The organism is Acidovorax soli, from assembly GCF_900107605.1.
Lineage (GTDB): Bacteria > Pseudomonadota > Gammaproteobacteria > Burkholderiales > Burkholderiaceae_C > Acidovorax > Acidovorax soli.
On record NZ_FNQJ01000001.1, the window covers coordinates 279,913 to 337,177 of the forward strand.

At 66.0% G+C, this 57,265-nt stretch carries 47 protein-coding genes and 1 pseudogene (2 of these 48 running past the window's edge); 20 read left to right on the plus strand and 28 right to left on the minus strand.

The window, feature by feature from the left end; all coding sequences use genetic code 11:
• The 5 genes from purL to egtB all read left to right on the plus strand — a co-directional run.
• Positions 1–2,231: the 3' portion of a phosphoribosylformylglycinamidine synthase gene (gene purL / locus BLW02_RS01355; protein ID WP_092696653.1), read on the plus strand. 1,777 nt of this gene lie to the left of the window's left edge; 2,231 of the gene's 4,008 nt are visible here — the last part of the coding sequence; its start codon lies beyond the left edge, outside the window; the stop codon is at positions 2,229–2,231.
• A 100-nt stretch (positions 2,232–2,331) separates the two neighbouring features.
• Positions 2,332–3,321 (plus strand): DUF808 domain-containing protein, encoded by a 990-nt coding sequence (locus BLW02_RS01360; protein ID WP_092696654.1) that lies wholly within the window; start codon positions 2,332–2,334, stop codon positions 3,319–3,321.
• Positions 3,322–3,453: 132 nt separating this feature from the next.
• Positions 3,454–4,044 carry an OmpW/AlkL family protein gene (locus BLW02_RS01365; protein WP_092696655.1) on the plus strand — a complete coding sequence of 197 codons (591 nt, stop codon included), beginning with the start codon at positions 3,454–3,456 and terminating at the stop codon, positions 4,042–4,044.
• Between the two features lie 364 nt (positions 4,045–4,408).
• Positions 4,409–5,326, plus strand: coding sequence for an L-histidine N(alpha)-methyltransferase (gene egtD / locus BLW02_RS01370; protein WP_092696656.1), 918 nt, complete (start codon positions 4,409–4,411; stop codon positions 5,324–5,326).
• A 26-nt stretch (positions 5,327–5,352) separates the two neighbouring features.
• Complete coding sequence (gene egtB / locus BLW02_RS01375; RefSeq protein ID WP_092696657.1) at positions 5,353–6,600, plus strand: ergothioneine biosynthesis protein EgtB; 1,248 nt, start codon at positions 5,353–5,355, stop codon at positions 6,598–6,600.
• A gap of 401 nt (positions 6,601–7,001) precedes the next feature.
• Here the strand turns inward: egtB and BLW02_RS01380 are convergent.
• Positions 7,002–7,820 (minus strand): annotated as a pseudogene (locus BLW02_RS01380) (NYN domain-containing protein); the annotation flags it as partial.
• A 135-nt stretch (positions 7,821–7,955) separates the two neighbouring features.
• On the opposite strand from BLW02_RS01380, the gene BLW02_RS01385 reads away from it, so the two are divergent.
• Entirely contained in the window at positions 7,956–8,489 is a 534-nt protein-coding gene (locus BLW02_RS01385) for an anti-sigma factor (RefSeq protein WP_092696659.1), read from the plus strand.
• A 110-nt stretch (positions 8,490–8,599) separates the two neighbouring features.
• Here BLW02_RS01385 and BLW02_RS01390 read toward each other — a convergent pair whose 3' ends face one another.
• The 4 genes from BLW02_RS01390 to BLW02_RS01405 all read right to left on the minus strand — a co-directional run bounded on the left by BLW02_RS01390 (position 8,600) and on the right by BLW02_RS01405 (position 15,838).
• Positions 8,600–9,883: an O-acetylhomoserine aminocarboxypropyltransferase/cysteine synthase family protein gene (locus BLW02_RS01390; protein ID WP_092696660.1), complete on the minus strand. Its 1,284-nt coding sequence runs from the start codon at positions 9,881–9,883 to the stop codon at positions 8,600–8,602.
• 126 nt (positions 9,884–10,009) lie between these two features.
• Positions 10,010–12,712 (minus strand): cation-translocating P-type ATPase, encoded by a 2,703-nt coding sequence (locus BLW02_RS01395; RefSeq protein ID WP_092696661.1) that lies wholly within the window; start codon positions 12,710–12,712, stop codon positions 10,010–10,012.
• Positions 12,702–13,736, minus strand: coding sequence for a sodium:calcium antiporter (locus tag BLW02_RS01400; protein ID WP_092696662.1), 1,035 nt, complete (start codon positions 13,734–13,736; stop codon positions 12,702–12,704). The genes BLW02_RS01395 and BLW02_RS01400 overlap by 11 nt, the downstream gene beginning before the upstream one ends.
• 98 nt (positions 13,737–13,834) lie before the next feature.
• A complete protein-coding gene (locus BLW02_RS01405; RefSeq protein ID WP_092696663.1) occupies positions 13,835–15,838 on the minus strand; it encodes a peptidase U32 family protein in 2,004 nt (667 codons plus the stop codon).
• Between the two features lie 225 nt (positions 15,839–16,063).
• On the opposite strand from BLW02_RS01405, the gene BLW02_RS01410 reads away from it, so the two are divergent.
• The 5 genes from BLW02_RS01410 (at position 16,064) to BLW02_RS01430 (ending at position 20,353) form a co-directional block, all read left to right on the plus strand.
• Complete coding sequence (locus BLW02_RS01410) at positions 16,064–17,215, plus strand: branched-chain amino acid ABC transporter substrate-binding protein (protein ID WP_092696664.1); 1,152 nt, start codon at positions 16,064–16,066, stop codon at positions 17,213–17,215.
• 76 nt (positions 17,216–17,291) lie between these two features.
• Positions 17,292–17,933, plus strand: a complete 642-nt coding sequence (locus tag BLW02_RS01415; RefSeq protein WP_092696665.1) for an FMN-binding negative transcriptional regulator — start codon at positions 17,292–17,294, stop codon at positions 17,931–17,933.
• Between the two features lies 1 nt (position 17,934).
• Positions 17,935–18,186: a hypothetical protein gene (locus BLW02_RS01420; RefSeq protein ID WP_092696666.1), complete on the plus strand. Its 252-nt coding sequence runs from the start codon at positions 17,935–17,937 to the stop codon at positions 18,184–18,186.
• 65 nt (positions 18,187–18,251) lie between these two features.
• Positions 18,252–19,346: a tRNA adenosine(34) deaminase TadA gene (gene tadA / locus BLW02_RS01425; protein WP_092696667.1), complete on the plus strand. Its 1,095-nt coding sequence runs from the start codon at positions 18,252–18,254 to the stop codon at positions 19,344–19,346.
• Between the two features lie 20 nt (positions 19,347–19,366).
• Positions 19,367–20,353, plus strand: coding sequence for an LD-carboxypeptidase (locus BLW02_RS01430; protein ID WP_092696743.1), 987 nt, complete (start codon positions 19,367–19,369; stop codon positions 20,351–20,353).
• Between the two features lie 26 nt (positions 20,354–20,379).
• Here the strand turns inward: BLW02_RS01430 and BLW02_RS01435 are convergent, their stop codons facing one another.
• Positions 20,380–20,727, minus strand: a complete 348-nt coding sequence (locus BLW02_RS01435) for a hypothetical protein (protein WP_026436110.1) — start codon at positions 20,725–20,727, stop codon at positions 20,380–20,382.
• A 158-nt stretch (positions 20,728–20,885) separates the two neighbouring features.
• Here BLW02_RS01435 and BLW02_RS01440 point away from each other — a divergent pair, with 158 nt between their 5' ends.
• On the plus strand, positions 20,886–23,429 hold the full coding sequence (locus BLW02_RS01440) for a penicillin acylase family protein (protein WP_092696668.1): 2,544 nt from the start codon (positions 20,886–20,888) through the stop codon (positions 23,427–23,429).
• A 95-nt stretch (positions 23,430–23,524) separates the two neighbouring features.
• Here the strand turns inward: BLW02_RS01440 and BLW02_RS01445 are convergent, their stop codons facing one another.
• The 6 genes from BLW02_RS01445 to BLW02_RS01470 form a co-directional block, all read right to left on the minus strand.
• Positions 23,525–24,223: a hypothetical protein gene (locus tag BLW02_RS01445; RefSeq protein WP_092696669.1), complete on the minus strand. Its 699-nt coding sequence runs from the start codon at positions 24,221–24,223 to the stop codon at positions 23,525–23,527.
• 43 nt (positions 24,224–24,266) lie between these two features.
• Complete coding sequence (locus BLW02_RS01450) at positions 24,267–25,541, minus strand: acyl-CoA dehydrogenase family protein (RefSeq protein WP_092696670.1); 1,275 nt, start codon at positions 25,539–25,541, stop codon at positions 24,267–24,269.
• Between the two features lie 57 nt (positions 25,542–25,598).
• Positions 25,599–26,684, minus strand: coding sequence for a phosphotransferase (locus BLW02_RS01455; RefSeq protein WP_092696671.1), 1,086 nt, complete (start codon positions 26,682–26,684; stop codon positions 25,599–25,601).
• Positions 26,685–26,708: 24 nt separating this feature from the next.
• Complete coding sequence (locus tag BLW02_RS01460; RefSeq protein WP_026436106.1) at positions 26,709–27,428, minus strand: Crp/Fnr family transcriptional regulator; 720 nt, start codon at positions 27,426–27,428, stop codon at positions 26,709–26,711.
• A gap of 161 nt (positions 27,429–27,589) precedes the next feature.
• On the minus strand, positions 27,590–28,369 hold the full coding sequence (locus tag BLW02_RS01465) for an oxepin-CoA hydrolase, alternative type (RefSeq protein ID WP_026436105.1): 780 nt from the start codon (positions 28,367–28,369) through the stop codon (positions 27,590–27,592).
• A 19-nt stretch (positions 28,370–28,388) separates the two neighbouring features.
• Complete coding sequence (locus BLW02_RS01470; RefSeq protein ID WP_092696672.1) at positions 28,389–29,912, minus strand: 3-hydroxyacyl-CoA dehydrogenase; 1,524 nt, start codon at positions 29,910–29,912, stop codon at positions 28,389–28,391.
• A 179-nt stretch (positions 29,913–30,091) separates the two neighbouring features.
• Here BLW02_RS01470 and BLW02_RS01475 point away from each other — a divergent pair, with 179 nt between their 5' ends.
• Positions 30,092–32,143, plus strand: a complete 2,052-nt coding sequence (locus tag BLW02_RS01475; RefSeq protein WP_244273588.1) for a hypothetical protein — start codon at positions 30,092–30,094, stop codon at positions 32,141–32,143.
• A gap of 95 nt (positions 32,144–32,238) precedes the next feature.
• Here BLW02_RS01475 and BLW02_RS01480 read toward each other — a convergent pair whose 3' ends face one another.
• From BLW02_RS01480 to BLW02_RS01495, 4 genes are read right to left on the minus strand one after another with little or no spacing between them, the layout of a single operon-like run.
• Positions 32,239–33,168: a thiamine phosphate synthase gene (locus tag BLW02_RS01480; protein WP_092696674.1), complete on the minus strand. Its 930-nt coding sequence runs from the start codon at positions 33,166–33,168 to the stop codon at positions 32,239–32,241.
• Entirely contained in the window at positions 33,161–33,970 is an 810-nt protein-coding gene (locus tag BLW02_RS01485; RefSeq protein WP_092696675.1) for a thiazole synthase, read from the minus strand. Before BLW02_RS01485 ends, BLW02_RS01480 begins: the two co-directional genes overlap by 8 nt.
• Positions 33,971–33,983: 13 nt before the next feature.
• On the minus strand, positions 33,984–34,181 hold the full coding sequence (gene thiS / locus BLW02_RS01490; RefSeq protein ID WP_092696676.1) for a sulfur carrier protein ThiS: 198 nt from the start codon (positions 34,179–34,181) through the stop codon (positions 33,984–33,986).
• Positions 34,178–35,287 (minus strand): FAD-dependent oxidoreductase, encoded by a 1,110-nt coding sequence (locus tag BLW02_RS01495; RefSeq protein WP_026436099.1) that lies wholly within the window; start codon positions 35,285–35,287, stop codon positions 34,178–34,180. Before BLW02_RS01495 ends, thiS begins: the two co-directional genes overlap by 4 nt.
• Before the next feature lie 241 nt (positions 35,288–35,528).
• Between BLW02_RS01495 and thiD the strand changes: the two genes are divergently transcribed.
• Complete coding sequence (thiD, locus tag BLW02_RS01500; protein ID WP_092696677.1) at positions 35,529–36,383, plus strand: bifunctional hydroxymethylpyrimidine kinase/phosphomethylpyrimidine kinase; 855 nt, start codon at positions 35,529–35,531, stop codon at positions 36,381–36,383.
• Between the two features lie 241 nt (positions 36,384–36,624).
• Here the strand turns inward: thiD and BLW02_RS01505 are convergent, their stop codons facing one another.
• The 10 genes from BLW02_RS01505 to BLW02_RS01550 all read right to left on the minus strand — a co-directional run bounded on the left by BLW02_RS01505 (position 36,625) and on the right by BLW02_RS01550 (position 46,812).
• On the minus strand, positions 36,625–37,662 hold the full coding sequence (locus BLW02_RS01505; protein ID WP_092696678.1) for an NAD(P)/FAD-dependent oxidoreductase: 1,038 nt from the start codon (positions 37,660–37,662) through the stop codon (positions 36,625–36,627).
• A 154-nt stretch (positions 37,663–37,816) separates the two neighbouring features.
• Positions 37,817–38,146, minus strand: a complete 330-nt coding sequence (gene fdxA / locus BLW02_RS01510) for a ferredoxin FdxA (RefSeq protein WP_026436096.1) — start codon at positions 38,144–38,146, stop codon at positions 37,817–37,819.
• 104 nt (positions 38,147–38,250) lie between these two features.
• Positions 38,251–39,621: a sulfate adenylyltransferase subunit 1 gene (locus BLW02_RS01515; protein WP_092696679.1), complete on the minus strand. Its 1,371-nt coding sequence runs from the start codon at positions 39,619–39,621 to the stop codon at positions 38,251–38,253.
• Positions 39,621–40,580 (minus strand): sulfate adenylyltransferase subunit CysD, encoded by a 960-nt coding sequence (gene cysD, locus BLW02_RS01520; RefSeq protein ID WP_026436094.1) that lies wholly within the window; start codon positions 40,578–40,580, stop codon positions 39,621–39,623. The genes BLW02_RS01515 and cysD overlap by 1 nt, the downstream gene beginning before the upstream one ends.
• 18 nt (positions 40,581–40,598) lie before the next feature.
• A complete protein-coding gene (locus BLW02_RS01525) occupies positions 40,599–41,237 on the minus strand; it encodes a phosphoadenosine phosphosulfate reductase domain-containing protein (RefSeq protein ID WP_092696680.1) in 639 nt (212 codons plus the stop codon).
• The gene (locus BLW02_RS01530; protein WP_092696744.1) at positions 41,234–41,629 is read right to left on the minus strand and encodes a DUF934 domain-containing protein; all 396 of its coding nucleotides are present in this window, start codon (positions 41,627–41,629) and stop codon (positions 41,234–41,236) included. Before BLW02_RS01530 ends, BLW02_RS01525 begins: the two co-directional genes overlap by 4 nt.
• A gap of 15 nt (positions 41,630–41,644) precedes the next feature.
• Positions 41,645–43,441, minus strand: a complete 1,797-nt coding sequence (locus tag BLW02_RS01535; RefSeq protein ID WP_092696681.1) for a nitrite/sulfite reductase — start codon at positions 43,439–43,441, stop codon at positions 41,645–41,647.
• Between the two features lie 15 nt (positions 43,442–43,456).
• A complete protein-coding gene (locus tag BLW02_RS01540) occupies positions 43,457–44,260 on the minus strand; it encodes a sulfite exporter TauE/SafE family protein (protein WP_092696682.1) in 804 nt (267 codons plus the stop codon).
• A 243-nt stretch (positions 44,261–44,503) separates the two neighbouring features.
• Complete coding sequence (gene mnmC, locus BLW02_RS01545; RefSeq protein WP_092696683.1) at positions 44,504–46,426, minus strand: bifunctional tRNA (5-methylaminomethyl-2-thiouridine)(34)-methyltransferase MnmC2/FAD-dependent 5-carboxymethylaminomethyl-2-thiouridine(34) oxidoreductase MnmC1; 1,923 nt, start codon at positions 46,424–46,426, stop codon at positions 44,504–44,506.
• 113 nt (positions 46,427–46,539) lie between these two features.
• Positions 46,540–46,812 (minus strand): oxidative damage protection protein, encoded by a 273-nt coding sequence (locus BLW02_RS01550; protein ID WP_056638705.1) that lies wholly within the window; start codon positions 46,810–46,812, stop codon positions 46,540–46,542.
• A 156-nt stretch (positions 46,813–46,968) separates the two neighbouring features.
• On the opposite strand from BLW02_RS01550, the gene BLW02_RS01555 reads away from it, so the two are divergent.
• Positions 46,969–47,991, plus strand: a complete 1,023-nt coding sequence (locus tag BLW02_RS01555; RefSeq protein ID WP_092696684.1) for a sulfate ABC transporter substrate-binding protein — start codon at positions 46,969–46,971, stop codon at positions 47,989–47,991.
• Between the two features lie 69 nt (positions 47,992–48,060).
• Here the strand turns inward: BLW02_RS01555 and BLW02_RS01560 are convergent, their stop codons facing one another.
• Positions 48,061–49,134, minus strand: a complete 1,074-nt coding sequence (locus tag BLW02_RS01560) for an AI-2E family transporter (protein WP_092696685.1) — start codon at positions 49,132–49,134, stop codon at positions 48,061–48,063.
• Positions 49,135–49,382: 248 nt separating this feature from the next.
• On the opposite strand from BLW02_RS01560, the gene BLW02_RS01565 reads away from it, so the two are divergent.
• From BLW02_RS01565 to BLW02_RS01585, 5 genes are all read left to right on the plus strand, one after another.
• Positions 49,383–52,259: a 2-oxoglutarate dehydrogenase E1 component gene (locus BLW02_RS01565; RefSeq protein ID WP_092696686.1), complete on the plus strand. Its 2,877-nt coding sequence runs from the start codon at positions 49,383–49,385 to the stop codon at positions 52,257–52,259.
• Positions 52,260–52,306: 47 nt separating this feature from the next.
• Positions 52,307–53,569, plus strand: coding sequence for a 2-oxoglutarate dehydrogenase complex dihydrolipoyllysine-residue succinyltransferase (odhB, locus tag BLW02_RS01570; protein ID WP_092696687.1), 1,263 nt, complete (start codon positions 52,307–52,309; stop codon positions 53,567–53,569).
• 90 nt (positions 53,570–53,659) lie between these two features.
• Positions 53,660–55,090 carry a dihydrolipoyl dehydrogenase gene (lpdA, locus tag BLW02_RS01575; RefSeq protein ID WP_092696688.1) on the plus strand — a complete coding sequence of 477 codons (1,431 nt, stop codon included), beginning with the start codon at positions 53,660–53,662 and terminating at the stop codon, positions 55,088–55,090.
• A 91-nt stretch (positions 55,091–55,181) separates the two neighbouring features.
• Positions 55,182–56,279: a cell division protein ZapE gene (zapE, locus tag BLW02_RS01580; RefSeq protein WP_092696745.1), complete on the plus strand. Its 1,098-nt coding sequence runs from the start codon at positions 55,182–55,184 to the stop codon at positions 56,277–56,279.
• Positions 56,280–56,332: 53 nt separating this feature from the next.
• On the plus strand, positions 56,333–56,965 hold the full coding sequence (locus tag BLW02_RS01585; RefSeq protein WP_139285314.1) for a hypothetical protein: 633 nt from the start codon (positions 56,333–56,335) through the stop codon (positions 56,963–56,965).
• Between the two features lie 57 nt (positions 56,966–57,022).
• Here the strand turns inward: BLW02_RS01585 and BLW02_RS01590 are convergent, their stop codons facing one another.
• Positions 57,023–57,265 carry the 3' end of a PP2C family protein-serine/threonine phosphatase gene (locus BLW02_RS01590; RefSeq protein ID WP_092696690.1) on the minus strand. The gene runs 564 nt beyond the window's last position, so 243 of the gene's 807 nt are visible here — the last part of the coding sequence; the start codon falls outside the window, past its right edge; it ends in the stop codon at positions 57,023–57,025.

The following is a 57,265-nucleotide window of genomic DNA, read 5'->3' on the forward strand; positions in this document are numbered from 1 at the left end:
ACGACCCTGCCGCCACGGCAGAAGACCAAAAGCTGCCCGTGGACATGCCCATGAACGTGCTGCTGGGCAAGCCGCCCAAGATGCACCGCGACGTGAAGACCGTGGTGCGCGAATTCGCACCGATGGACTTGACCGGCGTGCCGCTGCAAAAGGCCGTGATCGACGTGCTGGCCCACCCCACGGTCGCCTCCAAGCGCTTCCTCATCACCATTGGCGACCGCACCGTGGGCGGCCTCAGCCACCGCGACCAGATGGTCGGCCCCTGGCAGGTGCCCGTGGCCGATTGCGCCGTGACGCTGGCCGACTACCGTGGCTTTGCCGGCGAGGCCATGAGCATGGGCGAGCGCACGCCGCTGGCCGCCATCAACGCGCCCGCATCGGGCCGCATGGCGGTGGCTGAAGCCATCACCAACCTGCTGGCTGCGCCCATCGAATTGCCGCGTGTGAAGCTGTCGGCCAACTGGATGGCCGCCTGCGGCGAGCCCGGCGAAGACGCTGCGCTGTACGAAACCGTGAAGGCCGTGGGCATGGAGCTGTGCCCCGCTTTAGGCGTGTCCATCCCCGTGGGCAAGGACAGCCTGTCCATGCGCACCCAGTGGAACGAAGGTTCGGACAAGAAGAAGGTCACGTCCCCCGTCAGTCTGATCGTGAGCGCCTTCGCCTCGCTGTCCGACGTGCGCGGCACGCTCACGCCCCAGCTCGATGCCACCGAGGCCGACACCACGCTGGTGCTGATCGACCTGGGCAAAGGCCAGAACCGCATGGGCGGCAGCATCCTGGGCCAGACGCTGGAGCAAAGCGGCGACGTGGTGCCCGATGTGGACGACCCGCAAGACCTGGTCAACCTGGTCAACGCCGTGAACGCGCTGCGCGCCAAGGGCCAGATACTGGCCTACCACGACCGCAGCGATGGCGGCCTGCTGGCGGCGGCCGCCGAAATGGCCTTTGCCGGCCACGTGGGCGTGGCGCTGAACGTGGACATGCTGGTCACCGAGGGCGACGGCATCAGCGATAGCCGCATGGAAACCGGAGACGCCAAGAACTGGGCGCAGCAAGTCAGCGCGCGCCGCGAAGAACTCACGCTCAAGGCCCTGTTCAATGAAGAACTGGGGGTGCTGCTGCAGGTGCGCACCGCAGAGCGCAACGACGTGATGCAGACGCTGCGTGAGCATGGCCTGTCCAGGTTCAGCCATTTCGTCGGCAAGACGCGCCCGGCATCGTCCAGCATCGATGCGGGCAAGGGCGAGCTGCAGGTCTGGCGTGACGCCAAGGCCGTGTTCAGCGCGCCGCTGGCCGACCTGCACCAGGTGTGGGACGCCGTGAGCTGGAAGATCTGCCAGCAGCGCGACAACCCCGCCAATGCCGATGCCGAGCACGCCGCAGCGGGCGATCCCGCCGACCCCGGCCTGCATGTGCAGCTCACGTTCGATGCTGCCGACAACGTGGCTGCGCCGTACCTGAACCTGGCCCGCCCCAAGGTCGCCATCCTGCGCGAGCAGGGGGTGAACTCGCACGTCGAGATGGCCTACGCCTTCACCGAGGCGGGCTTCGAGGCATTCGACGTGCACATGACCGACCTGCAGACCGGCCGCGTCAAGCTCGAAGACTTCAAGGGCGTGGTCGCCTGCGGCGGCTTCAGCTATGGCGACACGCTGGGCGCGGGCATTGGCTGGGCGCGCTCCATCACGTTCAACCCCGTGCTGGCCGCGCAGTTCCAGGGCTTCTTTGGCCGCAGCGACACGTTCGGCCTGGGCGTGTGCAACGGCTGCCAGATGTTTGCCGAACTGGCTGACATCATCCCCGGCGCGCAGGATTGGCCGCGTTTTACGACCAACCAGAGCGAGCGCTTCGAGGCCCGCCTCTCGCTGGTGGAAGTGCTGGAGTCCCCCAGCCTGTTCTTGCAAGGCATGGCGGGCAGCCGCCTGCCGATCGCCGTGGCGCACGGCGAGGGTTATGCCAACTTCAAGTACCGGGGCAACGCCGACAAGGCCATTGCCGCCATGCGCTACGTGGACAACCACGGCCGCGCGACCGAGCAGTACCCGTTCAATCCCAACGGCAGCGCGGGTGGCTTGACCGCCGTGACCACGGCCGACGGCCGCTTCACGGCCATGATGCCGCACCCCGAGCGGGTCTTCCGCAATGTGCAGATGAGCTGGACCAGCGAAGACCAGGCGCAGTACAGCGGCTGGATGCGCATCTGGCGCAACGCGCGCAAGTGGGTAGGGTGAGAGTTTTTTGCTATTGAAATAGCAGCTTGGTGCGCATGCTGTATAAGTGTTAGACGCTATTTTTGTATGTAAACATCTCTTCGAACTCTGGGAGTGATCCATGGCCGCTGGCAGCCTTCTCGCCTTGTTGGACGACATCGCCACCGTCCTCGACGATGTGGCCCTCATGACCAAGGTCGCTGCCAGGAAAAGTGCCGCCATGGCCGACGACGTGTCGGTCATGACCAAGGTGGCGGCACAAAAGACGGCGGGCGTGCTGGGCGACGATCTGGCGCTCAATGCCCAGCAGGTCACCGGCGTGCGCGCCGAGCGCGAAATTCCTGTGGTCTGGGCCGTGGCCAAGGGTTCGCTGGTGAACAAGGCGATTCTGGTACCGGCGGCGCTGCTGATCAGTGCCTTCGCGCCCTGGGCGGTGACACCGCTGCTCATGGTGGGTGGCGCCTTTTTGTGCTTTGAGGGGTTTGAGAAGCTGGCGCACAAGTTTTTGCACAGCACCCAGCACGACGAGGCCGTGCGCGAAAGCCATGCCCAGGCCAATGCCAACCCGGCCGTGGACCTGGTTGCGTTCGAGAAGGACAAGATCAAGGGCGCGGTGCGCACTGATTTCATCCTGTCGGCGGAAATCATTGCCATCACCCTGGGCACGGTGGCCAGTGCGCCGTTTGTGCAACAGGTGGCGGTGCTGGCTGGCATTGCGGTGGTCATGACGATAGGTGTTTATGGCTTCGTGGCGGGCATCGTCAAGCTCGACGACCTGGGGCTGTGGCTCAACAACAAGCCGGGTGCCACGGCCCGTGCGCTGGGCGCGGGCATTGTGCGTGCCGCGCCCTGGTTGATGAAGGCGCTCTCGGTAGCGGGCACGGCGGCCATGTTTCTGGTCGGCGGCGGCATTCTGGTGCACGGTGTTCCGGCGCTGCAACACGCCGTGGAGGGCGTGGGTGTGGCGGCGGCGCTTTGGCCTGTGGGCGGCCTGTGGGCGGTGCTGGTTCCCAACCTGCTCAATGCCGTGATCGGCATCGTGGCGGGCGGCCTGGTGGTGGTGGGCGTGACGCTGGTGAACCGGCTGCGCAAGGGTGCTACAGCCCCTTGATGCCGGGGTGCATGTGCCGCACCACGCTCAGGGTAACTACCAGGATTTTGACCTGAGGCAAGGTTGACCATTTTGCTAACAGGCTCAATTGCGGTACGGGGGTCGTCCCCGTTCAACCGCATCGAGTTCTGTATGAAAAAAAATCTGCTGGCTGTCGCCGTTCTGTGTGCATTGACCTCTGGCGCTGCCTTTGCGCAACAGGTCGAAAGCCCCTGGCTGGTGCGCGTGCGCGCCGTTCATCTGGACAGTGCCAACAAGGACAGCACGGGGCTGGGCCTGTCGATCAACAACAAGACGATTCCTGAATTCGACATCACGTACTTCTTCAACAAGAACGTGGCTGCCGAGCTGGTCCTCACGGTGCCTCAAAAGCACGACGTGCGTTCCAACGGCACCAACATTGGCACCCTCAAGCACCTGCCACCTTCGCTGCTGCTGCAGTACCACTTTGATGCCCCCGGCTTCAAGCCCTATGTGGGCGCTGGTGTCAACTACACGCGCTTTTCCAGCCTGAACCTGCCCGCCGGCGTGGGCATTGACCGCAACAGCTGGGGCGGTGCCCTGCAAGTGGGCGTGGACATCCCACTCAACAAGAACCTGTCGCTGAACTTCGACGTGAAGAAGGTCTACATCAAGACCGATGTGTTTGCGGGCGGCGTCAAGGCAGGTACCTTCAAGGTCGATCCCGTGCTGGTGGGTGTGGGTCTCGGCTGGCGCTTCTGATGCGAAGGCGCTGCCTGCGCGGCGCCTGGCATCACATGACTCCAAGGTGAAAAGGGCTGGCGCCTGCGCCGGCCTTTTTCTTGATGGGGCGATTTTTCCCGGTCATCACCGATGCAGGAGCCGGGTGGCTGTGGGTTCTGATCGCCGAATGCTATACAAACAATAGCTGTTGGCGATTTGTGGGATTGCGCTACAACCAAAAAATCGTGAAATGGCATCAGGCCTTGCAATGCAAAGGCTGGCCGGTACGCTTGCGTGTGGGTGCAATCCTGCGTGGCCTGTCGTTGCAGGCTGTCACCCACGATGAACGCAGTGGGGGTAGCCTGTGGCATCGTTCACACCCCGATGCCCGACGCCCACCGCCATGCACCCCACACACCCTAGCGCTATCACCGAAGGCCTGAACCAGCACCCCGCGCGCATCTCCCCCAAATATTTCTACGATCAGCGCGGCTCGCTGCTGTTCGAGGCCATCACCCGCCTGCCTGAGTACTATCCCACACGCACCGAAAACGCCCTGATGCAGGCGCATGCCGCCGACATGGCCCAGCAGCTGGGCCCTGTGCGCACGGTGATCGAGCCGGGCGCCGGCAACTGCGAGAAGGCCAGCGTGCTGTGCCGCCGGGTGCGCCCCACCTGCTTTGTGGGGGTGGACATTTCGGTGGATTTCCTGCAAACGGCCGTGCAGCGCCTGCGTGCGGACATCCCGGGACTGGACGCGCGGGCGGTGGGCGGCGACATGACCCAGGGCCTTGTGTTACCCGCCGACATTCCCCGAGCGGGGCGCCTGGTGTTCTATCCGGGTTCTTCCATTGGCAACTTCGACCCGCCCCATGCGCTCGATCTGTTGCGCCACATGCGCGCGCTGGTGGACAGCGACGGCGGCTTGCTCATCGGCATTGATCTGCCCAAGGAGGTGGCGGTGCTCGAAGCCGCCTATGACGACGCCGCAGGGGTCACGGCCGCCTTCAACCGCAACGTGCTCACGCACCTGAACCGCCTGATCGGCAGTGACTTTGTGGAAGAGCAGTGGGCCCATCGTGCCTTCTTCAACCGCGAGGCGTCGCGCATCGAGATGCACCTGGAGGCCCTCGCGCCGATTCGCGTGCGCTGGCCGGGCGGCGAGCGCTGCTTTGCGGCCGGCGAGCGCATCCATACCGAAAACAGCTACAAATACCCCCTTGCGGTGTTCACCACCCTGCTGGCCCAGGCGGGTTTTTCGCGTGCGCAGGCATGGACCGATGAACAGGGCTGGTTTGCCGTGGTGCATGCCCGCCCCTGAACCCTCTGCTGGAGCGCTGTCTGGCCATGCATCCCTTGATTTCCCGCTACCTTGACGTTCGCCGCCACACGCTGGGCCTGGCCGAACCCCTGTCGCCCGAAGACTGCGCCGCCCAGTCCATGCCCGACGCCAGCCCGGCCAAATGGCATCTGGCCCACACCACCTGGTTTTTCGAGACCTTTGTGCTGGAGGCGCACGAGAGCGGCTTTGCGCCGTTTGAAGCCGCATTCCGGGTCTTGTTCAACTCGTACTACAACGGTGTGGGCGCCCGGCACCCGCGGCCCCAGCGCGGCCTGCTCACGCGCCCCCCGCTGGCCGAGGTGCTGGCGTACCGGGCTGATGTGGATGCGCGCATGCAGCGCCTGTTGCCCACGCTGGTGCACGACGCAGCCCTGTGCGCGCTGGTGGAACTGGGCCTGCAGCACGAGCAGCAGCACCAGGAGCTGCTGGTGACCGACATCAAGCACCTGCTGTCGTGCAACCCGATGCACCCGGCCTACCGCCCGGCGCAGCCCGTGGCCGTTGAATGCGCAGCCGCACCGCCGCTGGTCTGGCATGCGTGGGCCGGCGGGCTGGCCGAGATCGGCCATGCGGGTGGCGGCTTTGCGTTTGACAACGAGAGCCCGCGCCACCCGGTGTATCTGCAGCCGTACGCGCTGGCATCGCGCCTGGTCACCAATGTCGAGTTTGCTGCGTTTGTGGACGATGGCGGCTATGGCCAACCCGCCCACTGGCTGGCCGAAGGCTGGGACTGGCGCGCAGCCCAGGGGCTGGAGCAGCCCCTGTACTGGCAGCGCGACGGCTCCACCTGGCACGAGTTCACCCTGGCCGGGCTGCGGCCGTTGCAGGGAGCGCAGCCTGTGGTGCACCTGTCGTACTTCGAGGCCGACGCCTATGCGCGCTGGGCGGGTGCCCGCCTGCCCACCGAGGCCGAATGGGAGCACGCCGCAGCGCCGGTGCTTGCCGGCATGGCGGCCAGCGAGGCCCCAGGCAACCTGCTGCACCCCCGCGCTGCGCAGGGCAGGGGCCTGGAGCAGCTGGTGGGCGCGGCGTGGCAATGGACGCAGTCGAGTTACGCGCCATACCCCGGTTTTCGCGCGGCAGAAGGCGCCGTGGGCGAATACAACGGCAAGTTCATGGTGAACCAGTATGTGCTGCGCGGCAGCTCGTGTGCCACACCGCCAGGCCACGCGCGCGCCAGTTACCGCAATTTTTTCCCGGCCACGGCGCGCTGGCAGTTTGCGGGGGTGCGGCTGGCAAAGGACATAGGCTGAGGTGCCTGCAGGGGAGCAACTGCCGCAAGCCGCGGTGCCGGTCTGGATTACGGGGCGGTGCTGCCTTCGGGGGGCTTGCGCGTTCGGCGGGGCCGGGCAGGGGCCTTTTCAGATTTCTGGGGTTTCTTTTCCGCTGCGGCCTGCGGCAATGCGCTGGAAGGCGCTTGCGGCACCGCCTGTGCTTCGGTAGCCGCGGGTGCGGTGGGTTCCGTGGCCGCTTCGGTGGTGGGCGCTGCCGCTTTGCGGGCGCGGCCACGGCCGCGCGCAGGGGCCGCTGGCGGCGCGGGCTCCGCCACTTCGGCGGGCGGCGCTGCGGCAGGTGCTTGCTGCCGGAAATAGCTGGTCATCACGGGCCGCTCTGCCGTCGCGTCGGGCCGCGCCGGGGCGGCGCTGGTGTTGCCCGTGCTGCGAAACACGTAGGCGCCGGATTTTTCGTCGCGGCCAAACTCCAGCAGACCGCGCTGCTGGGCTTCTTCCAGCAGGTTGCCAAAGGCCCGGAAGCCGTAATAGCTTTCGCTGAAATCAGGTTTGCGGCGCTTGATGGCTTCCTTGAGCACGGACGCCCAGATCTTGCCGCTGTCGCCCCGCACGGAGAGCAGGGCGTCAAACGTCTCCACGGCCAGCTCGATGCCCTGGGTGCGGCGCGCCTCCTGCGCTTCCTTGCGGTTGCGCTCCTCCTCGGGCGAGCGCCGGGCCACGGGCGCCGCATCGGACGGCTGGCGCCGCGCCTGCGCGCGCTGGCTCTCGCGCACCAGGTCGTCGTAAAAAATGAACTCGTCGCAGTTGGCGATCAGCAGGTCCGAGGTGGACTGCTTGACGCCCACACCGATGACCTGCTTGGCGTTTTCGCGCAGCTTGGAGACCAACGGAGAAAAGTCCGAATCGCCGCTGATGATGACGAAGGTGTTGACGTGCGACTTGGTGTAGCACAGGTCCAGAGCGTCCACCACGAGGCGGATGTCGGCCGAGTTTTTGCCCGACTGGCGGACATGGGGGATTTCGATCAGCTCGAAATTGGCCTCGTGCATCGTGGCCTTGAAGCCCTTGTAGCGGTCCCAGTCGCAATAGGCTTTCTTGACCACGATGGAGCCCTTGAGCAGCAGGCGTTCGAGCACCGGCTTGATGTCGAACTTGTCGTATTTGGCATCGCGCACTCCCAGTGCGACATTTTCGAAGTCGCAAAACAGTGCCATGCTGATGTTGTCGGTGGGGGATGCCATGGTGATTCCGGTAACGTTGCTGGCTGGATCATCACACGGAAACTGCGACGTACTGCGAACGCCGTAGGCATCTGTCGGGCGGAGCGGTGGACGCGGGCATACTCCCGATCCTTTGTTGCCTTCACGGATTGCTACATGCCCGATTCCCCATCCACTGCGCTGGCTTCCTCCACTCCCACCCGCCGTGGCGTCAGCGCGTGGTGGCGGGCGCTGGCCATTTCCCTGATGGTGGTTCTGCTGATCGCCTGGGCGGCCAGCGCGAGCATGCTCGAACAGCTCAAGGCCCAGATTGCGCACCTGCAGGCCAAGGTGAGCGTGGTGGCCCAGGTGCAGTACCTGTCGGTGCTGCTCGACGGCCAACAGCAGCCGGCCTTGCTGGTCACTGCCGACGTGCAGGGCAGCGTGCTGCAGCTGCAGCGCCTGAACGACGTGCGCGAGGGCCGGGACGACAGCATGCAGCTGTGGGCCCTGGAGGGCGACAAGCCCCCGCGTTCGCTGGGCGTGGTCACCAGCGCCTACCAGACACTGCAACTGACTACTGCCACCGCCGCGCTGGCGGGGGTGCAGGAACTGGCCATCAGCGTGGAAGACAAGGGCGGAGTCGCCGAAGCGCGCGGGCCCCGCTTGCCTTATCTGTTCAAGGGCGCACTGGTCAAGAAAGCCCTCTGAGGTTTGCTATAGAAAATATGGCTAATGGCGCTTGTTGCATAAGCGCCAGAGCCTGAAATGGCGCAATTATTCGCCCACCGCGCAGTGCACCTCGCGCGGTGGGCGCCGTCTTACACCTTCTCCAGCGCCTGCACCAGGTCGGCCTGCAGGTCGTCGATGTGCTCGATGCCCACCGACAGGCGCACCATGTTCTCGCTCACGCCCGCCTTGGCCAGCTCTGCGGGGTTGAGCTGGCGGTGCGTGGTGGAGGCCGGGTGCGTGGCCAGCGACTTGGCATCGCCGATGTTCACCAGGCGTGTGAACAGGCCCAGCGCATCGAGGAAGCGGGCGCCTGCCGCACGCGGGTCGGCGTCACCCGCCTTCAGGCCAAAGCTCAGGATGCCCGAGGCGCGCCCGCCCATCTGGCGCTGCGCCACGGCGTGGTCGGCGTGGTCGGGAAGGCCCGCGTAGCGCACCCATTCCACCTTGGGGTGGCTTTGCAGAAACTTCGCCAGCGCCAGCGTGTTGTCGCAGATGCGGTCCATGCGCAGCGGCAGGGTTTCGATGCCCTGCAGCGTGAGCCAGGCGTTGAACGGCGAGAGCGCTGCGCCCATGTTGCGCAGCGGCACCACGCGCGCGCGGCCGATGAAGGCGGCGGCGCCCAGCGCCTCGGTGTAGACCACACCGTGGTAGCTCACGTCGGGCTCGTTCAGGCGCTTGAAGCGGGCCTTGTGCTGGGCCCAGGGGAACTTGCCGCTGTCCACGATGATGCCGCCGATGCTGTTGCCGTGGCCGTTCATGTACTTGGTGAGGGCGTGCACCACGATGTCGGCGCCGTGCTCGATGGGGCGGCACAGGTAGGGGCTGGGCACGGTGTTGTCCACGATCAGCGGCACGCCATGGTCGTGCGCCACCTTGGCGAGTGCGGCGATGTCGGTCACGTTGCCCAGCGGGTTGCCGATGGATTCACAGAACACCGCCTTGGTGCGTGCGTCGATCAGCTGGGCAAAACTGGCCGGGTCGCGCGGGTCGGCGAAGCGCACCTCGATGCCTTGCTGCGGAAAGGTGTGGGCAAACAGGTTGTAGGTGCCGCCATACAGCGTGCTGGCCGAGACGATGTTGTCGCCGGCCTCGGCAATGGTCTGGATGGCCGCCGTGATGGCCGCCATGCCCGAGGCCAAGGCCAGCGCCGCCACGCCGCCTTCGAGGGCTGCCACGCGCTGCTCCAGCACGTCGGTGGTGGGGTTCATGATGCGTGTATAGATGTTGCCCGGCACCTTCAGGTCGAACAGGTCGGCGCCATGCTGGGCGCTGTCGAATGCATAGGCCACGGTCTGGTACAGCGGCACGGCGGCAGACTTGGTGGTGGAGTCGGGCTGGTAGCCGGCGTGGACGGCCAGGGTTTCGATGTGCATGGGGCGGTCTCTCTGTCGTTGAGTGTTGTCGATGACCCGCAAAGTCGCGGCGCCAGCGCGCATTCTTGCACTGGCCGCTGCCGGGGCCCATCGAATCGTGCGCGATGTGCTTATGGGACTATGGGGCTACGGGGTGGGGTCGTCCATGGCGCTGCCGCCGGCCTTGCGCTGGCGCCGCCAGGCCTTTTCCAGCTCGACCACGCCATACACCACCAGGGCCGCTGCCAGGCAAATGCCCAGTTCGCCCAGGCTCAGGGGCTCGGTCTTGAAGATGGGGTTGAGAAACGGCACGTAGATGGTGGCCATCTGCAGCAGGAACGTGAGCAGCACGGCGTAGAGCAGGGGCCGGTTGCTGGCCAGGCCCAGGCGCCACAGGGGTTCGCTTTCGGAACGGATGGCCATCACATGGGCCATCTGCGCGAGGGTGAGCACGGTGAACACCATGGTCTGCCAGTGCGCATGGCCGGTGTGCAGGGCCCAGGCCTGCACGGCCAGGCACAGGCCGGCGATCAGCAGGCCCATGCCCAGGATGTGCTGCCACATGCCCTGGGCGAACAGGCTCTCATTCGGCGGGCGGGGCGGGCGCTGCATGATGCCGCGCTCGGCGGGCTCGGCCGCCAGGGCCAGGCCGGGCAGGCCGTCGGTCACCAGGTTGACCCACAGGATGTGGATGGGCAGCAGTGGAATGGGCAGCAGCAGCAGGGGCGCGAGAAAGATGGTCCAGATCTCGCCCGAGTTGCCGGTCATGGCGTAGCGCACGAACTTGCGGATGTTGTCGTAGATGCGCCGGCCTTCCTTCACCGCCGCCACGATGGTGGCGAAGTTGTCGTCCAGCAGCACCAGGCTGCTGGCCTCGCGCGCCACGTCGGTGCCGCCCTTGCCCATGGACACGCCGATATCGGCGCGCTTGAGCGCCGGGGCATCGTTCACGCCGTCGCCCGTCATGGCCACGAAATGGCCCTGGGCCTGCAGCGCCTCGACAATGCGGATCTTCTGCGCCGGGTCCACGCGGGCATACACATGCACCTGCTCGACCCTGGCGCGCAGGGCCGCGTCGTCCAGCTGGGCCAGGTCGGCGCCGGTGAGCACGGGCGCGTCGGCGCTTGGCACGATGCCCAGCCGGTGCGCAATGGCGCGTGCGGTGGCGGGGTGGTCGCCCGTGATCATGACGGGCGTGATGCCTGCGCTGATGCAGTCGCGCACGGCGGCCTGCGCCTCGGGGCGTGGTGGGTCGATGAGGGCGATCAGGCCCAGCAGCTCCAGCTGGCTTTCCACGGCGTCGATGTCGTTGGTGTCCGGCAGGCGCGCATGGCGGCGGCGCGCCAGGGCCAGCACGCGCAGGCCCTGGGCGGCCAGCTGGCTGGCGGTGGCCAGCACCGTGTCGCTGTGCAGCGCGGCGGTGCCGTCGGGCGTCCAGTGGGTGGCGCAGCGGGGCAGCACGGATTCGGGGGCGCCCTTGGTGTAAGCCACGAAGCCCTGGGCGTCCCGATGAAACGTCGTCATGCGCTTGCGGTCGGAGTCGAAGGGCTGCTCCTGCACGCGCGGCCAGGCGGTGTCGAGCCGGGCCTTGTCCAGCCCGCCCGCGTGCGCGGCCAGCACCAGCGCGGTCTCGGTGGGGTCGCCTTGCCAGTGGGCGTCGGCGAGGTGGTCGTCACCCGTGGCCTGGCGCGTGGCGTCGTTGCACAGGGCGGCAGCGCGCAGGGCCTCGGCGTGGGCCGGGCCGGGCAGGGGGTCGCCGGGCACCCAGCGCGTGCCGTGGGCCACCAGCAGTTCGGCGTGCATGCGGTTTTGCGTGAGCGTGCCGGTCTTGTCCGAGCAGATGGTGGTGACCGATCCCAGGGTCTCGACCGAGGGCAGGCGCCGCACCAGTGCATTGACGGCCACCATGCGGCGCGCGCCCAGCGCCAGCAGCACCGTGACCACGGCAGGCATGGCCTCGGGGATGGCGGCCACGGCCAGGCTGATCGCGGTGAGGGCCATGAGCAGCGGGGCCTCGCCGCGCAGCACCCCCACCACGAAGATCACGAGGCAGATGCCCAGCACGCCAATGGCCAGCCGCTTTCCAAATGCGGCCAGGCGCAGCTGCAGCGGGGTGCTGCGATCGTCGGTGTCGAGCAGCGTGGCGACCTTGCCCAGCTCGGTGTGCATGCCGGTGGCCACCACCAGCCCGCGCGCCCGGCCGTGGGTGGCGGTGGTGCCCTTGAAGGCCATGTTGGTGCGGTCGCCCAGGGCGCCTGCGTCCTGCGCGGCCAATGCCGCGGTCTGCTTGGCCACGGTGACCGATTCGCCGGTGAGGGCCGATTCGTCCACCTGCAGCTGCGCGATCTCGATCAGGCGCAGGTCGGCCGGTATCTGGTTGCCCGCTTCCAGCAGCACGATGTCGCCGGGTACCAGCACCGTGGCGGGCACCACCTGGATTTCGCCGCCGCGCAGCACGGTGGCGTGCGCCGCGGCCAGCTGGCGCAGTGCCGCCATGGCCTGGTCGGCGCGCCAGGCCTGCACGAAGCCGATGATGGCGTTGAGCACCACGATGACCAGGATGACCAGCGTGTCGGTCAGGTCCCCGATCACGCCGGAGACCGCTGCCGCGGCCAGCAGCACCAGCACCATGAAGTCCTTGAACTGGTCGGCCAGCAGCGCCAGCGGGCTGCGCTGCGCGTGGTTCTGCAATTCGTTGGCACCGTGCTGCATGGCGCGCTGCGTGGCCTCGTCATCGTGCAGGCCGGTATGGGGATTGACGCGGTACACCTGGGCGAGCTCCTGGGCATCACGCAGGTGGGCATTGGCTGGCGGCGGAATGCCGGACGGGAGCGTGGTTTCAGGCGCCATGAAGGAAGACCACGTAGGTGTTGAGAAGATAGACGGCCGCCAAGCCGAGGCTGACAGCGCCCACGGCGCGCAACACCCGGCCACGCGGGCGAAAGAACAGCCCCACCAGTGCAAGCCCGGTCATCACAATGGCTGAACTGGCGGTAACTGCATGGACCAGCGAGACATCTGACAGCAGCACGCCAGGGCGGTAGAAAAAGTCATCCACGGCAACAATGGTCACGTTGAACAGGTTGCTGCCCAGCAGGTTCCCAATGGCCATGTCCAGAGCGCCCAACCGCAGTGCCGACAGCGTGACCGCCAGTTCCGGCAGCGTGGTGGCCATGGCCACGAACAGGCTGCCCACGAAACTGCGATTCCAGCCCATGGTGTTGGCCAGCTCCACGGCGGCGAAGGGCAGCCACAGGCCGGCGCCCACCACCACCGATGCGGCCAGGGTGAAGCGCACCAGGGTGTGGCGCAGCGGCAGTGAGGGAGGGGCATCTGCTGCGGCGGATGTGTCGGGGTGCGAGCGCTCGTAGGCAAACAGGGTTCGCATGGCGATCAGGTACAGCATCAGCATGATGGGTGTCATCAGCCCAACGCTCCATACCGATACCTGGGTGGTGCCCGAGGAAACGGATGGGGGACGGAGTTGACCAATGAGCAGGCCTGTCAGCAAAAATCCCAGCAGCACCACGCCAAAGGCGGCAGCCAGCACATGGCCTTTGCTCGCCCGGCTCCAGACCGCCTCGCGGCGGTAGATGAGGTCGATCAGCACCAGAAAAGCGAGGTTCAGCACGCAACTGCCCAGCGCATTGCCCACCGCCAGGTTGGGCGCCTGGGCCAGGGTCACGCTGGTGATGCCTGTGGCCAGTTCGGGCAATGAGGTGACGCTGGCCACCAGCGTCAGCCCGATCCAGCTCCCGGACAGTCCCGTGTGCTGCGCAATGGCGTCGCCGTAGCGAGAGAGCTGGAAACCCGCAGTTCCGATGAGTGCCGCACAGGCAATGAATTGCAGCCAGGCCCAGACGGGCGCACTCATGAGGCCACGCCCTGGCCAGGGGCGATGGGGGTGGCTGCCGTGATTGGAAATCGCTGGGTCACGGGGCTGTGCATCCTTGTGTCCAGCCTTCCGCAATGTCAGGCGGTGCGCTGGGGGCGGGTGGTGTAAAACTTGACGGGAGACTCGCTCGTCTGCTGCAGCACATGGCGTTTCATGCGGCCTACCACATGCATTTCACAGGGCTTGCAGTCAAAGCGCAAGGTCAGTTTCTCCTTGCCATTGATCAATATCAAGGGTTCGGCCTTGATGGTGCCCTGCACGCCCGTGACGCCCTTGGCCTGCTTGGGGCACAGGCTCATCGAGAAGCGCACGCAGTGCTTGGTGATCATGAGGCTGACTTCGCCTTCTTCTTCATGTGCCTCGTAGGCCGCGTCGATCACCCTCACGCCATGGCGTACATAGAAGTCGTGCGCCTTGTGGTTGAACACGTTACCCAGAAAGCTCAGCGTGTCGTCGGGGTAGGGCGCTGGCGGCTCGACCGGTGTGGCGCGCGGCAGGCGCACAAAACCCTTGGCGCGCGCTGCTTCCAGCTGTTCCAGTGCTTCGCGGCGCAAGGAGTTGAGCGCCGAGGCGGGTACGAACCAGGGCTGCGAGAGCTGCAGCGCAATGTCGTTCACCGCAAAAATGCTGGCGCCAAACCGACCGATCTGCTCGCGCAGCGATGCCTCGGCCTTGGCGGTATCGGTGGCGCTCTGGTGTGCGTGTGCCACGCGCGCGCTGCCGGTGTAGCCGTCTTCGTCGGTCAGCGTGAGGGCCAAGCCATCGGGTGCTTCGGCCAGTTGCACCCACAGGCCGATGCGCCGGTCGCTGGACTTTTTCTCCAGCGTGCGCACCCAGTCCATGTCGCGGTTGCGGTTGACTTCGGTGCCCTTGCGCAGATCCTTGAAGCCCTCCATCGGGTCCTTGGGGTACACGCGCCACTGGCCGACGCTGCGGGCCGACACCGGCTCGGCCCGGTTGATGGCCATGCCGATCAGTTCCTTGTGCAGGTCGTAGTAGCACAGGCCGTCGCCGTTGTGCAGCACGGTGGCGGGGTCGCTCACCTCCAGCTCGACAAAGTCGGGGCCGAGCTTGGTCACCCAGCCAATCGCCTGGCCGGGGTTCTTGGGGCTGTCGAAGGCGCCGATGTCGTCCTTGCGGCCGGTCACGAAGTAGTCGGTGAACTCGCGGTTGAAGTTCTGCAGCGGGTCGGGCGTGAAGGTGAAGCGGGTGCGTCCGCTGGACGAGCGCGCCAGCGGATGGCCCGAGGCCTCGCGCTCCTCCAGGATCTCGTCGATGAGCGTGCGGTAGTGGGCTGTGATGTTCTTCACATAGCCCATGTCCTTGTAGCGCCCTTCGATCTTGAAGCTGCGCACGCCCGCGTCGATCAGCGCGCGCAGGTTGTCGCTCTGGTTGTTGTCCTTCATGCTCAGCACGTGCTTGTCGTGCGCGATGAAGCGGCCCTGGGCGTCGGTCACCTGGTAGGGCAGGCGGCAGGCCTGGCTGCAGTCGCCCCGGTTGGCACTGCGGCCGGTTTGCGCATGGCTGATGTTGCACTGGCCGCTGTAGGCCACGCACAGCGCGCCGTGGATGAAGAACTCGATGTTGGCGCGGCCCGGCGCATCCACCGGGCCCAGGGCCTGGTGCACCGCGGCGATCTGCTGCACGGTCAGCTCGCGTGCCAGCACCAGTTGCGACAGGCCCGCGTCCTGCAGGAAACGCGCCTTCTCGGGCGTGCGGATGTCGGTCTGGGTGCTGGCGTGCAGCTGGATGGGCGGCAGGTCGATTTCCAGCAGGCCCATGTCCTGGATGATGAGCGCATCGGCCCCGGCGTTGTATACCTGCCAGGCCATCTGGCGGGCGGCTTCGAGCTCGTCGTCGCGCAGGATGGTGTTGAGCGTGATGAAGATGCGGCTGTTGAAGCGGTGGGCGTGTGCGATCAGGCGCTCCAGATCGCGGATGTCGTTGCCCGCACCGGCCCGGGCGCCAAAGGCAGGGCCGCCGATGTACACGGCATCGGCGCCGTGGTTGACGGCCTCGATGCCGATGGCGGCATCGCGGGCAGGGGAGAGCAACTCGATCTGGTGGGGCAGCAAAGACATGGGGCGATTATCCCAGTGCCGGCTGCCGGGCGTGGTGTTTCCGCGCATCCGTGGGTGCAGCCCGCATGGAGGAAGTCCTACCTTGTTTATTAGTGAAAGTAATAAGCATAAAAAATTCATGCTCTATTGCTAATGGACTGACTGTGGCCGGGCGCGGGCGTAGGATGCGGGGTTTTTCGCACCCTTGAAGGTTGCGTACTTTCTTATATTGATGGAGATTGAGCCATGCTGACTGCTTCCCGCCTGCGTTTTTCCCTGCAATGGACCGCTGCCGCCGCCCTGACTGTCGCCTGCGGCGCCACGCTGGCCCAAGAGGAGCAAACCGTCAAGATCGGCCATGCCGGCCCGATTTCCGGCGGCATTGCCCACATCGGCAAGGACACTGAAAACGGTGTGCGCATGGCCGTGGACGACCTGAACACGCAGAACCTGGTCATTGGTGGCAAGAAGATCAAGTTCGTGATCGCCGCCGAGGACGACGCCGGCGATCCGCGCCAGGCCACCGCCGTGGCGCAAAAGCTGTGCGACCAGAAGGTGGCCGGCGTGGTGGGCCATCTGCAGTCGGGCACGTCCATTCCCGCCTCGTCGGTCTACAACAAATGCGACCTGCCGCACATCACGGCATCGGCCTCCAACCCCGACCTGACCAAACCCGGCTACAAGACGTCCTTCCGCCTCATCGCCAACGACAACGCCCTGGGCGCCGCGTTGGCCCTGTTTGCGGCAGACAGCCTCAAGCTCAAGACCGTGGCCATCATCGACGACCGCACGGCCTATGGCCAGGGCGTGGCCTCGGTGTTCAAAGCCACGGCCCTGCAAAAAGGCCTGAAGGTGGTGGGCGAGGAGTTCACCAACGACAAGGCCACCGACTTCATGGCCATTCTCACGGCCATCAAGAACAAGAAGCCCGATGGCATCTTCTATGGTGGACTGGATGCGCAAGCGGGCCCCATGCTGCGCCAGATGGAGCAACTGGGCCTGGGCGATGTGAAGTATTTTGGTGGTGACGCCCTGTGCACGCCCAAGCTGCCCGAGCTGGCCGGCAAGTCGCCTTCCGTCAAGAACGTGACCTGCGCCACCGGTGGCGCATCGGTGGACAAGATGCAGGGCGGCAGCGACTGGAAGAAACGCTACGACGCCAAGTTCCCCGGCCAGTTCCAGATCTACAGCCCCTACGCCTACGACGCCGCCATGGTGCTGGTGGATGCCATGAAGCGCGCCAACTCGGTGGACCCCGTGGTGTACGGCCCCTTCCTGAGCAAGACCCAGTACAAGGGCGTGACGGCCAACATCAGCTTCATTGCCAAGGGTGAACTGGCCGCGCCTGCCGTCACGCTCTACACCTACAAGGATGGCAGCCGCGTGCCGCTGAACTGACGCGCGGTTGACGTGCACGGGGCGCGCCGGGGCTCCCCGGTGCTTTCCGGGGGTTTTGCCACTACAGTGAGGCCCCATGTACCTGCCACCCCAGTTCCATTCGCAAGACCCGGCCCATGCCCGCGCACTGATGCGCGCGCACCCGCTGGCCAGCCTGATTTCCAATGACGACGAAGGGTTTCCCTTCGTCACCCATTTGCCGCTGCATGTGCAGCAGCGCGGTGATGCTCTGGTGCTGCTGGGCCATTGCGCCCGGCCCAACCCGCACTGGCGCTACCTGCAGGCACGGCCCCAGGCCCTGGTCACCTTCATGGGGCCGCAGGCCTATCTTTCGCCCTCGGTGTACCCGGATCTGGCCCGGGTGCCCACATGGAACTACCTGGCCGTGCACTGCCGTGTGCAGGCTACCCTGGTCGAGGAGCCCGCCGCCAAGGATGCGCTGCTCAAGCAGCTGATCGGCGACCACGAACCGTCCTATGCCGCGCAGTGGCGCGCGCTGGGCGAGGACTTCGCCCGCAAGATGCTGGCGGGCATCGTGGCATTCGAGCTCGAAGTGCTGGAGCTGCAGTGCAAGCTCAAGCTCAACCAGCACCGGCATGAATCCCATGCATCCCTGTACGCGCAGTATCGGCAAGGCAATGCCGATGCCCGGGCGCTGGCGCAATGGATGGAGCGGCTGGGCATGGTGCCCGGGTCCGCGCACAACCCGGAGGTCTGAGATGCGTGCTGTTTTTGGATTGGTGGGCTTGGTGGTGGCGCTGGCCATTGTGGGGGTGCTGGCCAAGAAGCAGCTGGCGGCCACGCGCACGCCGGTGCCTGCGCTGCAGCTGCCGGTGGCGCCCGACAGTGCAGCCGCCCCGGCGCCAGCAGGCACGGTGCGCGCACAAAGCCAGCAGGTGCAGCAACAGGTCAAGCAGCAGGTGGAAGGGCTCATGCAGCAGGCCCGGCCCATGCCCGACGATTCCAAGTAATATTTGAATGAGAATGGCCTGTAGAGCTTATAAATAAAGCGCTATATGCTATTATTTATATAGCAATGCAGTTGCAGCAAGACGAGCACTGGATGCGCCAGGCACTGGCCCAGGCGCAGGCCGCGGCACTGGCGGGCGAGGTGCCGGTAGGGGCTGTCGTGGTGAAGGATGGCCAGGTGATTGCCACCGGCTGCAACGCCCCGGTGCAGGGGCATGACCCCACCGCGCATGCCGAAATCGTGGCGCTGCGGGCCGCGGCACAGCTGCTGGGCAATTACCGGCTCGATGGCTGCACGCTCTACGTCACGCTGGAGCCCTGCGCCATGTGCAGCGGCGCCATGCTGCATGCGCGCGTGCCGCGCGTGGTGTTTGGGGCCACAGACCCCAAGACCGGCGCTGCGGGGTCGGTGCTCAACCTCTTCGGGCATGCCGCCATCAACCACCAAACGCAGGTGCAGGGCGGGGTGCTGGCGCACGAGTGCGGCGCGCTGCTGAGCGCGTTCTTCCGCCGCCGGCGCGCCCAGCAGCGCGCCGAGGCGCTGGCGCAGCATCCGCTGCGCGACGATGCCTTGCGCACGCCCGACGCGGCCTTTGCCCATCTGCCCGATTACCCCTGGGCGCCGCATTACCTCAGCGACCTGCCCAGCCTGGCGGGGCTGCGCATGCACTACCTCGACGAAGGACCCGCGCAGGCACCGCGCACCTGGCTGCTGTTGCACGCGAGCCCGGCCTGGAGCTACCTGTTTCGGCACGCAGTGCCCACCCTGCTGGCCGCCGGGCACAGGGTGGTGGCGCCCGACCTGATTGGTTTTGGTAAAAGCGACAAGCCCAAGAAAGAGGCCGTGCACCGCCCGGATTGGCACGCGCAGGTGCTGCAGGAGTGGGTTACTCGGCTGGACCTGCGCAATGCCGTGCTGCTGGCGCAAACCGGTGCGCCGGACATGGCCATGTCTGCGCGCGCCACCTTCGAAGCCCCAGCGCCCAGGGGCAACGCTTATGAAGCGCCATTTGCCGATGCAGGTCACCGCGCCGGATTGCGTGCCTTTGCGCGATTCGGAGCCCGCGCGGTGGTGGGGCCACTTTTGGGGACTTTTGATCTGGATCGCCCTGAAGCGGCCCGGCAGCTTGTCGCGCAGGCCATGCAATACTTTGACCATTGATCTCAACCGCGCACACCATCTTGTCCTCCTCACACCACCACAGCACCGAAGACGGCCACGCCCATCACCATGGCCCCCAGCACATCTATATCTACTCGCCCGCCGGCTCCATCCGCGACAAGGCGGCCTTCAAGCGCGGCATTGCGCGCCTGAAAGCCCTGGGCCACGAAGTGGAAGTGGACCCCGATGCGCAGGCCGTGCACACCCGCTTTGCCGGCGACGACGCCACGCGCCTGGCCGCCATCCACCGCGCGGCGGCCAGCGGGGCCGATGTGGCGCTCATCACGCGAGGGTCTTACGGCCTGACGCGCATCCTGCCGGGCATCCGCTACAAGGCGGTGGCCAAGGCCGTCGACGCTGGCATGAAATTCGTGGGCCTGAGTGATTTCACGGCATTCCAGATGGCCGTGCTGGCGCAGACCGGTGCCGTGACCTGGGCCGGCCCCAGCCTGCTCAGTGACTTTGGCGTCGAGGGTGAGCCCGACGACATCATGCTGGCCTGCTTCGACGACCTGCTCACGGGCCACGGCGAGGGTGCGGGCTGGCGCATGGCGCGAGAAAAACCGCCGGCCGACGGCAAGCCCGCGGTGCCGGACCTGTATGTGAAAAACGCCACCCTCTGGGGTGGCAACCTGGCCGTGCTCACCGGCCTGGTGGGCACGCCCTACCTGCCTGCGGTGCGTGGCGGCATCCTGTTCGTGGAGGACGTGGGCGAGCACCCCTACCGCATCGAGCGCATGCTCACACAACTGCTGCATGCGGGCATCCTGGCGCAGCAAAAGGCGGTGGTGCTGGGCCAGTTCACCAACTACAAGCTGGCGCCCCATGACAAGGGCTTCAAGCTGCAATCGGTGGTGGATTGGCTGCGCAGCCAGATCAAGGCGCCCGTGCTCACCAACCTGCCTTTCGGGCATGTGCAGACCAAGGTGGTGTTGCCAGTGGGGGTCCAGGTGTCACTGTCGGTGGAAGACCGCGATGCGCTGCTGTACTGGGGGCACCAGCACTGAGAACGTGAACACGTTCCGAGGGCTGATCAAAGGTGGGTGGGCTTGGATGCTCCGCCCAGCGCGCGGGGAAGCTGCCCCTGGAACAGCAGTGTCAATTGGGCCAGCGTGGCATGGGCAAGTGCCTCGCCCCGCAGTGGAGTGAGCACGGCGAGCAAATCGCTGCGCAGGTACCACAGCGCCTCTATGTCGCCTGCGTAGCGCAGCCGCATGTTCATGCGGGCGACGTCACTGCCACTGAGGCCCGCCAGGGACTGGATCATTGCGTACCGGATATCTTCGAGGTCCTGGTTGCGCACCCAGGCCGTCGATGCTGGAGCATCGCGGCCCAGAAGGCCGTGCAGGCTGCTGCGAAGATTGGGCTTGTTCCAGCGCATGAAGAATTGCAGGAATGTCTGCGAGTGGCAGGGCAGTTCAAGTTACGCGGGAGTGAGACGGTGCGCAAGGGGCGTGCTCCTTTTTTTGCATAAAGACAACAAACTGCGCCCTTTTATTTCAATTCGCCGATGTGGGAGCGATCGAGGAGACAGACACCATGGTGTGGTTACAGCGTGCAATCGTCGGATGGGTGGCGGCGGCCTTGCTGGCGGGTGCCGGCGTCGCCCTGTATGTGCAGCGTGCTTTTCCGGCGCTGGACGGGCGCATCGTGGTGCACGGGTTGCGCGAGGGGGTCAGCGTGCAGCGCGACGCTGCCGATGTCACGCACATCCGCGCGCAGTCTGCGCAGGATGCGTGGTTTGCCATGGGCTACGTGCATGCGCAGGAGCGCACCTGGCAACTGGAGTTCAACCGCCGGGTCATGCACGGCGAGCTTTCCGAAGTCTTCGGGCCCGCCACCCTGGATACCGACAGGCTCATGCGCGCGCTCGACATCATGGGCCATGCACGCAAGCAATATGCCGGGCTGCCCGCCCACGCCCGCGAGGCGTTGCAGGCCTACAGCCAGGGCATTCATGCGTTCCACCAAAACCTGCCGCAGGCATTGCCGCCCGAGTTCCATGTGCTGGGGGTGAAGCCCGGCGGTACCACCGGCGCAGTCTGGGAGCCCGAGGACAGCGTGGCCTGGGCGCTGATGATGGCGCTGGACCTGGGCGGCAACTGGGGCAACGAGTTTGCCCGCCTGTCCGTGGCCAGAACGCTGGACACCGGGCGCCTGTGGCAGCTGATGCCGCCCTATCCGGGCGAACCACCCGCCGCATCCGCCGATCTGGCGTCGCTGTACCGGCAACTGGGCATCTACCGTGAGGCGCAGGCGCCTTCTGCGCCCGCAGGCAGCGGGGGTGAAACGCCCGTGGCGACGAGCACCGGGCCGCGAGAGGCCGCGGGGGGCGTGTTTTCGCACGAGATCAGCCAGGGCATGCTGGCCTGGGCACAGGACCTCACGCGCAATGCGGGCACCTCCGAAGGCAAGGGCAGCAACAACTGGGTGCTGGCGGGCTCGCGCACGGTCAGCGGCAAACCCTTGCTGGCCAACGATCCGCACCTGGGCCTGAGTGCGCCGGCCATCTGGTATTTCGCGCGGCTGCAGGCACCTGCGGGGGCGGCTGCCGACGGCACCCCCATCGGTGCGATAGATGCTGTCGGCGCCACCTTGCCGGGGCTGCCCTTTGTGGTGCTGGGCCGCACCGGCGGCGTGGCCTGGGGGTTCACCAACACCGGCCCCGATGTGCAGGACTTGTACCTGGAGCAGATCAACCCCGCCGACCCCACCCAATACCGCACGCCCGATGGCTGGTTGCCTTTTACGCTGCGCACGGAAACCATTCGCGTCAAGGGGCAAGCGGATGTCGTGCTGCCGCTGCGCGCCACCCGCCATGGCCCGGTGCTGAGCGATGTACAAAAGTCGCATGCCGAGGTGCTGGATTTGCGCAAATACGTGCTCGCGCTGCGCTGGAGCGCGCTCGATGCCGACAACCAGACGGTGCTTGCCGGCCTGCAGAGCAACCAGGCGCAGTCGGTGGATGCGCTTTTCCAGGCGCTGGAGCCCTACCACTCGCCCATGCAGAGCGTGGTGGCCGCCGATGTGCAGGGGAACATCCGCTTCAAGGCCATGGGCAAGGTGCCTGTGCGCCATGCCGACAACGATATTCGCGGCATCGCACCGTCGCCCGGCTGGGATGCGCGCTACGACTGGCAAGGCTGGCTGCCTTCTGCCCAGACACCCGAGGATGACGGCGGCAGCGGCTGGGTGGCCACCGCCAACCAGCGCGTCACCGCGCCCGGCTATCCGCACTACCTCACGCAGGACTGGGTCTTGCCCTACCGCCATGACCGCATCGCCCAGCTGATAGCGGCCACCCCCCGGCATGATGCGGCCAGCATGCAGGCGATGCAGGCGGATGCCTTGTCGCTGGCCGCGCAGCGGCTGCTGCCCCATCTGCGCAAGGCCGCGCCGCAGCACCCGCTGGCGCCCGCCGTGCAGGCCCTGCTGCGTGATTTTGACGGGGTGATGGACGCCAACCGGGCTGCGCCGCTGGTGTTTGCGGCCTGGGCGGATGAACTGGCACGGGGTTTGGTAGCCCCCCGTGTGGGCGACGACCGTTTCAAAGCCACCTACGGCAAACGTGACTACCGCGCGGCCCTGGAGGGCATTCTGGAGCGCAACGATGCCTGGTGGTGCCAGCCCCTGTCGTGTGCCGACCAGTCGGCCGCCGCGCTGGCGCGCGCGCTCGATCGCCTGCAGGCCGCCTACGGTGCCGACCCGGCCCGGTGGCGCTGGGGCGACGCCCACCCCGCGCTCAGCAGCCACAGGCCTTTGGGTAACGTGGCCCTGCTGGCGCCGTACTTTGATGTGAGCGTGCCTTCGCCCGGCGATGCCTACACGGTGAACGTGGGCCAGTACAACGCGGGCGACGCCAAAGGCCCCTTTGTGAATCGCCATGCGGCTTCGCTGCGGGTGGTGTATGACCTGGCCGATCTGGAGCAGTCCCGGTTCATCTACCAGACGGGCCAGAGCGGGCTGGTGTTCTCGCCGCGCTACCGCGACATGCGCGCCACCTGGGTGCAGGCGGGCTACCGCCACTTGCAGCGCGAGCCCGCGCAGATGCGGCACGACCTGCGGCTGGTTCCTGCGCCATAGGGGTCTGCTGAGCCTTGAAATCTTTGGCTGCGGATCCGGCAAGGCTGACCCATGCGGCAGCACTCAGAATGTGAAGAAATCATGCGGCGAGCGCTTTATGGGTATGCGCTGGCCGCGACGAAGATGGAGGCAAGTGATTCCGTGTCGGGCAGCACATAAGCCACGCCGCTGCTGCGGCCAAACAAGGGCGCAATCCACTGGTCGTAGAACACCTCGGGCGCGTTGATGCAGCCGTAGCTGATGCGCTTGTCCTGCACGCCAGGGCTGGCCAGGCGCTGCCGGCGCCGCTCGGCGGCGCTGACGCTGCGCACGCGGTGCAGCGAAACGGCGGCGTCGTAGTCAATCCAGACAATGTCTTCGCCGCGCAGGTTGCGGCCGGGCTCGGTCACAAAACGGCCGGCGGGGGTGGTGCGCTCCTCGGGCCGGATCTGGGCCAGCGGGCGCTGGCCGATGCCGGGCACCGAATGGTCGCCGCGCGCCGCGCCCAGCAGCACGGGGGCCGTGCCCAGCCATAGTGCCTGCGCCGAAAAGATGTGGATGCGGGCAGCCAGCTTGTCCACCACGGCAAACGGCAGGCCCTGGTTGTCGCCCGTGCCTTCGATCCAGCGCACCAGCTGGCGTGCCTGCGGGGTGGCGCGCGCAGCAGGCCAGGCGCTTTTTGCAGGGTTCTCATCCGCGGGCTGGCCGGCTGGCGCCGCCTGGGCCTCGGGCCATGCCGCAGCCGCCAGCAGGGCGCCCAGGCCACACAGCACGGAGCGGCGGCGCAGGGGCGGGGTGGTGAAGAAAAGGGGCACAGTGCCCCCATCGTAGCCGTTCGGTGCGTGCTTGCGCTGGCGCTCAACAGCCGCGCGTGACCGGGGGGGGCGCCTCGTGCCGGGGCGCTGCGTACTTGCCCAGCTCCCATTTCGCGATGGCATTGCGGTGCACTTCGTCGGGGCCGTCGGCAAAGCGCAGCGTGCGCGCACCGGCGTAGGCGTAGGCCAGCGGGAAGTCGTCGCACATGCCGCCGCCGCCGTGCACCTGCATGGCCCAGTCGATCACCTGGCAGGCCATGCTGGGCGCCACCACCTTGATCATGGCGATCTCGGTGCGTGCGACCTTGTTGCCGGCGGTGTCCATCAGCCAGGCGGCCTTGAGCGTGAGCAGGCGCGCCATGTCGATCTTGCAGCGGGCTTCGGCAATGCGCTCCTGCGTCACGGTCTGCTGGGCCACGGTCTTGCCAAAGGCGGTGCGGGAGCTGGCGCGCTTGCACATCAGCTCCAGCGCGCGTTCGGCCAGGCCGATCAGGCGCATGCAGTGGTGGATGCGCCCGGGGCCCAGGCGCCCCTGGGCGATCTCGAAGCCCCGGCCTTCGCCCAGCAGGATGTTGCTGACCGGCACGCGCACGTTGTCGAACGTCATCTCGACATGGCCGTGCGGCGCATCGTCGTAGCCGAACACGTTGAGCGGGCGGATGATGGTGATGCCCTGGGTATCGGCGGGCACCAGCACCATGCTTTGCTGCGAATGCTTGGGGGCTTCGGGGTCGGTCTTGCCCATGGTCACGAACACGGCGCAGCGCGGATCAGCGGCACCCGAGATCCACCACTTGCGGCCGTTGATGACGTATTCGTCGCCCTGGCGCTCGATGCGGGTCTGGACGTTGGTGGCGTCGCTGGATGCCACCTCGGGTTCCGTCATGGCGAAGGCCGAGCGGATCTTGCCTTCGAGCAGCGGCTTGAGCCAGCGGGCCTTGTTGGCTTCGTCACCATAGCGCGCGATGGTTTCCATGTTGCCGGTGTCGGGCGCCGAGCAGTTGAACACCTCGCTGGCCCATTGCACGCGGCCCATGATTTCGGCCAGGGGGGCATATTCCTGGTTGGTCAGGCCGGCACCGTCATAGCCCGACGCCGCCGCGCTGTCCACGGGAAGGAACAGGTTCCACAAACCGGCGGCCTGGGCCTTGGGCTTGAGGTTCTCGATGGTCTGGAGCGCGCTCCAGCGCTTGCCGGCGGCCGTGTTGGCGGCCAGCTCGGCGGCGTAGGCGGCTTCAGCCGGGTAGATGTGGTCGTCCATGAACTGGAGCAGCCTGGCCTGCAGTTCCTTGGTTTTGGGCGAGTAGTCAAAGTCCATGGGGTTCTTCTCCTTTGGTGATCGTGGGGTGATGGCGCCTGTGCCCGTGTTGCGTCCTCAGCCCCGCTGCGCGAACGACCAGGCCAGCTCGGCCATCGGCCGCGCCGTGTCGCCCGAGGCCTTGGCCTGTGCGCTGGAGGCGGTGCCCGCCTCCACGCGCTTGGCAATTCCTTGCAGGATGGCCGCGATGCGGAACATGTTGTAGGCCATGTAGAAGTTCCAGTCGGCACGCAGCGCCTCGGGCGTGGTGATTCCGGTGCGCTCGCAGTACCGGCGGATGTAGCTGTCTTCGCTGGGAATGCCGAGGGCGGCAAGGTCTTGCCCCGCAATGCCGCGGCCCATTGCCGCCGGAATGTGCCAGCTCATGCAGTGGTAGCTGAAGTCGGCCAGCGGGTGGCCCAGCGTGGACAGTTCCCAGTCCAGCACGGTGATCACGCGCGGCTCGGTGGGGTGGAACATCAGGTTGTCCAGGCGGTAGTCGCCATGCACGATGGAAACCTTGCTTTCATCCCGCGCGCTGGCGGGCATGTTTGCGGGCAGCCATTCCATGAGCTTGTCCATTTCGGCAATGGGCTGCGTGATGGAGGCCACGTACTGCTTGCTCCAGCGGCCGATCTGGCGGTCGAAGTAATTGCCGGGCTTGCCGTAGCCGGCCAGGCCCCGGTCGGCAAACTGCACGGTGTGCAGCGCCGCGATCACGCGGTTCATCTCGTTGTAGATGGCGCCGCGTTCGGCTTGCGACATGCCGGGCAGGGACTGGTCCCACAGCACACGGCCCTGCATGCACTCCATCACATAAAAGGCGCGGCCAATCACCGACTCGTCTTCGCACAGCACATGCATGCGCGGAACGGGCACGTCGGTGCCATGCAGGCCGCGCATCACCGCAAACTCACGCTCGATGGCATGGGCCGAGGGCAGCAGCTTGGCCACGGGGCCGGGCTTGGCCCGCATCACATAGCTGGCGGTGGGCGTGTTGAGCTTGTAGGTAGGGTTGGACTGCCCGCCCTTGAACATCTCCACGGTCAGGGGGCCGGCAAAGCCTTCCATGTTCTGCGCGAGCCAGGCGCTCAGCGTGGCGATGTCGAACGCGTGCTGGTCGGAGACGGGCCGGGTGCCAACGAAGTGGTCAAAGTTGCTCATGGATGGCGAGGCGTTGGTTGTGCTTCAGTTGTCGGTTTCGGCAATGCGCATGAGTGCAGCGCGATCGCGCACCACCAGACCCCCCGGCTCGATGCGGATCGCGTCCTCGCGTTCCATGGCCTTGAGTTCCTGGTTCACCCGCTGGCGCGATGCGCCCAGCAGTTGCGCCAGTTCTTCCTGCGCCAGCTGCAGTCCGATGCGCATCTCGCTGCCATCGGACAGGCTGGGAATGCCGTAGCTGCGCACCAGGTGCACCAGTTGCTTGGCCAGCCGCGCCCGAAGGGGCAGGGTGTTGAGGTCTTCCACCAGGCCGTACAGTTGCCGGATGCGCCGCGCATGCAGGCGCAGCATGGCTTCGGAGAACTCGGTGTGCGCCGCAAGAATTTTCTTGAAGTCGGCCTTGGCCACGCACAGGATCGTGGTGTCGCCGTGCGCATAGGCGTCGTGCGTGCGCCGATCCCCGTCGAAGATCGCCACATCGCCAAACCAGATGCCTGGCTCCACATAGGTCAGCGTGATCTGCTTGCCCGAGATGGAGGTGGAGCTCACCCGCACGGCACCGCGCGCGCAGGCAATCCACTCCTCGGGCGGGTCGCCCCGGGCGGCGATGAGGCCGCCGTCCTTGAAGCGTTTGACGTATGCACATCGGAGGATGTCGTGGCGCAGGGAAGGTGAAAGAGAAGAAAACCAGCGACCGGAGTTGATCGCTTCACGTTCATCAATGGTAAGAATCGGGTCGTCCATGGCCTGTCTTGTGTGTGACTGGAAACCGGATCATTGTCGCGTGAGGGACGGACGCCTGACGTCAGGGGTGTCGCCTGCGTGTCTGCGGCCTTTGCAGAAAGCAAAACCCCCGAAGCCTTGTGGGGCGCCGGGGGTGCGTGGATGGGTGAGGGGGCGGGCGGCTATTCGTATCTCGGCGTGCGTTTTTCCAGAAATGCCGCGATACCGGCACCCGCGTTGGCATGGTGCAGGTTCTTCACAAAGTGGTCGCGTTCGCTGGCCAGGTGCGTGGAGAGCGTTTTGTGGGGCGCTTCGGCTACCAGTTCCTTGATGCTGGACAGTACGTTGGGCGCCCGTGCGTTGAGCTGATCGGCCAGCGCCAGCGCCGTCGCCAGGGCGCTGCCCGGCTCGGCCACGCGGTTGACGACGCCCAGGGCGTGCAGGCGTTCTGCCGCAATGCGGTCGCCGCACATGAGGATTTCGGTGGCCAGCTGGCGCGGCAGTGCCTGCGCCAGGCTCCAGCTGGCGCCTCCATCGGGCGAGAGGGCTACGTTGCTGTAGGCCATCACGAACACCGCATTGCGGGCTGCCACCACCAGGTCGCACGCCAGTGCCAGCGAGAAGCCGGCACCTGCCGCTGCGCCTTCGACCGCTGCGATGACGGGCTTGGGAAAGGCGCGAATGGTTTCGATCCAGCTGTGCAGGCCTTCGATGCCTTGCGCCTGCACCTGCGGGTCGGCCTGCCGGGTGGCTTGCAGGTGCAGCAGGTTGCCACCCGAGCAGAACATGCCGTCCGCTCCTGTGATGACGACGCTGCGCACTTCGGTGCTGCTTTCTGCGACGTTGAGTGCCTCGATGCCCGCGGCATACATGACCGGGTCGATGGCGTTGCGCAGCTCCGGGTTGCGGAGTGTCAGAACCAGGGTCTGGCCCTCGCGGGCGGCTTGAAGTTGTGCGGGCATGGGGTGGTGCAGACAGGGGTTAATGCTCTTCAACGTGTGCCAGGCTCAGGCCGATGGCCCCTCGCCGGCGCAACCAGGGGCTGGGGCGATACCGTGGGTCGCCATACACCGTCTGCATGTTGAACAGCACTTCAAGGATGTTGGTGGGGCCCCAGCGGTCGCCCATGGCCAGCGGCCCGAGGGGGTAGCCGAGTCCCAGCGTGACAGCGGTTTCCAGGTCACGCGGGCTGCAGATTTGCTGCTGACAGATGTCGCTGGCAATGTTGACGATGGTGGCCACCACGCGCTGGGTGACGAAGCCACCACTGTCGCGGATCACGCTGACGGCCTTGCCGTCGCGGGCGAAGAGGGCGTGGGCTGCATCGCGAATGTCCACGCGCGTGGCCGGATTGGTGGCGAGCACCCGCCGCCGCGTTGCTGCGTCGTCGATCAGCATGTCGATGCCGATGGTGCGGGCGGGATCCAGGCGTTCCACCACGGCTACGGTGGTGATGTCGAAACCCAGCGGAGCCACCAGCGAGATGGCTGTTTGTGAGGGCGAGGTGCCCGTTTCGATGGAGGCGCCCAGGTCCTTGAGCAGCTGGTAAAGCTCGGCGCGCCGGGCGGCGCGCGGCGACACCCAGACCGGCGGAATGCTGCTCACTTCGGGCGCAGCTGGTTCGGTGGGAATCTGCGCCACGCCGTTTTCGTAGCGATAAAACCCTTCGCCCACTTTCTTGCCGAGCATTCCGCCCGCCAGACGCTGCGCTGTGATGACGCTGGGGCGAAACCGCGGTTCCTCGTAATACTGGTGGTAGATGGATTCCATCACCGGGTGGGACACATCCAGCGCTGTCAGGTCCAGGAGCTCGAAGGGCCCCAGCTTGAAACCCGCCTGGTCGCGCAGGATGCGGTCGATGGTGGCGAAATCGGCCACGCCTTCGCTGACGATGCGCAAGGCCTCGGTGCCGAAGCCACGTCCGGCGTGGTTGACGATGAAGCCCGGGGTGTCCTGCGCCTGCACCGGGGTGTGTCCCATCTGGCGTGCGTATTGGGCCAGCGCCTCGCACACCGCGGGGGCCGTCTTGAGCCCGCCGATCACCTCCACCACCTTCATCAAGGGCACGGGGTTGAAGAAGTGAAAACCTGCCAGCCGCTCGGGCCGTTGCAAGGCTGCGCCGATGGCGGTGACTGCCAGCGACGATGTATTGGTGGCCAGCACGGCCTGCGGCCCCACCACGGCTTCCAGTTGTTTGAACAGTGCCTGCTTGGCATCCAGCCGCTCCACGATGGCTTCGATCACCAGGTCGCAGGAAGCCAGATCGGCCACGGCGGCTGCGGGCTGCAGTTGACTGGCCCAGTGGGTCATCTGCTCACTGGAAATGCGCCCTTTTTCCAGCAGGCGTTGCCATTGGGCCTGAATGCTTTGGCGGGCCGACTCTGCGGCATCCGGCTGCATGTCCAGCAAGAGAACCCGGCTGCCGGCCTGGGCTGCTATCTGTGCTATGCCTCGGCCCATGGCGCCGGCACCTACGATGCCTATGGTGGAAAACTGATTTTTCATGGCGGCATTATGGCGGTGGCGTTTCAGGGCACTTGTGTGCAAAAATAACCATGCCAAAAAAAGAAACGTTTGTGAAATTACGTAAATTCATTTTCGGACTCGGGTGTTGGTTGGTTGCCAGCGGTGCAACTGCCATCTCACTGGGGCAAAGCCGGGGATCTGTCATCCTCGGTGCTCCGGTGGATCTCGCTTTCGGTGTGCAGCCCGATGCCGGTGCGGATCTGGCTTCGTCCTGCATCACGGCCGACGTGGCATTTGGTGACTCCGCTGTCGCCGAGAACAAAATCCGGATAACTCACCTGGTGGACTCGTCAGCGGTGCGTGTGCAGGTGGCGGGTTCGGTGAACGAGCCTGTCGTCACGGTGACGGTGTCGGCGGGTTGCTCGGGCAATGTCACTCGTACTTACACTTTTCTGGCCGATCTGCCCATGGCGCATGTGCCGGGTCGCGTCGTGAACATTGACCAGTTGGCGTCGGCTCCCCCAGCCGTAGCCCGTGATTCCGGCGCAGGCGCAGACCGCACCGTGTCGTCACCTGCCGCGCGCCGCCGTGCGCAAGCGCCGGTCGAACCCAGAGAACAGGGTGAGGCTGCGGCTGCTGCACCTCTCAAACCCCCGGTCGCCAGGCCAGCAGCCCGCATTGCGCCACCGCGCCCCCCCCGGGTGGTTGCGCCCAAAGCAACTGAAAACGAAGCGCGCACTGCCAAGGCTGTCGCGCCGCCGCCCGTGCCGGAGCGCTCACGCTTGGTCATGGAGCCGTTGGATGCTTTGGCCGAACCATCGGTTGCCCTGCGGCCTTCGGCCGACATGGGGGCCGTGTCAGCCCAGTCTTCGGCATCGCAACGGCAAGAAGCAGCGGCGGCCTGGAAGGCGCTGAACACGCCCCTGGAAACAGTGCAGCGAGACGACGAACGTGTCCGCGCGCTGGAGGCCGAAATGGCTGCCTTGCGTGCCAAATCAACCGCCGAGCGCATTTCGGTGGTTGAGTTGCAGCAGCGGCTGGCATTGATCGAGAGCCAGCGCTTTCCTGCAGGGGTTGTTTATGTGTTGCTGGCCTTGCTGGCGCTGGTTTCGGTCCTGCTGGCCTGGGTCTGGACCCGGGCGCGCCGCGATGCCCAGCTGGCCATGCAGGCTTGGCGCGATTCTGTGGCATTGAGCGCCAAGTACAGCGATGCCGGTGCGTACGACCCCCATGGCCTGAGGTCGCACCCCCATGGCACCTGGGCGCCCGAAGAATCTTCCCCGTTGGGCGAAGATACCTATGTCCTGCCTTCGGAAATGGAGCCCGTCAGTTCCAGCGAGACACCCGCACCCGCCACGCCAGAGCGTGCACAGACGCCGGCACCGGTCGCAGCGGCTGGTTTTCTCCGCGAGAGTTCCCCGCAAATCGTCAACCCCGAGGAGCTTTTTGACATCCAGCAACAGGCTGAATTTTTTGTCTCCGTGGGGGAGCACGAGCAGGCCGTGGAGGTGATGAAGCGTTACATCGCCGACCATCAGGAAACCTCGCCTTCGGCCTACCAGGAGCTCTTGTGGCTGTACCACAAGCTGGGCCGATCGGATGATTTTTCCCGCTTGCGCGAACAGTTCAGTCGCCATTTCAATGTGCAGGTTCCCGCGTTTTCAGCGTTCAGCCACAAGGGCAGAACCCTGGAGGACTACCCCGATGCACTGGCCGCCATCGAGGCCGAGTGGACTTCGTCGTCCGTGGTGCAGTTGCTCGAGAAGTTTCTTTTCCGGCGTGATGGCAGTGCCGTAGTGGCCCCGTTTGATCTGGCTGCGTTTGACGATCTGCTGCTGCTGCTGGCCATCGCCCAGACCACCCCGGCAAGTGCGCGCGGAGCATCGCCTCCGCGTTTGCGCACCACGCCGCTTGGATCGCAGTTGGACCGTGTGGCGTCCGTGCCTGCCGCCGGCCAATCCCCGGTTCCTGCCGTCGGCCTGCCTATGGATTCGCTCGCCGCCAGCCTCGAATCTGATTTTGGCCAGCATGCGCCATCGGCAGGATTGCCCCGCAATACCACCTTGTCGCCCAGCGCAGGCCTGGATGCACCGAATCCGGCGCTGGACGTGGATCTTTCCGATCCTCCGCATCTCACGCTGAGCGATCTGCCACCTGTTCCGGTCACTGCTGCGCCGCGTCCGGACCAGCCCGTTGGCTTTGGCACGGCCAACGACCTGATGGAATTGCGTCTCGAACGCGAACAGCGCAAGACCGATCCCAAGGCATGATAAGGGGCCGGGCGCTGCGTGGCCCGGCCGGTTGAAAATCCCGTTCACCGCAGTCTGCCGACACGGTGCAACCACCATGCTCCGCCAATCTCAATCTATCCAGCGGCCCCTGCTGCGGGGCTGTGCATGGTGGCCAAGCGTGCCATCAACTGGCGCGCGGCATCTTCGGGCGCGGGTGCGTTGACGAGAGCGCGCACCACGGCGATGGAGCCCACGCCGGTGCCCAGCACTTCGCCAAACTGATCGGCGCCAATGCCGCCAATGGCAACCCGTGGATACTCCCGCATGAGGCGTGCATAAGCCGCCAGCCGGCCCAGACCTTGGGGTGCCGTGGCCATTTTCTTGAGCGTGGTGGGGAATACCGCCCCCATGGCGATATAGCTGGGACCCACGGCATCGGCGCGCAGCATTTCGGCGTAGCCGTGCGTGCTGACACCCAGCCGCAGCCCCGATGCCTGCAAGGCTTGCAGCTCAGCGGGCCGCAATGCATCGAGGTCTTCCTGCCCGAGGTGGACACCATAGGCGCCGGCCTCGATGGCCTGGCGCCAATGGTCGTTGATGAACAGCAGCGCCTGCGTGCCCTGCACGGCCTGCACGGCGGCGGCCACCTCGCGTGCCACGGCGGCGGGATCGCTGGATTTGTAGCGCAATTGCACCGTGGGTACGCCGGCCCGGGCCATGCGGCCTACCCATTGCGCATCGGGCAGTACAGCATAAAGCCCCAGCTGCCGGGGACACGCCGCAAAACACAGCGCCCGGGGCAGGGGCTGTAGGCCAAAGTCCGTTGGTTCGTCCGGCCATGGCGTCGGGACGAAATGACCCATGCGCTCGGTGCATACCTGCCAGGCGCGGGCAATGCATTCGGCATCGTGCGCGATGAATCCCAGGGCACTGCTGGCCTGAAGTGCCGCCTGGTACACCGGATCTGGCGATGTGGGGGCGGGCGTGGGCTGCGCCGGAAAACCTCGAAACGCAGCGACATGGTGCTGCAGGATGTCCTGCCGCAGGGTGGCGATGTCACTCATGGGTGTGGTGCCAGAAAGGGGTGCCCAGCACCGGGGTGCTGGCCTGGGCGGTGTCCTGGGCGGCCATGGCGCCGGCACGGCGTGCGGCCCGGCCGGCCTGCACCGCATCGGCAAAAGCGCCGGCCATGGTCACGGGGTCTTGCGCCAATGCCACGGCGGTGTTGAGCAGCACGCCGTCGTAACCCCATTCCATGACCTGGCAGGCATGCGAGGGCAGGCCCAGGCCCGCGTCCACCAGCAACGGTACATCCAGGCGCTCGCGCAGCAGCTGGAGCGCATAGGGGTTGACGGGCCCGCGCCCGGTCCCGATGGGGGCGGCCCAGGGCATCACGGCCTGGCAGCCCACGTCCACGAGGCGCTGGCAGAGCACCAGGTCTTCGGTGCAATAGGGCAGTACCTGAAAGCCGTCCTTGATGAGTTGTTCGGCGGCTTCCACCAGGTTGAGCGTGTCGGGCTGCAGCGTGTAGTCGTCGCCGATCAGCTCCAGCTTGATCCACGGGGTGTCGAACACTTCACGGGCCATGTGCGATGTGGTGATGGCCTCCTGCACGCTGTGGCAGCCAGCGGTATTGGGCAGGATGGGTACGTTCAGACGGCGCAGCAGCTCCCAGAAGCTGTTGCCCGCCTCGGCGCCGTGGCTGCCCTGGCGGCGCAGTGAGGCGGTCAGCATGGCCGGGCGTGCGCGTTGCACGGCGGCCTCCAGTACGGCCGGAGACGGGTAGCGGGCCGTGCCCAGCAGCAGCCGGCTGGTGAAAGACTGGCCGTAAAGAACCAGGGCGTCGTCGGAATGGGATGAGGTCATGGCAAGCGGGGTGTCAGCCACCCGTCACAGGAGAGATGATTTCCACCCGGTCATCTGCCAGCAGCATGTGTTCGGCATAGCGGGTGTTGGGCACGAAGACGGTGTTGACCGCGACGGCAAAGGGCGGGCGCGCCGCCACGGTGGTGATGGCGTCGGCCACTGTGGCACCGTTCGGCAGTTCGTGGGGTGTCTGGTTGATCAGGATTTTCATGGGGCCGCGCGCTTGTCGTCTCCGGTGGGCAAGGCAAGGTCGAAACGGGAGGCCAGTGGCGACTGGCCGGTGGCCATGAGCTCCAGCACCACATCGAGCATGGCCGGGGCAATCATGAAGCCATGGCGGTACAGGCCGTTGACTTCCAGCACCCTTGGGCGCGGCTGGCGAACAGCCGGCAGATTGTCGGGCAATGTGGGCCGGCACTGGGTGGCGATCTCCACGATGCGGGCTTCGGCAAACCCCGTGTGCACGGCATAGGCCGCGCTCAGCAGTTCGAGCGTGGACCGCACGCTGGCCGGTGAAAGGTCTTCCGATTCGATTTCGGTCGCGCCGATGACAAAGATATGGTCTTCCTTGGGTGCGATGTAGATGGGGTAGCGCGGATGCACCACGCGCGTGGGCCGCTGCAGCGTGACCTCGGGCGCGTGCACGCGCACCACCTCTCCGCGCACACCGCGCAAGGCGCTCCACTGGCCCCGCGCGCCCAGCCCCCGGCAGTCGATCAGCCAGTCGGCCTGCCCGGGGGTGCCCGGAGAGAATTCATCCGGATCGCGGGGTGTGTGCCAGTGGCAACGCACTCCCAGGCGGCCCATCTCATGCACCAGCGTGGCCAGCAGCTGGCGATTGTCCAGCTGGCCTTCACCGGGCAGGTACAGCCCCTGCATGAAGCGGTGCGCCAGGGTGGGCTCGGCCGCGGCCACGCCGGCACTGTCGAGCACCTGCATCGCGGGCAGTTCGGGAATGGTGGCCTGGGTGGTCTGCAGCAGGCGCTGCAGCCGCTGGGCCTCGGCGGCGTCCTGGCGGTGCCAGACGATCAGCGTGCCTTCCTGCTGAAAGAACACCGGCTGCGTCAGCGCTGCCAGCATTTCGCGCCAGCGCGGGAGCGAGTATTGCCCCATGCGCACAACGCCCGGTTCGGTCACGGCGGACTCGGCCAGCGGGGCCAGCATGGCGGCGGCGATGGGCGCGGCGGCATGCTCGGCGGCCGGGCCACCGCTGTCGAACACTTCGACGGCGTGGCCCTGGCGGGCCAGTTCAACGGCCAGAAGCCGGCCCATGAGGCCGGCACCCAGAATGACAATGGAGGAAGGTTGGGGGTTCATGCGTCCTTCTGTGGCAACAGGAGGACAAAACGGGGCTGTGCCGTTGCTGGAAACTCCCCACGCCAGCATGACCTGGATCGGGTAGCGGAGCCCAGCGCCGAAGCGGCTGTTGAGTGGCTCCAGGGTCTTTCTCAGTCGCGCGCCAAGCTGGCGGGACACCCCTGTTTCGTCCGTAGGCAGGCATTACAGCATATCCTTTTGCGCCCCGGATTGACCTGGCGCATAGGCCATAATTTTTGCCATGACCATTCCATCCCGTTCCGATTCCCCGCAGCCGCGCTACGTGCGCGTGCTGTCCATTGCCGGCTCCGACAGTGGTGGTGGCGCGGGCATCCAGGCCGACCTCAAGACGTTCAGCGCCCTGGGCTGCTACGGCATGACCGCCATCACCGCCATCACCGCCCAGAACACGCTGGGCGTGACGGACATCCATGGGGTGCCGCCCGACATGCTGCGCGCCCAGATCGATGCCGTGGCGCAGGACATCGGCGTGGACGCGGTCAAGATCGGCATGCTGGCGTCGCCCGAGGTGGTGCGCGTGGTGGCGCAGGCCATCCGCACCCACCGCCTTCCCCATGTGGTGCTCGATCCGGTCATGGTGGCCACCAGCGGCGACCGGCTGATCGCCAGCGAGACCGTGCAGGTGCTGGTGAACGAGCTATTTCCGCTGGCGGAGGTGGTCACGCCCAACCTCGACGAAGCGGCCCTGCTGCTGGGCCGCGCGATCGACGGCATTGACACCCTCGAAGACGCAGCCCAGGATCTGCTGGGCCTGGGCGCGCCCGCCGTGCTGCTCAAGGGCGGGCACCTGAAGGGTGAGCGCGTGGTGGACCTGCTGGCCACGCAGGCGGGCCAGCGCAAGCGCCTCGAAAGCGCCCGCATCGCCACCCACAACGGCCACGGCACGGGCTGCACGCTGTCGTCCGCCATGGCCGCGTTTCTGGCGCAGGGGCATGCCCTGCCGCAGGCCGTGGAAAAGGCCCGCGCCTATATCCTGGGGGCCATTGCGGCTGGCGCCGACGTGCACACCGGCCAGGGCCACGGGCCGCTGAACCACGGCTATGCGCCGGTGGCGCAGGTGGTGTTGCGGGTTTGATGGCTCCAGCGCCTGATAGGCAAGCGCTGGTGGTCACAGCGCCAGCAGCTCGACCCAGATGCATGTCGAGCATGCCGCCACGGAAAACCTCATGCAGCCGGCTCTGCAATGTCTTCCAAGTTCAGACCTGTTGCAAGACCGTTGGCAATCATTGCCGACCACCAGGGGGTGGATATCCTCTGTTTCTGCGGGGTTTGGGAAGTCTGGCCGGGCTTCCACCGCAAAGGAAAAATCCGCGCAGTCAGTTTCCCGCGACCCCGAGCAGCTTCTGCAACCTCTCGCTGCTCGTGGTGTATTCAAGCGGCAGCTTGTGCCCTGCCAGCCACTCGGCCGCGCCAAAGGCGGCGAGGGTGGCTTCGTGGAAGCCGCTCAGGATGAGCTTGCGCTTGCCGGGGTAGGTGATGGCGTCGCCCACGGCGTGGATGCCGGGCGTGCTGGTGGCCAAGGTGGCAGGGTCCACCACGAGCTGCTTGCGCTCCAGCTGCAGGCCCCATTCGGCAATCGGCCCCAGGCGCGGCACCAGGCCCAGGCGCACGAGCAGCAGGTCCAGGGGCAGGCGCAGTGGCGTGCCCTCGGGGGTGGTCAGCTCCAGCGCCGCAAGGCGCCCTTGTTCTTCCACAATGCCGCTGGCCACGCCGATGGCGACCTCGATGCGGCCTGCCGCGCGCAGGGCCTGCAGTTGGCCCAGCAGGGCGGGCGGGGCGTCGAACACGTCGCGGCGGTGCTGCAGCGTGGTGCGGGCCGGGCGCAAGGCCTCGGGGGCGGTGGCGCAGGCGATGGCCTGCTGCACGGCGGGTTCGTCGCCGCCGTGCACCACCACGCGCTGGCCGGCGAGGTGGGTGCCTTCATCGAGGCGGTAGCGCAGCTGGCCGCCCTCGTAGGCCTCCAGGCCGGGCAGCTTGAGCGTGCGCGGCACGAACGCACCCACGCCGCTGGCGATGAACACGGTGCGGGCCTGCAGCTGCGTGCCTTGCGCGGTGCCCACAAGAAAGCCGCCCTCCGGCTGTGCCTGCAGCGTGCTCACCTGCTCGCCGAGGTGGAAGGTGGGAGCGAAGGGCTCGATCTGCGCGCGCAAGCGCTGCACCAGTTCGTGTCCGGTGCAGGCCTTGATGCCGGGAATGTCATAGAGGGGTTTGTCGCCGTACAGCTCGGCGCACTGGCCGCCGGGGTGGGGCAGTGCGTCGATGACATGGACCCGCAAGCCCTGCAGGCCGAGCTGGAACACCTGGAAAAGCCCAACGGGCCCAGCGCCGATGACGATGGCGTCGGTGCAGGGCATTCCCGAACTCAATGAACCAGGGAGCCCATGCAACAGGCCTCGCCCAGACCCGGGCCGCCGTGCAAGGGCTGCCCCGCCGCACTGGCTGCGTTCCCCTTACCGCGCGCAGCGCGAGAGAAGGGGGAAGGCGCGCAGCGCCACAGGGCGGTGGGCATTATTTCACCAAGTCCTTGACCTTGCCGGGCTTGCCATTCCACTCGTCCGCATCGGGCAGGGCGGGCTTGCGCTTGGTGATGCTCTTCCAGCCGTCGGCAAAGGCCAGGTCGGCGTTGAGCTTGATGAAGGCGATCTGGTCTGCCGGCAGGTCCTCTTCGGCAAAGATGGCGTTGGCCGGGCACTCGGGGATGCACACGGCGCAGTCGATGCACTCGTCGGGGTCGATGACGAGCATGTTCGGGCCTTCGCGGAAGCAGTCCACGGGGCACACGTCCACACAATCGGTGTACTTGCACTTGATGCAGTTTTCGGAAACGACGTGGGTCATGGCAGGAGTTGTGTGGGTCGGTGGAAACCCTCGATTTTAAAAGCTTTCACCGACGAGATTGAAGGTGCCCTGAAATCAGTGTGGATTCAGGGCATGGAGACATATCAATTGACCAGGACGGCGCCGGCAGTTTTGTGGCTGGCCGTGTCCACCAGGATCAGCGATCCCAGGATGCGGGCTTGGCCGAACGCAGCGGCCGGAATGGCCTCCTGCAGCACGAGCTGGACATGGCCAATGGCATTGGGGTCCAGCTGCGTGCTGGGCTCTTCGGCCAGCGTGTTGATGTTGAGCTTGTGCACCACGGCTTTCACCTTGGCCTTGACCCAGCGGTGGCCGTGCAGGGCCCAGTACACGCGGCCTGCCACCAGGGGCTCGTCGTCCATCCAGGCCACGGTGGTGTGCAGCTCGCGGCTGGCGGGCCAGGCAGGCGTTGCGGCGGGTGTGTCGCCGAAGTCGTCTTCGGTGGCCGGAGCGGCAGCTGCCGTGGGGGCAGCCAGGATCCAGTCGCCACGCGAGACATCCACCTCGCGGTCGAGGATGATGCCGGCGCTGGTGCCTGCGGGCACGTCCTGGGGGCGGCGGGCGTGGTCCAGCACCTGGGCCACAGTGGCCAGCTGGCCGCTCGGGAAGATCTGTACGGCGGCGCCGGGTGCAAAACTGCCTGCGGCCACACGGCCCCAGAACACGCGGCGGCCCTGCGAAGTGTCGGAGGACGACGAGAACTTCTCGACCCACTGCACCGGGAAGGCCAGGGGCAGCGCTGTGTCGGCGGGGGTGTTGGGCAGTTCCTCGAGCACCTGGAGCAGGGTGGGGCCGTCATAGCCGCACCAACCGGCATGGGCGTCCACCACGTTCCAGCCCTTCAGGGCCGAGACGGGCACCGTGGCGCGCACGGTGATGCCCGCTGCCTGCGCAAAGGCCTGCAGCGCGCCCTGGATGTGCTTCCAGGCGAGCGCCGGGTCTTCCACCGCATCGAGCTTGTTCACGGCGAACACCAGCGAATGCACGCGCAGCAGGTGCGCCAGCAGACTGTGGCGGCGCGTCTGCGGCAACAGCTGCAGGCCGGGGTTCTGCCAGTCGAGCTTGGTGGCGTCCACCAGCACCACGGCGGCGTCGGCGCTGCTGGCGGCAGTGACCATGTTGCGCGTGTACTGCTCATGGCCCGGCGCGTCGCCAATGATGAACTTGCGCGCTTCGGTGGCGAAATAGCGGTAGGCCACGTCGATGGTGATGCCCTGTTCGCGCTCGGCGCTGAGGCCGTCGGTCAGCAGGGCCAGGTCGGTCTCGCCCTGGCGTTGCACGCCGGCCAGGTGGTCCTGCAGCACGGCCTTGCTGTCCACCAGCAGGCGGCCGATCAGCGTGCTCTTGCCGTCGTCCACGCTGCCGCAGGTGATGAACTTCAGCGCGGAAATATGGTCGTTCTTGACTGCGGCGCCTGCCACTACAGAGGTGTCTGCTATCAAATTAGTAGTCATCAGAAATACCCGTCTTTCTTGCGCTTCTCCATCGAAGCGTCGCTCGTCTTGTCGTCCATGCGCGTGGCGCCGCGCTCGCTCACGTCGGCGGCCAGGGTCTCGATGACGATATCGGCCGGTGTGGCGGCGGTGCTCTCCACCGGTGCGGTGCAGGTGATGTCGCCCACGGTGCGAAAGCGCACGTCGCGTGTTTCCACCACTTCACCGTCGCGCGGCGGGGTCAGCTCGGTCACGGGCATCAAGAGGCCCTTGCGGTCCACCACCGGGCGCTTGTGGGTGTAGTAGATGCTGGGCAGGCCGATCTGTTCGCGGTCGATGTATTGCCACACGTCCAGCTCGGTCCAGTTGCTGATGGGGAACACGCGGAAGTGCTCATTGGGCTGCAGGCGCGTGTTGAACAGCGTCCACAGTTCGGGGCGCTGGGCCTTGGGTTGCCACTGGCCGAAGCTGTCGCGGTGGCTGAAGATGCGCTCTTTGGCGCGGGCCTTTTCCTCGTCGCGGCGGGCGCCGCCGATCAGCGCGTCGAAGCGGAATTCCTCGATCGCTTCCAGCAGCGTGACGGACTGGTGCACGTTGCGCGATTCGCCGGGGTGGGCCAGGCGCACGGTGCCGCGCGCCATCGAATCCTCGACGCTGCGCACGATGAGGTCGGCGCCCAGTTCTTTTGCGCGGAAGTCGCGGAAGTCCGTGACCTCGGGGAAGTTGTGGCCCGTGTCGATCATGAGCAGCGGGTAAGGAATGCGGCCTGCGCCAAAGGCTTTTTCGGCGCACTTGAGCATGACCAGAGAATCCTTGCCGCCCGAGAACAGCAGGGCAGGGCGCTCGAAGGCGGCGGCGACTTCGCGCAGGATGAAGATGGTTTCTTCTTCCAGGGCGTCGAGATGCGAGTTGTTGAGGTGGTAGCTCATGGGGCTGTTTGCGTTCTTCTGCAGCAGCGCAGCGTCTGTGCGGGCGTTCATGGTCGGCTCCGTGGCGGGTCAGTGGGCAATGTGCAGGCCGCACTCGCGGTTGTCTTCACCCTTGGTCGGGTCCACGTAATCGAAGTTGTTGGGCAGGCCGTGCTTCACGCAGTATTCGTGCAGATCCCTGGACGACCAGTGCAGCAGCGGTGCCACCTTGATCAGGCCGTCGGGATTGATGCTCACCGGTTCCATCTGCGCGCGCACGGCGGTGTCGGTGGCGCGCAGCGCGGTGAACCACACCCTGGGTGCGGTCTCGCGCAGGGCGCGGGTGAAGGGTTCGAGCTTGACCTCTTCGGTGAAGGCGGCGTGGCGCGGGTCGTCGAGCGCGGGCGTGGGGCCTTCCACGGCTTCGCGGTGCGCGCGCGAGCGGCGCGGCAGATAAATCTGCAGTTTCAGGCCGAGCTGCTTCGTCACCGCATCGGCAAAGCGGTAGGTGGCCTCGGTGTTGTAGCCGTTGTCCATCCAGACCACCGGCACATCGGGCTGCACGCGCGTGACGAGGTGCAGGATCACCGCCTCGAACGGGCGGAAGTTGGTGGTGACGATGGAAGACTGGCCCAGGCCCAGCGCCCAGGCCACCAGGCCGGGGGCGTCGTGGCCGAGTGTGGCATTGACCTGCGCGAGGTCGATGCTGCTGTTCACGGAAGCGCTCATGCCGCCTCCCGTGCAAACAGGGGGCGCGGTTCGTTCACATCGCCCTGGTAGAAGCCGCCAAAACGCGCGAACTGGCGCTCGGCGGCAGCGGCGTCCACACCCTCGGCCAGCACGGCGCTGCTGAAACCACTGCGGTGCATGTGCACCAGCTGGTCGATCAGCACATCGCCCGTAGCACGGATGTCGCCGGCGAATTGGTAGCGCCGGCGCAGCAGCAAGGCCTGGCTGTAGGCGCGGCCGTCGGTGAACTTGGGGAACTGCAGCTCGATGCGCTGCACGCCTTTGAGGGCACCGCTGGCTGCCAGGTCGGCCAGGTCGGCGTCGTTGGGGATTTGCAAGGTTTTCTCGGCTTCAGCGCCCGTTGTTAAAGCGCCAGCAGCTATTATTTTCATGGTCATCAATCGCTCTCAGTCTTGTTCTGCCAGGGCTTCCTGGTCGGCCTTGGGGTGGCGCGCGGCGTTGGCGGCCTGCTTGAAGGGCTCGTGGCCAATGCGGCGCAGCGCGTCGATGAACAGCTCGCCGGGCTTGCGCAGCGCGCGGAAGGTGGCGAGCAGGGCCTCGATCACGTCGGGCACTTCGGCGGCCGTGAACGAGGGGCCGACGACCTTGCCGCCAATCGCGGGGCCGGACAGCGTGGTGCCGTCGGAACCGCCCAGCGTGATCTGGTACCACTCCTTGCCGTCCTTGTCGACGCCCAGGATGCCGATGTGGCCGCTGTGGTGGTGGCCGCAGCTGTTGATGCAGCCGCTCATGTGCAGGTCGATGGGGCCGAGGTCGAACAGCTCGTCCAGGTCCTGGTAGCGCTCGGTGACTGCGGCGCCGATGTGCAGCGAGCGCGCATTGGCCAGCGAGCAGAAATCACCGCCGGGGCAGATGATCATGTCGGTCAGCAGGCCGATGTTGGGCTGCGCCAGGCCCAGCGCGCGTGCCGCGTCGTACAGCGCGGGCAGGTCGCTTTCATGCACCCAGGGCAGCATCAGGTTCTGCTCGTGCGTCAGGCGTGCTTCGGCGGCGCTGAACTGCTCGGCCAGTTGCGCCAGCGCTTCCAGCGTGGCGGCGTCGGCGTCGCCGGTGGCAAAGCCAGGGCGCTTGAACGACAGGGTGACGGTCTTGAGGCCCGGCAGCCGATGGCCGCGCACGTTTTGCTGCAGCCAGCGCTGGTACAGCTGGCCCTGCGTGTTGACCTTGGATGGCAGGTTGGCGGCTTGCAGTGCGGGCACCACGAAATTGGCGGTCACCCGGTCGAGTTCGGCCTGGGTGATGGTGTGCGGCGCACCGTCGAGTTCAACGATGTCCTTGTATTCTTTCTCCACTGCGTCGATGAAGTTCTGGCCTTCGCTCTTGACGAGGATCTTGATGCGCGCCTTCCACTTGTTGTCGCGCCGGCCGTAGCTGTTGTAGGTGCGCACCACGGCCTCGATGTAGTTGAGCAACTGGTCCCAGGGCAGAAACTCGCGCACCACGCTGCCGATGATGGGCGTGCGGCCCATGCCGCCGCCCACTTTCACCGTGAACCCTATGCTGCCGTCCTCGGCGCGGCGCGCCTGCAGGCCGATGTCGTACCAGCCGGTGGCGGCGCGGTCTTCTTCCGCACCATTGAAGGCGATCTTGAACTTGCGTGGCAGGTAGCTGAACTCGGGGTGCAGCGAGCTCCACTGGCGCGTGATTTCGGCAAACGGGCGGGTATCGACGATGCTGTCTTCGGCGATGCCTTCGAGCGCGTCGCAGGTGATGTTGCGGATGTCGTTGCCGCTGGTCTGGATGCCGTGCATGCTCACGCTGGCCAGCAGGTCCATCACATCGGCGGCGCGGGTGATGGGAATCCAGTTGAACTGCACATTGGTGCGCGTGGTGAAGTGCCCATAGCCATAGCGCAGCGGCGCTGCCGGCAGCGTGGTGCCGGGCTGCGCGTCCTGCAACGCGTCCTGCGTGGCCTGGGCATGCGCCAGCAACTCCGGCGCGGGTTGATCGTACTCGCGCGCAATGTGGGCCAGCGTGCGCAACTGCGTGCTGCTGATTTCGCCGTAGGGCACGGCAATGCGCGCCATGGGGGCGTAGCGCTGGATGTACCAGCCGTTTTGCAGGCGCAGCGGCAAAAGTTGTTCGTCGGTCAGTTCGCCGCGCTGCCAGCGTTCGATCTGGTCGCGGAACTGCTCGGCGCGCAGTTTGACGAATTGCTTGTCGAATGAGGTGTATTGGTACATGGGGCAACGAGCCTCTTAAATCAAAACGAGTTTGGCGCCCGCCCAGGCGAGCAGCACGGAAAGGGCCGAGCGGATGAGGCGCTCGGGGGTGCGTGAAACCAGGCGTGAGCCCAGCCAGATGCCGGGCAGCGAGCCGGCCAGCAATTGCGCCAGCAGCGGCCAGTCGACCGAGCCCAGCGACGCATGGCCCAGGCCCGCCACCAGCGTGAGCGGCACGGCGTAGGCGATGTCGGCGGCGATGATACGCGGCAGCGGCAGGTGCGGAAACACCAGCAGCAGAACGGTGACGCCGATGGCGCCGGCGCCCACCGAAGTGAAGGTGACCAGCGTGCCGATGACGGCGCCCAGCAGCACCGGCAGGCTCCAGTGGCGGGGCTCTGCGGCATTGGCTGCGTTGGCGCGGCGCGCGGCCAGTTCGGCAGCCTGGCGCTGGGCCGAGAACACCAGCACCTTGTAGGCGGTGGCCGCGGCCGTGAGCAGCAGGGCAATGCCCAGCGTGCTGGTCATGAGGTGCTGCGCCTGCGCCGTGGCCGGCCCCATGCGGTGCAGCAGCCACAACGCAGCCAGTGCTGCCGGAATGCTGCCTGCGCACAGCAGGCCCACCACGCGCCAGGGCACCAGGCGCTGGCGCGCCATGCTCACGGTGCCACCCATCTTGGTGAAAGCCGCGAACAGCAGGTCGGTGCCAATGGCCAGGTGGGGTTTCACGCCAAAGAAGAAGATCAGCACGGGCGTCATCAGCGAGCCGCCGCCCACACCGGTCAGGCCCACGATGAGCCCGACGGCAAAGCCCGCAAAAACAAACGCGAAATCATGCATGGCTGCGACTGTAGAGGCGCAGCTTATGAAAACAAACGATTGTTTCGTGCTGCCCTTATGCGAATAAGCTTATGCACGAGCTGTGGCGCGGGTTGCGAGGGTTTGATGCTGCCGCTGGCCTTGTTCTTTCTCCGGCCCGGGCCAGCAGCCTCCGTGCATGTGCCGCCCTGCCTGAGCGGGCGTGATGGCGCTTGAAGAGCTGGCCCGCCTTTGGCGGCTCCAGGGAGGCGCGCAGCACCCTGTTCACTTCTCCAGCCGCTCCGTGCCCATGGCGCGTGCCAGGCGTGCATCCAGCGGCAGCGGCTCTGCATTCAACAGCGCGGCCAGCAGCTCGCCGCACAGCACGGCCCGCGTGAGCCCGCGTGCCCCCATGGCGGTGCAAACCCACAGGCCGGGCAGGGATTGCGCATCGACAGGGCCGACGATGGGCAGGCGGTCGGTCGAGGTGCAGCGCACGCTGGCCCAGGCGCGCACGGCTGCGGCATCCGAGGGCGATGTGCCGGCAAACGCCGCCTGCAGCGTGGGTGCCGCGCCGGGCAGCAATTCCTGCAAGCGCCGCCAGTTGGTGGCATGAGCCGAAGCCGCTTCTGCGGGAGTCAGCGGCAGGGCGTCCACATCCCGTTCAAAGGTGGAACCCATGTGCCAGGCAAGGCCCACCTCTCGCGGAACATGGGCGACCAGTCCGCCATTTCCGTTGACCGGAAAAGGGGGCAGGGCAGTGGCACCCGGGTCTTGCAAGCCCCACGACAACTGGCCACGCACGGACTGCAGCGCCAGGGCGGGCGCCGAAGAGGCCGCGAGCAACGCATTGCAGGCAGGGCCTGCAGCCAGCACCACGCATTCAGCCTCGGCAATGGCGTGGCCGTGCTCATCCAGTGCCTGCCACTGCCCCGTGGCGCAGCCGTTGGTCCCGGGGCTGCGCTGCAGGCGCGCTACCGGCGTGCGGGGGCACCACTCGATGCCGGGCTGCGCCAACAATGCGCGGACCAGGCGGGCGGGTTGCACCCAGCCCGCTTTCGCATGCCAGCAGGCGGGGGTGTCTTGTGCCAGGCCGGCGGCTTGCAGAATGGGCGCACTGGCGGCCCGGCTCCAGTCGGCACCCGGGCCTTGTTCCCAGCCTTCGGGCAGGCCCAGGTTCAGCTCGGGCCGGCGTTCCAGCACGCCGCAAGGATTCCAGTCCACACCCTGCTGCAACAGCGCCTTCGACTGCTGCAGCATGGCGCGCACACCACTGCGCGACACGCGCGAGAAAACATTGTCGTCCGGCGACAGATGGGGGGCGAACAGGCCCACCGGCAGTCCGGAGGCCCCCGCCGCCGGTGCATCCCCCATGTCCAGCACCTGCACCTGCCAGCCGCGCCGCGCCAGGCTGGCTGCCGTGGCGGCCCCTGCCAGGCCTGCGCCAATCACCATGCAGCGGGCCGGTGCCGTGTGCACGGGGTGGGCAGGGGCGGTGCGCGAAGTGCGCGGCTCCCACCGTGGATCGAAGGTGGCTTGCAGGTTGTCGCGCTTGGGCGGCCCGCCCGCCACCTTCTCTGCATTGAAGCCGCATTGCGTGAGGGCGTCGCGCACCGAGCGCGCAATGGTCCAGGTGGCCAGGCGCGTGCCCCGGCGGCAACAGCGCGCCACGGCCTTGAGCGTATGCAGGTTCCAGAGATCCGGATTGCGCTGGGGGCTGAATCCGTCCAGATAGACCGAATCCACGGTCCATTCCTGCTGGCGCAGCACCGTTTGCGCGTCACCGACGCACAGCGTGAGCAGCACGCGCCCGCCATCAAACGTGAGACGGTGCACGCCGGGCAACAGTCCCCAGAACTGGTCGTGCAGTTCCTGGGCCAAGGGCGCAAGTGCCGGATGGGCCGAGGCAGCGCGCAGCAGATCAGCGGCACCGATGGGCCAAGCCTCCGTCGAGATGAAGTGCAGCAGGCGCGGACGCTGTGCATCGGCCCGCCATGCCGCCCAGGTGAGCAGAAAATTCAGCCCGAAGCCGAACCCGGTTTCGAGAATGCGCCACTGGGCCTGCCCGGCCCAAGCCCCCGGCAGCCCGCAGCCGTGCAGGAAAACTTGGCGCGCCTGGTCCAGCCCACCGTTTTCACTGTGGTACCGATCGCTGAAGCGGGGGCTGAACGGGGTGCCGTCCGGGAGCCAGTCAATGGGTTCGGACATGGGGCGGCATGAAAAAAGACGCAGGAGCTTGGTGGCGCGCAGGCCGAGGCCTGGCCGGGACCATCACCCGATGGCTGTTGAAAATGAAACCACTTTGACGGTGCTGCACTCCGTTATGCGCTGGGCGGGACATAGCCCGCTGCGGCGTCCGCGCCGCTGCCAAAGAAATGATTCTCCATCTGCCGGGCCAAGTACTGGCGGGCGCGGGCATCGGCCAGGTTCAGTCGGTTTTCATTCACCAGCATGGTCTGGTGCTTGAGCCAGTCGGCCCAGGCCTGTTTGCTGACGTTTTCCCAGATGCGCTTGCCCAGTTCGCCGGGGTAGGGCGGGAAGTCGAGGCCTTCGGCTTCCTGGCCGAGCTTGATGCATTGAACGGTGCGTGCCATGGGATTTCCTTGCGTGGTAGCTGAGCAAACAGAGGTTGCTCAGATGTTTTGGGTATAAAGAACTGAAATCTTAGTTGTTCCAGTTTTGAAGAGAGGCTTCCAGAATGCGGTGCATCGGTGTCTGGCACCGCAACCCATTCCCAAAAGAGGCCTTTCATGAACTTTCGCCGCAACTTTATCAAGTTTCCCTTCGCTGCCGCCCTGGTGGGCAGTTTGGCCCTGACGGCATTGCCGTCGTTTGCACAGTCTGTGACGCTGCTCAATGTGTCGTACGACCCGACCCGCGAGCTGTATGTGGAGTTCAACCAGGCATTCGCCAGGCACTGGAAGGCCAAGAGCGGCCAGGATGTGACCATCAAGCAAAGCCATGGCGGCTCGGGCAAGCAGGCGCGCTCCATCATTGACGGGCTGGAGGCCGACGTGGCCACCCTGGCGCTGGCCGGCGATACCAATGCGCTGCACACCAACGGCGGCTGGATTCCCAAAGACTGGCAAAAGCGCCTGCCGCACAACAGCTCGCCCTACACCTCCACCATCGTGCTGGTGGTGCGCCAGGGCAACCCCAAGGGCATCAAGGACTGGGACGACCTTGTCAAGCCCGGCATCCGCGTGATCACGCCCAACCCCAAGACCTCGGGGGGCGCACGCTGGAACTACCTGGCCGCCTGGGAATTCGCCAAGCGCAAGTACGGCGGCGATGCCAAGGCCAAGGACTTCGTGGCCAGGCTCTACGGGAACGTGCCCGTGCTGGACACCGGCGCGCGCGGCTCCACCATCACCTTTGCCCAGCGCAACCAGGGCGACGTGCTGATCGCCTGGGAAAACGAGGCCTACCTGCTCGAAAAGGAATTCGGCGCCAGGTTCGACGTGATCGCGCCCTCGATTTCCATTCTTGCCGAGCCCGCCGTCACCGTGGTGGACAAGAACGTGGACAAGAAAGGCACGCGCGCCGTGGCCGAGGAATACCTCAAGTTCCTCTACACCGAAGAGGGCCAGGACATCGCGGGCAAGCATTTCTACCGCCCGGCCATTTCCGACAAAGCCAAGGCCAAGTACGCCAGGCAGTTCCCCAGGCTGAACCTGTTCACCATCGATGCCGCCTTTGGCGGCTGGGACAAGGCGGCCAGGGACCACTTTGCCGACAACGCGAGCTTTGACCAGATCTATGCGCGGAAATAAGGGGCGGATGTGCATGCAACTACAGCACGCACAAGAAGCTATTCAATATGCAGCTTTTGCCGGCTTGGCTCAGCGCCTGGACTCTGGCGGGCTGGCGGTTGAACGCTGGGGGGCGAACAGATCCCAGCTGGCAATGAACAGTGCGGCAATCGCGGGACCGATGACAAACCCGGTCAGCCCGAAAAGGGCCATGCCGCCCAGCGTGGAGATCAGCACCACATAATCGGGCATCTTGGTGTCCTTGCCCACCAGGATCGGGCGCAGGATGTTGTCCACCAGGCCGATCACCCCCACGCCATAGAGGGCCAGCACCACGCCCTGCACCACGGCGCCGGTGGCCAGGAAATACAAGGCCACGGGCCCCCAGACCAGTCCTGCGCCCACGGCGGGCAGCAGCGACAAAAATGCCATGGCCACGCCCCAGAGTACGGGGGCCTGGATCCCCAGAATCCAGAAAATCAGGCCACCCAGCGCCCCTTGCGACGCTGCCACGACGATGTTCCCCTTCACGGTGGCCCGGATCACGGTGGTGAACTTGTGGGCCAGCTGGCGCTTGTGCTCGGTGCCGAGCGGCGTGGCTTGGCTGATGCGCGCCGCCAGTACCGCGCCGTCGCGCAGCAGAAAGAACAGCAGGTACAGCATCACGCCAAAGCCCACCACGAATTCCAGGGTGTTCTGCCCGACGCTGAGCGCCTGGGTTGCAAAGAACTGGCTGGCCTGCACCGCCACGGACGACAGTTTTTGCTGCAGTTCGCCCAGGGTCGTGAGGTTGAAACGCTCCAGCAGGCCGGTGGCCCAGGCGGGCATGGCGGCCAGGATCTGCTGCAGGTACTGGCCAAAGTTCAGCTGGCCTGATTTGAGGCGATCGTAGATGGCGGTGGCTTCCTGGACCAGGGTCACGGTGATCAGGGTCATGGGCAAGATGACGATCACCAGGCACAGCGACAAGGTGGCAAGGGCTGCCAGATTGGGGCTCTTGGGCATGCGCCGCAGCAGTTTGCGGTGCAGGGGCGCAAACAGGATCGCCAGCACCACCCCCCAGAACACGGCGCCATGAAACGGCCACAGGATGGCGCCGAAGGCGAGCGTGACCAGGGTCAGGAGAATCAGGAACACGCGGTTCTCGAAGGGGGAGGGTGGCATGGGCGTCGGCTGGCAGATGGAATGCCCGCAATGTACGCGAGTGCATGACGCCCGCCTGGCGCTGGCCCCGGGGGCGGCAAAATCCCAGGATTCCTTGGCAGGACCGGTTGGCGGTTCGGTGGCACAATACGCCCCGTACCAAAGGCCCTTCCCCAGCCACAGTCGCATCCGCCAATCGGTCCAGCCGTGTCGCGGAAGGTTTCTCAACCAGCTAATGCTTCCCCAAGGGAAGCGGAGGTCAGCGGAATATGAGCGATACGACATCCGTCTATCAAGCCTACCAAGGCAATACCTACCTCTTCGGCGGCAATGCGCCCTATGTCGAAGAGATGTACGAAAACTATCTTGCCAACCCCGGCAGCGTGCCCGACACGTGGCGCGAGTATTTTGATGCGCTGCAGCATGTGCCGGCCGTCGATGGCTCCAACGCCCGTGACGTTCCCCACCTGCCCGTGATCAACGCCTTTGCCGAGCGCGCAAAGCAGGGTGGCACCAAGGTGGTGGTGGCCAGTGCCGACGCCGAAATGGGCCGCAAGCGCACCGCCGTGCAGCAGCTGATCGCCGCCTACCGCAACGTGGGCCAGCGCTGGGCCGATCTGGACCCCCTGAAGCGCACCGAGCGCCCCGCCATTCCCGAGCTGGAGCCATCGTTCTACGGCTTCACCGATGCCGACCAGGAAACGGTGTTCGACACCAGCAATACCTTCTTCGGCAAGGACAAGATGCCGCTGCGCGAACTGCTCAACGCGCTGCATGAAACCTACTGCGGCACCATCGGCGCAGAGTACATGTACACCACCGACCAGGCGCAAAAGCGCTGGTGGCAGCAAAAGCTGGAAGGCATCCGCAGCAAGCCCCAGTTCAACGCCGACCGCAAACGCCACATCCTCGACCGCCTGACGGCCGCCGAGGGGCTGGAGCGCTTTTTGCACACCAAGTACGTCGGCCAGAAGCGCTTCTCGCTGGAAGGCGGCGAAAGCTTCATCGCTTCGATGGACGAGCTGATCCAGTCGGCCGGCGCCAAGGGCGTGCAGGAAATCGTGATCGGCATGGCCCACCGCGGCCGCCTGAACGTGCTGGTGAACTCGCTGGGCAAGATGCCCAAGGACCTGTTTGCCGAGTTCGACCACACGGCCCCTGAAGAGCTGCCGGCTGGCGACGTGAAGTACCACCAGGGTTTCAGCTCGGATGTGTCCACCGCAGGCGGCCCGGTGCACCTGTCGCTGGCCTTCAACCCCTCGCACCTCGAAATCGTGAACCCCGTGGTCGAAGGCTCGGTGCGCGCCCGCATGGACCGCCGCGACGACCCCAAGGGCAGCCAGGTGCTGCCCGTGCTGGTGCACGGTGACTCGGCCTTTGGCGGCCAGGGCGTGAACCAGGAAACCCTGGCGCTGGCCCAGACCCGTGGCTACACCACCGGCGGCACGGTGCACATCATCATCAACAACCAGATCGGTTTCACCACGTCCGATCCGCGCGACATGCGCTCGACCGTGTACTGCACCGACATCGTCAAGATGGTCGAGGCCCCCGTGCTGCACGTGAACGGAGACGACCCCGAAGCCGTGGTGCTGGCCACCCAGCTGGCGCTGGAGTTCCGCATGGAGTTCCGCCAGGACGTGGTGGTGGACATCACCTGCTTTCGCAAGTTGGGCCACAACGAGCAGGACACCCCTGCACTGACCCAGCCGCTGATGTACAAGAAAATTGCCCAGCACCCCGGCACGCGCAAGCTGTACGCCGACAAGCTGGCCGCCCAGGGCATGGGCGCCACGCTGGGCGACGACATGGTCAAGGCCTACCGCGCCGCCATGGATGCCGGCAAGCACACCATCGATCCGGTGCTGACCAACTTCAAGAGCAAGTACGCGGTGGACTGGTCGCCCTTCCTGGGTAAGAAGTGGACCGACGCCGGCGACACCGCCATTCCGCTGACCGAGTGGAAGCGGCTGGCCGAAAAGCTCACCACCATTCCGGACAGCGTGGCGCCGCACCAGCTGGTCAAGAAGGTGTATGACGACCGCGCCGCCATGGGCCGTGGCGAGGTCAACGTGGACTGGGGCATGGGCGAGAGCATGGCTTTTGCCTCGCTCGTGGCCAGCGGCTACCCGGTGCGACTGTCGGGCGAGGACTCGGGCCGTGGCACCTTCACGCACCGCCACGCCGTGATCCACGACCAGAACCGCGAGAAGTGGGACACCGGCACCTATGTGCCACTGCAGAACGTGGCCGAGAACCAGGCACCGTTCGTCGTGATCGACTCCATCCTGTCCGAAGAGGCCGTGCTGGGCTTCGAGTATGGCTACGCCGGTTCCGACCCCAACACGCTCGTCATCTGGGAAGCGCAGTTCGGCGACTTCGCCAATGGCGCGCAGGTGGTGATCGACCAGTTCATCGCCTCCGGCGAGGTCAAGTGGGGCCGCGCCAACGGCCTGACGCTGATGCTGCCGCATGGCTATGAAGGCCAGGGGCCAGAGCACAGCTCGGCACGCCTGGAGCGCTTCATGCAGCTGGCCGCCGACGCCAACATGCAGATCGTGCAGCCCACCACGGCCAGCCAGATCTTCCATGTGCTGCGCCGCCAGATGGTGCGTGACCTGCGCAAGCCGCTGGTCATCATGACGCCCAAGTCGCTGCTGCGCAACAAGGATGCCACCTCGCCCCTGTCCGAATTCACCAAGGGCAGCTTCCAGACGGTGATCCCCGAGCAGAACGACGCCATCGACAAGAAGGCCGACAAGGTCAAGCGCGTGATCGCCTGCTCTGGCAAGGTGTACTACGACCTGGTGAAGAAACGCACCGAGAACGAAGTGACCGACGTGGCCATCATCCGTGTCGAGCAGCTGTACCCGTTCCCGCACAAGGCCTTTGCTGCTGCGCTCAAGAAGTATCCGAACGCCACCGACATCGTCTGGTGCCAGGACGAGCCGCAGAACCAGGGCGCCTGGTTCTTCATCCAGCACAACATCCACGAGAACATGCTCGATGGCCAGAAGCTGGGCTACTCGGGCCGCGCAGCGTCCGCTTCGCCGGCCGTGGGTTATTCGCACCTGCACCAGGAACAGCAAAAGGCGCTGGTCGAAGGCGCGTTTGCCAAGCTCAAGGGTTTTGTCCTGACCAAGTAAGGCCGGCAACCCCTCTCCAGAACAAAACCCATTCCGAAAGAACTGATATGGCTATCGTAGAAGTCAAAGTACCGCAACTGTCCGAATCCGTGGCCGAGGCCACCATGCTGACCTGGAAGAAAAAGGCCGGCGAGGCCGTGGCCGTGGACGAAATCCTGATCGAGATCGAAACCGACAAGGTCGTGCTGGAAGTGCCCGCACCGGCCGCCGGCGTGCTGGCGGAAATCGTCCAGGGCGACGGCGCCACCGTGGTGGCCGAACAGCTGATCGCCAGGATCGACACCGAAGGCAAGGCCGGCGCAGCCGCTCCTGCTGCTGCAGCGCCCGCCGCAGCAGCGGCACCTGCCGCCGCAGTGGCCGTGGCCGCTGCGGCGACCGGTGGCTCGAAGGCCGACGTGGCCATGCCTGCCGCCGCCAAGCTGCTGGCCGACAACAACCTGTCGGTGTCGGCTGTGGCGGGCACGGGCAAGGACGGCCGCGTGACCAAGGGCGACGTGCTGGCCGCCGTGGCCGGTGGCGTGAAGTCGACGGCCGCCGTGATCCCCACGGGCGTGCCCACCAAGGCGCTGGCGCAGGTCGCGGCACCTTCGTCCGCGCTGAACCTGGGCGACCGCCCCGAGCAGCGCGTGCCCATGAGCCGCCTGCGCGCCCGCGTGGCCGAGCGTCTGCTGCAGTCGCAGTCCACCAACGCCATCCTGACCACGTTCAACGAAGTCAACATGGCGCCCGTGATGGAGCTGCGCAAGAAGTTCCAGGACCAGTTCACCAAGGAACACGGCACCAAGCTGGGCTTCATGTCGTTCTTCGTGAAGGCCGCCGTGCATGCGCTCAAGAAATACCCGGTGCTGAACGCGTCGGTGGATGGCAATGACATCGTGTACCACGGCTATTTCGACATCGGTATCGCCGTGGGCTCGCCCCGTGGCCTGGTGGTGCCCATCCTGCGCAACGCCGACCAGATGAGCTTTGCCGACATCGAGAAGAAGATCGCCGAATTCGGCAAGAAGGCGGGCGAAGGCAAGCTGGGCATCGAGGAAATGACCGGCGGCACGTTCTCCATCTCGAATGGCGGCACCTTCGGCTCGATGATGTCCACCCCCATCATCAACCCGCCGCAGTCGGCCATCCTGGGCGTGCATGCCACCAAGGACCGCGCCATGGTCGAAAACGGCCAGGTCGTGGTGCGCCCGATGAACTACCTGGCGATGTCGTATGACCACCGCATCATTGACGGCCGCGAAGCCGTGCTGGGCCTGGTGGCCATGAAGGATGCGCTGGAAGATCCTTCGCGCCTGCTGTTCGACATCTAAGTCCTGCAATGCATCGACCCACCCGCGCGGACCGTTTTGCGGTCCGGCCCGCCGGTGGGTTTTTCACCAACTGACTGAGTGAGATTTTTCATGAGCAAACAATTTGACGTCGTCGTGATCGGCGGCGGCCCTGGTGGCTACATCGCTGCCATCCGTGCAGCGCAGCTGGGCATGAACGTGGCCTGCATCGACGAATGGAAGAACGCTGCGGGTGGCCCGGCCCCCGGCGGCACCTGCACCAACGTGGGCTGCATCCCCTCGAAGGCGCTGCTGCAGTCGTCCGAGCATTTCGAGCACGCCAACAAGCACTTTGCCGACCACGGTATCACCGCCACCGGCGTGAAGATGGACGTGGCAAAGATGGTGGCCCGCAAGGACAGCGTGGTCAAGCAGAACAACGACGGCATCCTGTACCTGTTCAAGAAGAACAAGGTCAGCTTCTTCCATGGCCGTGGCTCGTTCGTGAAGGCGGCCGAGGGCGGCGGCTACGAGATCAAGGTGGCCGGCGCTACCGAAGAGACCCTGGTCGGCAAGCAGATCATCGTTGCCACCGGCTCCAACGCGCGTGCGTTGCCCGGCGCGGAATTTGATGAAGTGAACATCCTGTCCAACGACGGTGCGCTGCGCATTGGCGCGGTGCCCAAGAAGCTGGCCCTGATCGGTTCGGGCGTGATCGGCCTGGAGATGGGTTCGGTCTGGCGCCGCCTGGGTGCGGAAGTGACCGTGCTGGAAGGCCTGCCCACCTTCCTGGGGGCCGTGGACGAACAGATCGCCAAGGAAGCCAAGAAGGCTTTTGACAAGCAGGGGCTGAAGATCGAGCTCGGCGTGAAAGTCGGCGAGATCAAGAACAGCAAGAAGGGCGTCAGCATCGCCTACACCAACAGCAAAGGTGAAGCCCAGACCCTCGATGCGGACAAGCTCATCATCTCGATTGGCCGCGTTCCCAACACCATTGGCCTGAATGCCGAAGCCGTGGGCCTGCAACTCGACGAGCGCGGCGCCATCGCTGTGGACGGCGACTGCAAGACCAACCTGCCGGGCGTGTGGGCCGTGGGCGACGTGGTGCGGGGTCCCATGCTGGCGCACAAGGCCGAAGAAGAAGGCGTGGCCGTGGCCGAGCGCATGGCAGGCCAGCACGGCCATGTCAACTTCAACACCATTCCCTGGGTGATCTACACCAGCCCCGAGATCGCCTGGGTGGGCCGCACCGAGCAGCAGCTCAAGGCCGATGGCGTGAAGTACAAGGCCGGCACCTTCCCGTTCCTGGCCAATGGCCGCGCACGCGCGCTGGGCGACACGACGGGCATGGTCAAGTTCCTGGCCGATGCCACCACGGACGAAATCCTGGGTGTGCACATGGTCGGTCCACAGGTCAGCGAACTGATCTCCGAAGCTGTGGTGGCCATGGAGTTCAAGGCCAGCGCAGAAGATATTGCTCGCATCTGCCACGCGCACCCGTCCTTGAGCGAAGCCACCAAGGAAGCCGCCCTGGCAGTGGACAAGCGCACGCTGAACTTCTGATTGTTTTGCGTCAAATCGGCTGCTAGCGTTTATTTATAAAGCGCTAGCAGCTATTTATTTTATAGCTGCATAGTTGCTGGGCAATTTCAACGTGACTGTCAAACAGACCTATCTCGCAGAACTTGCCGCGAAAGGCTTTCAGAGCGACCCGGCGCAATTGCGTGCGGTGGATGCCTTGCAGCGTTGCGCCCGCGACTGGGCTGCGTACAAGTCGCGCCGCTCCAACGCCCTCAAGAAGATCGTCAACCACCCCGAGGTGCCGCGTGGCGTTTACATGTATGGCGGGGTGGGGCGTGGCAAGAGCTTCCTCATGGATTGCTTTTTCAATGCCGTGCCGCTCAAGCGCAAGGTGCGCCTGCATTTTCACGAGTTCATGCGCGAGGTGCACCGCGAGCTGGCGGCCCTGCAGGGCACGCAGAACCCGCTGGATGTGCTGGGCCGGCGTATCGCCAAGCGCTACAAGCTGATCTGCTTCGATGAGTTTCACGTTGCCGACATCACCGATGCGATGATTTTGCACCGCTTGCTGGTGGCGCTGTTTGACAACGGGGTAGGCTTCGTCACCACCTCCAACTTCAGGCCCGATGAGCTCTATCCCGATGGCTTGCACCGCGACCGCATCCTGCCGGCCATTGCACTGCTGAACGAAAAGCTGGAGGTGGTGAACGTGGACAACGGCACCGACTACCGGCGCCGCACGCTGGAGCAGGTGAAGCTCTATCACACGCCCCTGGGCCCGCAGGCAGATGCCGAGATGAACGCTGCCTTCGATCAGCTGGCCGAAGTGCATGACGAAGACCCGGTGCTGCACATTGAGGCGCGCGAGATCCTGGCGCGGCGCAAGGCGGGGGGCGTGGTGTGGTTTGACTTCAGGACGCTGTGTGGTGGCCCCCGTTCGCAGAACGATTACCTGGAGATCGCCACCCAATTCCACACGGTGTTGCTGTCGGATGTGCCTTATATGCCGGTCAACATGGCGTCGCCTGCGCGGCGCTTTACCTGGCTGGTGGACGTGCTGTATGACCGGCGGGTCAAGCTCATTTTGTCGGCCGCCGTGCCACCAGAGCAGCTCTACACCGATGGGCCGCTGGCACACGAGTTTCCGCGCACGGTGTCTCGGCTCCACGAGATGCAGTCCAAGGAATTTCTGGCGCTGGAGCGCCGCACTGTTGACACGGGACTGACGTAATGAAAAACGCTTGGGCAATCTGGGGTGTTGTTTGTGCGATGGCTGGGCCTGCCTTGGCGCAACCGTTGGCATCTGCGCCGCCGCAAGGCCGCCACAGTGCCGAGCAGGCGCAGCGGCAGGCCGAGCGCGACCGAATCCTCCAGGAGCGCCAGGTCATCGTGGCGACCCGCAAGCGTCAGGAGGCCGCGTGCTATCGCCGGTTTGTGGTGGAAGACTGCCTGCGGGACGCGCGGACCGAGGCGCGCAATGCCGAGCTTGAACTGCGCGCGCGCGAGTTGCAGCTCAACGACGCGGAGCGCAAGGAAAAGGCCGCAGAGCGGCTGCGTTCGATTGAAGAAAAGCAGCGCGTGGCGCCAGACCGCTCGCAACCCCAGGGCGCGGCCCGTGGGGCGGGGCGTCCTGCCACCGGTGTGGAAGATTTGCGCACGCAGCACCAACGCGAGGCGCAACAAAGGGCGCAGCAGCAGCGCAGCCGCCAGGAGTCCCATGCTGCCAGCAAGGAGCAGCGCGCCACGCAAAGCGCCGAACGCGCAGCCGCCGCGAGCGTGCGCCACGCTGAAAATGTGAAATCGGCGCAGGAGCGGCGCGAACGACTGCAGAAAATGCAGGCCGAAGCGGCCGCCGCGGGGCGCAAGCCGGCTGCACCCTTGCCTGCTTCTTCAGGGCTTCCGTCCGCGCAGCCCTGAGCGTGGGACGCTGATGGCTTGCACGCGCCAGGCGCGTGCGATCGGGCGCTGTGCGCTTCAGGCGTTTCCGGCGGACAGTGGGACCAGTCGCCCGATCTTCCTTTCTTCGACCAGGGTCTCGATCTTCACAATGACCAGCGACAGGTTGTCGCCGCCGCCGCGTGCGCGGGAGCGCGCCTTGTCGATCAGGAATTCGGTGGCCTCGCGCGGCGACAGCGAATCCACCACCGAGGCCAGTTCGGTGGGGGAAAAGTAGTGCCATACGCCATCGCTGCAGGCGAGCAGGACATCGCCCGGGCG

Excerpts from the sequence above, each read along its gene's own strand:
- BLW02_RS01360 (WP_092696654.1), top strand. The coding sequence starts at position 2,332 with ATGGCCGCTGGCAGCCTTCTCGCCTTGTTGGACGACATCGCCACCGTC.
- BLW02_RS01365 (WP_092696655.1), top strand. The coding sequence starts at position 3,454 with ATGAAAAAAAATCTGCTGGCTGTCGCCGTTCTGTGTGCATTGACCTCT.
- egtD (WP_092696656.1), top strand. The coding sequence starts at position 4,409 with ATGCACCCCACACACCCTAGCGCTATCACCGAAGGCCTGAACCAGCAC.
- egtB (WP_092696657.1), top strand. The coding sequence starts at position 5,353 with ATGCATCCCTTGATTTCCCGCTACCTTGACGTTCGCCGCCACACGCTG.
- BLW02_RS01385 (WP_092696659.1), top strand. The coding sequence starts at position 7,956 with ATGCCCGATTCCCCATCCACTGCGCTGGCTTCCTCCACTCCCACCCGC.
- BLW02_RS01390 (WP_092696660.1), bottom strand. The coding sequence starts at position 9,883 with ATGCACATCGAAACCCTGGCCGTCCACGCCGGCTACCAGCCCGACTCC.
- BLW02_RS01395 (WP_092696661.1), bottom strand. The coding sequence starts at position 12,712 with ATGGCGCCTGAAACCACGCTCCCGTCCGGCATTCCGCCGCCAGCCAAT.
- BLW02_RS01400 (WP_092696662.1), bottom strand. The coding sequence starts at position 13,736 with ATGAGTGCGCCCGTCTGGGCCTGGCTGCAATTCATTGCCTGTGCGGCA.
- BLW02_RS01405 (WP_092696663.1), bottom strand. The coding sequence starts at position 15,838 with ATGTCTTTGCTGCCCCACCAGATCGAGTTGCTCTCCCCTGCCCGCGAT.
- BLW02_RS01410 (WP_092696664.1), top strand. The coding sequence starts at position 16,064 with ATGCTGACTGCTTCCCGCCTGCGTTTTTCCCTGCAATGGACCGCTGCC.
- BLW02_RS01415 (WP_092696665.1), top strand. The coding sequence starts at position 17,292 with ATGTACCTGCCACCCCAGTTCCATTCGCAAGACCCGGCCCATGCCCGC.
- BLW02_RS01420 (WP_092696666.1), top strand. The coding sequence starts at position 17,935 with ATGCGTGCTGTTTTTGGATTGGTGGGCTTGGTGGTGGCGCTGGCCATT.
- tadA (WP_092696667.1), top strand. The coding sequence starts at position 18,252 with ATGCAGTTGCAGCAAGACGAGCACTGGATGCGCCAGGCACTGGCCCAG.
- BLW02_RS01435 (WP_026436110.1), bottom strand. The coding sequence starts at position 20,727 with ATGCGCTGGAACAAGCCCAATCTTCGCAGCAGCCTGCACGGCCTTCTG.
- BLW02_RS01440 (WP_092696668.1), top strand. The coding sequence starts at position 20,886 with ATGGTGTGGTTACAGCGTGCAATCGTCGGATGGGTGGCGGCGGCCTTG.
- BLW02_RS01450 (WP_092696670.1), bottom strand. The coding sequence starts at position 25,541 with ATGGACTTTGACTACTCGCCCAAAACCAAGGAACTGCAGGCCAGGCTG.
- BLW02_RS01455 (WP_092696671.1), bottom strand. The coding sequence starts at position 26,684 with ATGAGCAACTTTGACCACTTCGTTGGCACCCGGCCCGTCTCCGACCAG.
- BLW02_RS01460 (WP_026436106.1), bottom strand. The coding sequence starts at position 27,428 with ATGGACGACCCGATTCTTACCATTGATGAACGTGAAGCGATCAACTCC.
- BLW02_RS01465 (WP_026436105.1), bottom strand. The coding sequence starts at position 28,369 with ATGCCCGCACAACTTCAAGCCGCCCGCGAGGGCCAGACCCTGGTTCTG.
- BLW02_RS01470 (WP_092696672.1), bottom strand. The coding sequence starts at position 29,912 with ATGAAAAATCAGTTTTCCACCATAGGCATCGTAGGTGCCGGCGCCATG.
- BLW02_RS01480 (WP_092696674.1), bottom strand. The coding sequence starts at position 33,168 with ATGAGTGACATCGCCACCCTGCGGCAGGACATCCTGCAGCACCATGTC.
- BLW02_RS01485 (WP_092696675.1), bottom strand. The coding sequence starts at position 33,970 with ATGACCTCATCCCATTCCGACGACGCCCTGGTTCTTTACGGCCAGTCT.
- thiS (WP_092696676.1), bottom strand. The coding sequence starts at position 34,181 with ATGAAAATCCTGATCAACCAGACACCCCACGAACTGCCGAACGGTGCC.
- BLW02_RS01495 (WP_026436099.1), bottom strand. The coding sequence starts at position 35,287 with ATGAACCCCCAACCTTCCTCCATTGTCATTCTGGGTGCCGGCCTCATG.
- thiD (WP_092696677.1), top strand. The coding sequence starts at position 35,529 with ATGACCATTCCATCCCGTTCCGATTCCCCGCAGCCGCGCTACGTGCGC.
- BLW02_RS01505 (WP_092696678.1), bottom strand. The coding sequence starts at position 37,662 with ATGCCCTGCACCGACGCCATCGTCATCGGCGCTGGGCCCGTTGGGCTT.
- fdxA (WP_026436096.1), bottom strand. The coding sequence starts at position 38,146 with ATGACCCACGTCGTTTCCGAAAACTGCATCAAGTGCAAGTACACCGAT.
- BLW02_RS01515 (WP_092696679.1), bottom strand. The coding sequence starts at position 39,621 with ATGACTACTAATTTGATAGCAGACACCTCTGTAGTGGCAGGCGCCGCA.
- cysD (WP_026436094.1), bottom strand. The coding sequence starts at position 40,580 with ATGAACGCCCGCACAGACGCTGCGCTGCTGCAGAAGAACGCAAACAGC.
- BLW02_RS01525 (WP_092696680.1), bottom strand. The coding sequence starts at position 41,237 with ATGAGCGCTTCCGTGAACAGCAGCATCGACCTCGCGCAGGTCAATGCC.
- BLW02_RS01530 (WP_092696744.1), bottom strand. The coding sequence starts at position 41,629 with ATGAAAATAATAGCTGCTGGCGCTTTAACAACGGGCGCTGAAGCCGAG.
- BLW02_RS01535 (WP_092696681.1), bottom strand. The coding sequence starts at position 43,441 with ATGTACCAATACACCTCATTCGACAAGCAATTCGTCAAACTGCGCGCC.
- BLW02_RS01540 (WP_092696682.1), bottom strand. The coding sequence starts at position 44,260 with ATGCATGATTTCGCGTTTGTTTTTGCGGGCTTTGCCGTCGGGCTCATC.
- mnmC (WP_092696683.1), bottom strand. The coding sequence starts at position 46,426 with ATGTCCGAACCCATTGACTGGCTCCCGGACGGCACCCCGTTCAGCCCC.
- BLW02_RS01550 (WP_056638705.1), bottom strand. The coding sequence starts at position 46,812 with ATGGCACGCACCGTTCAATGCATCAAGCTCGGCCAGGAAGCCGAAGGC.
- BLW02_RS01555 (WP_092696684.1), top strand. The coding sequence starts at position 46,969 with ATGAACTTTCGCCGCAACTTTATCAAGTTTCCCTTCGCTGCCGCCCTG.
- BLW02_RS01560 (WP_092696685.1), bottom strand. The coding sequence starts at position 49,134 with ATGCCACCCTCCCCCTTCGAGAACCGCGTGTTCCTGATTCTCCTGACC.
- BLW02_RS01565 (WP_092696686.1), top strand. The coding sequence starts at position 49,383 with ATGAGCGATACGACATCCGTCTATCAAGCCTACCAAGGCAATACCTAC.
- odhB (WP_092696687.1), top strand. The coding sequence starts at position 52,307 with ATGGCTATCGTAGAAGTCAAAGTACCGCAACTGTCCGAATCCGTGGCC.
- lpdA (WP_092696688.1), top strand. The coding sequence starts at position 53,660 with ATGAGCAAACAATTTGACGTCGTCGTGATCGGCGGCGGCCCTGGTGGC.